The organism is Frigoribacterium endophyticum, from assembly GCF_011759585.1.
GTDB lineage: Bacteria > Actinomycetota > Actinomycetes > Actinomycetales > Microbacteriaceae > Frigoribacterium > Frigoribacterium endophyticum.
Window position 1 is genome coordinate 864,506 of sequence record NZ_JAAOYV010000002.1, and the last position, 54,231, is coordinate 918,736.

General features: G+C 71.3%; 67 protein-coding genes (2 of these 67 only partly in view). 4 read left to right on the forward strand and 63 right to left on the reverse strand.

The window, feature by feature from the left end:
- Positions 1-217, forward strand: partial view of a class I SAM-dependent methyltransferase gene (locus FHR77_RS11300; protein WP_167260351.1) — the 3' portion only. Its footprint begins 971 nt before the window's first position; 217 of the gene's 1,188 nt are visible here — the last part of the coding sequence; its start codon lies off the left edge, out of view; its stop codon occupies positions 215-217.
- 96 nt (positions 218-313) lie between these two features.
- On the opposite strand, the gene FHR77_RS11305 is transcribed toward FHR77_RS11300, so the two are convergent.
- The 6 genes from FHR77_RS11305 to FHR77_RS11330 all read right to left on the reverse strand — a co-directional run bounded on the left by FHR77_RS11305 (position 314) and on the right by FHR77_RS11330 (position 5,180).
- Entirely contained in the window at positions 314-1,363 is a 1,050-nt protein-coding gene (locus FHR77_RS11305) for a DUF4190 domain-containing protein (protein ID WP_167260353.1), read from the reverse strand.
- 194 nt (positions 1,364-1,557) lie between these two features.
- Complete coding sequence (locus FHR77_RS11310; RefSeq protein WP_167260355.1) at positions 1,558-1,962, reverse strand: DUF4190 domain-containing protein; 405 nt, start codon at positions 1,960-1,962, stop codon at positions 1,558-1,560.
- A gap of 78 nt (positions 1,963-2,040) precedes the next feature.
- Complete coding sequence (gene tsaD, locus FHR77_RS11315; RefSeq protein ID WP_200932019.1) at positions 2,041-3,078, reverse strand: tRNA (adenosine(37)-N6)-threonylcarbamoyltransferase complex transferase subunit TsaD; 1,038 nt, start codon at positions 3,076-3,078, stop codon at positions 2,041-2,043.
- A 74-nt stretch (positions 3,079-3,152) separates the two neighbouring features.
- Positions 3,153-3,659 (reverse strand): ribosomal protein S18-alanine N-acetyltransferase, encoded by a 507-nt coding sequence (gene rimI, locus FHR77_RS11320; RefSeq protein WP_167260359.1) that lies wholly within the window; start codon positions 3,657-3,659, stop codon positions 3,153-3,155.
- Positions 3,656-4,330, reverse strand: coding sequence for a tRNA (adenosine(37)-N6)-threonylcarbamoyltransferase complex dimerization subunit type 1 TsaB (gene tsaB, locus FHR77_RS11325; RefSeq protein WP_167260361.1), 675 nt, complete (start codon positions 4,328-4,330; stop codon positions 3,656-3,658). The genes rimI and tsaB overlap by 4 nt, the downstream gene beginning before the upstream one ends.
- Positions 4,331-4,436: 106 nt before the next feature.
- The gene (locus tag FHR77_RS11330; RefSeq protein WP_167260364.1) at positions 4,437-5,180 is read right to left on the reverse strand and encodes an SDR family oxidoreductase; all 744 of its coding nucleotides are present in this window, start codon (positions 5,178-5,180) and stop codon (positions 4,437-4,439) included.
- 156 nt (positions 5,181-5,336) lie between these two features.
- Between FHR77_RS11330 and FHR77_RS11335 the strand changes: the two genes are divergently transcribed.
- Positions 5,337-6,185, forward strand: coding sequence for a helix-turn-helix transcriptional regulator (locus FHR77_RS11335; RefSeq protein WP_167260366.1), 849 nt, complete (start codon positions 5,337-5,339; stop codon positions 6,183-6,185).
- Here FHR77_RS11335 and tsaE read toward each other — a convergent pair.
- The 5 genes from tsaE to glmS form a co-directional block, all read right to left on the reverse strand.
- A complete protein-coding gene (tsaE, locus tag FHR77_RS11340; protein ID WP_167261370.1) occupies positions 6,166-6,681 on the reverse strand; it encodes a tRNA (adenosine(37)-N6)-threonylcarbamoyltransferase complex ATPase subunit type 1 TsaE in 516 nt (171 codons plus the stop codon). The genes FHR77_RS11335 and tsaE overlap by 20 nt on opposite strands.
- A gap of 68 nt (positions 6,682-6,749) precedes the next feature.
- Entirely contained in the window at positions 6,750-7,973 is a 1,224-nt protein-coding gene (alr, locus tag FHR77_RS11345; RefSeq protein ID WP_167260368.1) for an alanine racemase, read from the reverse strand.
- Entirely contained in the window at positions 7,970-9,067 is a 1,098-nt protein-coding gene (gene alr / locus FHR77_RS11350) for an alanine racemase (protein WP_056057317.1), read from the reverse strand. Before alr (FHR77_RS11350) ends, alr (FHR77_RS11345) begins: the two co-directional genes overlap by 4 nt.
- Positions 9,064-9,510, reverse strand: a complete 447-nt coding sequence (locus FHR77_RS11355; RefSeq protein ID WP_167260370.1) for a holo-ACP synthase — start codon at positions 9,508-9,510, stop codon at positions 9,064-9,066. Before FHR77_RS11355 ends, alr (FHR77_RS11350) begins: the two co-directional genes overlap by 4 nt.
- A 33-nt stretch (positions 9,511-9,543) precedes the next feature.
- Complete coding sequence (gene glmS / locus FHR77_RS11360; RefSeq protein WP_167260372.1) at positions 9,544-11,403, reverse strand: glutamine--fructose-6-phosphate transaminase (isomerizing); 1,860 nt, start codon at positions 11,401-11,403, stop codon at positions 9,544-9,546.
- A 76-nt stretch (positions 11,404-11,479) separates the two neighbouring features.
- On the opposite strand from glmS, the gene coaA reads away from it, so the two are divergent.
- Positions 11,480-12,478 carry a type I pantothenate kinase gene (coaA, locus tag FHR77_RS11365; RefSeq protein ID WP_167260374.1) on the forward strand — a complete coding sequence of 333 codons (999 nt, stop codon included), beginning with the start codon at positions 11,480-11,482 and terminating at the stop codon, positions 12,476-12,478.
- A gap of 63 nt (positions 12,479-12,541) precedes the next feature.
- Here the strand turns inward: coaA and FHR77_RS11370 are convergent, their stop codons facing one another.
- The 13 genes from FHR77_RS11370 to infA all read right to left on the reverse strand — a co-directional run bounded on the left by FHR77_RS11370 (position 12,542) and on the right by infA (position 23,944).
- Positions 12,542-13,579 carry a YdcF family protein gene (locus FHR77_RS11370; RefSeq protein ID WP_167260376.1) on the reverse strand — a complete coding sequence of 346 codons (1,038 nt, stop codon included), beginning with the start codon at positions 13,577-13,579 and terminating at the stop codon, positions 12,542-12,544.
- Between the two features lie 70 nt (positions 13,580-13,649).
- Entirely contained in the window at positions 13,650-15,011 is a 1,362-nt protein-coding gene (gene glmM / locus FHR77_RS11375; RefSeq protein WP_167260378.1) for a phosphoglucosamine mutase, read from the reverse strand.
- A 28-nt stretch (positions 15,012-15,039) separates the two neighbouring features.
- Positions 15,040-15,525 (reverse strand): 30S ribosomal protein S9, encoded by a 486-nt coding sequence (gene rpsI, locus FHR77_RS11380; protein WP_082514606.1) that lies wholly within the window; start codon positions 15,523-15,525, stop codon positions 15,040-15,042.
- 32 nt (positions 15,526-15,557) lie between these two features.
- Complete coding sequence (gene rplM / locus FHR77_RS11385; protein WP_056057329.1) at positions 15,558-16,004, reverse strand: 50S ribosomal protein L13; 447 nt, start codon at positions 16,002-16,004, stop codon at positions 15,558-15,560.
- A 175-nt stretch (positions 16,005-16,179) separates the two neighbouring features.
- Positions 16,180-16,662, reverse strand: a complete 483-nt coding sequence (locus tag FHR77_RS11390; RefSeq protein WP_167260380.1) for a GNAT family N-acetyltransferase — start codon at positions 16,660-16,662, stop codon at positions 16,180-16,182.
- Complete coding sequence (locus FHR77_RS11395; protein WP_082514607.1) at positions 16,659-17,609, reverse strand: tRNA pseudouridine synthase A; 951 nt, start codon at positions 17,607-17,609, stop codon at positions 16,659-16,661. Before FHR77_RS11395 ends, FHR77_RS11390 begins: the two co-directional genes overlap by 4 nt.
- A 126-nt stretch (positions 17,610-17,735) precedes the next feature.
- Positions 17,736-20,510: an ExeM/NucH family extracellular endonuclease gene (locus tag FHR77_RS11400; protein WP_167260382.1), complete on the reverse strand. Its 2,775-nt coding sequence runs from the start codon at positions 20,508-20,510 to the stop codon at positions 17,736-17,738.
- A 228-nt stretch (positions 20,511-20,738) separates the two neighbouring features.
- Entirely contained in the window at positions 20,739-21,293 is a 555-nt protein-coding gene (rplQ, locus tag FHR77_RS11405) for a 50S ribosomal protein L17 (protein WP_167260384.1), read from the reverse strand.
- Between the two features lie 50 nt (positions 21,294-21,343).
- Entirely contained in the window at positions 21,344-22,336 is a 993-nt protein-coding gene (locus FHR77_RS11410; RefSeq protein ID WP_055799947.1) for a DNA-directed RNA polymerase subunit alpha, read from the reverse strand.
- Between the two features lie 189 nt (positions 22,337-22,525).
- A complete protein-coding gene (gene rpsK / locus FHR77_RS11415) occupies positions 22,526-22,924 on the reverse strand; it encodes a 30S ribosomal protein S11 (RefSeq protein WP_055799944.1) in 399 nt (132 codons plus the stop codon).
- Positions 22,925-22,969: 45 nt separating this feature from the next.
- Positions 22,970-23,344, reverse strand: a complete 375-nt coding sequence (gene rpsM, locus FHR77_RS11420) for a 30S ribosomal protein S13 (protein WP_056057338.1) — start codon at positions 23,342-23,344, stop codon at positions 22,970-22,972.
- A gap of 193 nt (positions 23,345-23,537) precedes the next feature.
- A complete protein-coding gene (gene rpmJ, locus FHR77_RS11425; protein ID WP_043593327.1) occupies positions 23,538-23,654 on the reverse strand; it encodes a 50S ribosomal protein L36 in 117 nt (38 codons plus the stop codon).
- 68 nt (positions 23,655-23,722) lie between these two features.
- A complete protein-coding gene (gene infA / locus FHR77_RS11430; protein ID WP_055965022.1) occupies positions 23,723-23,944 on the reverse strand; it encodes a translation initiation factor IF-1 in 222 nt (73 codons plus the stop codon).
- A gap of 178 nt (positions 23,945-24,122) precedes the next feature.
- Between infA and FHR77_RS11435 the strand changes: the two genes are divergently transcribed.
- Positions 24,123-25,400, forward strand: a complete 1,278-nt coding sequence (locus tag FHR77_RS11435) for an LCP family protein (protein ID WP_167260386.1) — start codon at positions 24,123-24,125, stop codon at positions 25,398-25,400.
- Positions 25,401-25,491: 91 nt separating this feature from the next.
- Here FHR77_RS11435 and map read toward each other — a convergent pair whose 3' ends face one another.
- The 39 genes from map to FHR77_RS11630 form a co-directional block, all read right to left on the reverse strand.
- Complete coding sequence (map, locus tag FHR77_RS11440) at positions 25,492-26,325, reverse strand: type I methionyl aminopeptidase (RefSeq protein WP_082514608.1); 834 nt, start codon at positions 26,323-26,325, stop codon at positions 25,492-25,494.
- Between the two features lie 4 nt (positions 26,326-26,329).
- The gene (locus FHR77_RS11445) at positions 26,330-26,950 is read right to left on the reverse strand and encodes an adenylate kinase (protein WP_167260388.1); all 621 of its coding nucleotides are present in this window, start codon (positions 26,948-26,950) and stop codon (positions 26,330-26,332) included.
- Entirely contained in the window at positions 26,947-28,269 is a 1,323-nt protein-coding gene (gene secY / locus FHR77_RS11450) for a preprotein translocase subunit SecY (RefSeq protein ID WP_056057350.1), read from the reverse strand. Before secY ends, FHR77_RS11445 begins: the two co-directional genes overlap by 4 nt.
- 69 nt (positions 28,270-28,338) lie before the next feature.
- Entirely contained in the window at positions 28,339-28,965 is a 627-nt protein-coding gene (gene rplO, locus FHR77_RS11455) for a 50S ribosomal protein L15 (protein ID WP_167260390.1), read from the reverse strand.
- Positions 28,965-29,147 carry a 50S ribosomal protein L30 gene (rpmD, locus tag FHR77_RS11460; RefSeq protein ID WP_082514610.1) on the reverse strand — a complete coding sequence of 61 codons (183 nt, stop codon included), beginning with the start codon at positions 29,145-29,147 and terminating at the stop codon, positions 28,965-28,967. The genes rplO and rpmD overlap by 1 nt, the downstream gene beginning before the upstream one ends.
- Positions 29,147-29,905 (reverse strand): 30S ribosomal protein S5, encoded by a 759-nt coding sequence (gene rpsE, locus FHR77_RS11465; protein WP_056057353.1) that lies wholly within the window; start codon positions 29,903-29,905, stop codon positions 29,147-29,149. Before rpsE ends, rpmD begins: the two co-directional genes overlap by 1 nt.
- Positions 29,902-30,273, reverse strand: coding sequence for a 50S ribosomal protein L18 (gene rplR, locus FHR77_RS11470; protein WP_056057355.1), 372 nt, complete (start codon positions 30,271-30,273; stop codon positions 29,902-29,904). The genes rpsE and rplR overlap by 4 nt, the downstream gene beginning before the upstream one ends.
- 2 nt (positions 30,274-30,275) lie before the next feature.
- Positions 30,276-30,812, reverse strand: a complete 537-nt coding sequence (gene rplF / locus FHR77_RS11475) for a 50S ribosomal protein L6 (protein WP_167260392.1) — start codon at positions 30,810-30,812, stop codon at positions 30,276-30,278.
- Positions 30,813-30,818: 6 nt separating this feature from the next.
- Positions 30,819-31,217, reverse strand: a complete 399-nt coding sequence (gene rpsH / locus FHR77_RS11480) for a 30S ribosomal protein S8 (protein WP_056057362.1) — start codon at positions 31,215-31,217, stop codon at positions 30,819-30,821.
- Positions 31,218-31,358: 141 nt separating this feature from the next.
- Complete coding sequence (gene rplE, locus FHR77_RS11485) at positions 31,359-31,943, reverse strand: 50S ribosomal protein L5 (RefSeq protein WP_167260394.1); 585 nt, start codon at positions 31,941-31,943, stop codon at positions 31,359-31,361.
- A complete protein-coding gene (rplX, locus tag FHR77_RS11490) occupies positions 31,943-32,302 on the reverse strand; it encodes a 50S ribosomal protein L24 (RefSeq protein WP_056057368.1) in 360 nt (119 codons plus the stop codon). The genes rplE and rplX overlap by 1 nt, the downstream gene beginning before the upstream one ends.
- Before the next feature lie 3 nt (positions 32,303-32,305).
- Positions 32,306-32,674, reverse strand: coding sequence for a 50S ribosomal protein L14 (gene rplN, locus FHR77_RS11495; protein ID WP_056057371.1), 369 nt, complete (start codon positions 32,672-32,674; stop codon positions 32,306-32,308).
- 34 nt (positions 32,675-32,708) lie between these two features.
- Positions 32,709-33,005, reverse strand: a complete 297-nt coding sequence (gene rpsQ, locus FHR77_RS11500) for a 30S ribosomal protein S17 (protein ID WP_056057373.1) — start codon at positions 33,003-33,005, stop codon at positions 32,709-32,711.
- Positions 33,005-33,328 (reverse strand): 50S ribosomal protein L29, encoded by a 324-nt coding sequence (rpmC, locus tag FHR77_RS11505; protein ID WP_056057376.1) that lies wholly within the window; start codon positions 33,326-33,328, stop codon positions 33,005-33,007. The genes rpsQ and rpmC overlap by 1 nt, the downstream gene beginning before the upstream one ends.
- Entirely contained in the window at positions 33,328-33,747 is a 420-nt protein-coding gene (rplP, locus tag FHR77_RS11510) for a 50S ribosomal protein L16 (RefSeq protein WP_056057379.1), read from the reverse strand. The genes rpmC and rplP overlap by 1 nt, the downstream gene beginning before the upstream one ends.
- A 2-nt stretch (positions 33,748-33,749) precedes the next feature.
- The gene (gene rpsC / locus FHR77_RS11515) at positions 33,750-34,529 is read right to left on the reverse strand and encodes a 30S ribosomal protein S3 (protein WP_056057382.1); all 780 of its coding nucleotides are present in this window, start codon (positions 34,527-34,529) and stop codon (positions 33,750-33,752) included.
- The gene (gene rplV / locus FHR77_RS11520; protein WP_055799894.1) at positions 34,529-34,921 is read right to left on the reverse strand and encodes a 50S ribosomal protein L22; all 393 of its coding nucleotides are present in this window, start codon (positions 34,919-34,921) and stop codon (positions 34,529-34,531) included. Before rplV ends, rpsC begins: the two co-directional genes overlap by 1 nt.
- Positions 34,922-34,945: 24 nt before the next feature.
- The gene (gene rpsS / locus FHR77_RS11525; protein WP_056057385.1) at positions 34,946-35,227 is read right to left on the reverse strand and encodes a 30S ribosomal protein S19; all 282 of its coding nucleotides are present in this window, start codon (positions 35,225-35,227) and stop codon (positions 34,946-34,948) included.
- A 12-nt stretch (positions 35,228-35,239) separates the two neighbouring features.
- Complete coding sequence (gene rplB / locus FHR77_RS11530; protein ID WP_056057388.1) at positions 35,240-36,079, reverse strand: 50S ribosomal protein L2; 840 nt, start codon at positions 36,077-36,079, stop codon at positions 35,240-35,242.
- Positions 36,080-36,098: 19 nt separating this feature from the next.
- Positions 36,099-36,398, reverse strand: a complete 300-nt coding sequence (rplW, locus tag FHR77_RS11535; protein ID WP_056057391.1) for a 50S ribosomal protein L23 — start codon at positions 36,396-36,398, stop codon at positions 36,099-36,101.
- Positions 36,395-37,060 carry a 50S ribosomal protein L4 gene (gene rplD / locus FHR77_RS11540; RefSeq protein WP_056057395.1) on the reverse strand — a complete coding sequence of 222 codons (666 nt, stop codon included), beginning with the start codon at positions 37,058-37,060 and terminating at the stop codon, positions 36,395-36,397. The genes rplW and rplD overlap by 4 nt, the downstream gene beginning before the upstream one ends.
- A 3-nt stretch (positions 37,061-37,063) precedes the next feature.
- Positions 37,064-37,720: a 50S ribosomal protein L3 gene (rplC, locus tag FHR77_RS11545; RefSeq protein ID WP_056057397.1), complete on the reverse strand. Its 657-nt coding sequence runs from the start codon at positions 37,718-37,720 to the stop codon at positions 37,064-37,066.
- Positions 37,721-37,730: 10 nt separating this feature from the next.
- Positions 37,731-38,039, reverse strand: a complete 309-nt coding sequence (rpsJ, locus tag FHR77_RS11550) for a 30S ribosomal protein S10 (RefSeq protein ID WP_043593369.1) — start codon at positions 38,037-38,039, stop codon at positions 37,731-37,733.
- 477 nt (positions 38,040-38,516) lie between these two features.
- Positions 38,517-39,353: a DarT ssDNA thymidine ADP-ribosyltransferase family protein gene (locus FHR77_RS11555; RefSeq protein ID WP_167260396.1), complete on the reverse strand. Its 837-nt coding sequence runs from the start codon at positions 39,351-39,353 to the stop codon at positions 38,517-38,519.
- 78 nt (positions 39,354-39,431) lie between these two features.
- Entirely contained in the window at positions 39,432-40,406 is a 975-nt protein-coding gene (locus FHR77_RS11560; protein ID WP_167260398.1) for a DNA topoisomerase IB, read from the reverse strand.
- 105 nt (positions 40,407-40,511) lie between these two features.
- Positions 40,512-40,724 (reverse strand): Rv0909 family putative TA system antitoxin, encoded by a 213-nt coding sequence (locus FHR77_RS11565; RefSeq protein WP_056057403.1) that lies wholly within the window; start codon positions 40,722-40,724, stop codon positions 40,512-40,514.
- Positions 40,725-40,864: 140 nt separating this feature from the next.
- Entirely contained in the window at positions 40,865-42,058 is a 1,194-nt protein-coding gene (gene tuf, locus FHR77_RS11570; protein WP_056057406.1) for an elongation factor Tu, read from the reverse strand.
- Positions 42,059-42,184: 126 nt separating this feature from the next.
- Positions 42,185-44,302 carry an elongation factor G gene (gene fusA, locus FHR77_RS11575; RefSeq protein WP_056057409.1) on the reverse strand — a complete coding sequence of 706 codons (2,118 nt, stop codon included), beginning with the start codon at positions 44,300-44,302 and terminating at the stop codon, positions 42,185-42,187.
- Positions 44,303-44,388: 86 nt separating this feature from the next.
- Complete coding sequence (rpsG, locus tag FHR77_RS11580) at positions 44,389-44,859, reverse strand: 30S ribosomal protein S7 (protein ID WP_056057412.1); 471 nt, start codon at positions 44,857-44,859, stop codon at positions 44,389-44,391.
- A complete protein-coding gene (rpsL, locus tag FHR77_RS11585) occupies positions 44,859-45,233 on the reverse strand; it encodes a 30S ribosomal protein S12 (RefSeq protein WP_043593380.1) in 375 nt (124 codons plus the stop codon). Before rpsL ends, rpsG begins: the two co-directional genes overlap by 1 nt.
- Positions 45,234-45,523: 290 nt before the next feature.
- Positions 45,524-46,099, reverse strand: a complete 576-nt coding sequence (locus FHR77_RS11590) for a DUF6121 family protein (RefSeq protein ID WP_167260400.1) — start codon at positions 46,097-46,099, stop codon at positions 45,524-45,526.
- Positions 46,100-46,214: 115 nt separating this feature from the next.
- Positions 46,215-47,582, reverse strand: a complete 1,368-nt coding sequence (locus FHR77_RS11595; protein WP_167259521.1) for an NHL repeat-containing protein — start codon at positions 47,580-47,582, stop codon at positions 46,215-46,217.
- A 424-nt stretch (positions 47,583-48,006) separates the two neighbouring features.
- Positions 48,007-48,783 carry a type II secretion system protein M gene (locus FHR77_RS11600; protein WP_167260402.1) on the reverse strand — a complete coding sequence of 259 codons (777 nt, stop codon included), beginning with the start codon at positions 48,781-48,783 and terminating at the stop codon, positions 48,007-48,009.
- A 1-nt stretch (position 48,784) separates the two neighbouring features.
- Positions 48,785-49,444 (reverse strand): hypothetical protein, encoded by a 660-nt coding sequence (locus FHR77_RS11605; protein ID WP_156370125.1) that lies wholly within the window; start codon positions 49,442-49,444, stop codon positions 48,785-48,787.
- Positions 49,441-50,490 carry a type IV pilus assembly protein PilM gene (gene pilM, locus FHR77_RS11610; protein WP_056057433.1) on the reverse strand — a complete coding sequence of 350 codons (1,050 nt, stop codon included), beginning with the start codon at positions 50,488-50,490 and terminating at the stop codon, positions 49,441-49,443. Before pilM ends, FHR77_RS11605 begins: the two co-directional genes overlap by 4 nt.
- Positions 50,491-50,518: 28 nt before the next feature.
- The gene (locus FHR77_RS11615; protein ID WP_167260404.1) at positions 50,519-51,361 is read right to left on the reverse strand and encodes a prepilin peptidase; all 843 of its coding nucleotides are present in this window, start codon (positions 51,359-51,361) and stop codon (positions 50,519-50,521) included.
- Positions 51,358-53,163: a hypothetical protein gene (locus FHR77_RS11620; protein ID WP_167260406.1), complete on the reverse strand. Its 1,806-nt coding sequence runs from the start codon at positions 53,161-53,163 to the stop codon at positions 51,358-51,360. The genes FHR77_RS11615 and FHR77_RS11620 overlap by 4 nt, the downstream gene beginning before the upstream one ends.
- Complete coding sequence (locus tag FHR77_RS11625) at positions 53,160-53,849, reverse strand: prepilin-type N-terminal cleavage/methylation domain-containing protein (RefSeq protein WP_167260408.1); 690 nt, start codon at positions 53,847-53,849, stop codon at positions 53,160-53,162. Before FHR77_RS11625 ends, FHR77_RS11620 begins: the two co-directional genes overlap by 4 nt.
- Positions 53,846-54,231 carry the 3' portion of a carboxypeptidase-like regulatory domain-containing protein gene (locus FHR77_RS11630; RefSeq protein WP_167260410.1) on the reverse strand. 1,030 nt of this gene lie beyond the right edge of the window, so only the last 386 of its 1,416 coding nucleotides appear in the window; its start codon lies off the right edge, out of view; its stop codon occupies positions 53,846-53,848. The genes FHR77_RS11625 and FHR77_RS11630 overlap by 4 nt, the downstream gene beginning before the upstream one ends.

Genomic DNA, 54,231 nt, shown 5'->3' on the forward strand with positions numbered 1-54,231 from the left:
GTTCCGCGTGGTCGAGGCCCTGCCCCTCGACGAGAAGACCCTCAAGCGCGAGCTGCGCGCCCGGGGCGTCGGCCGCCTCGAGATCAAGAAGCGCGGGGTCGACGTCGACCCCGCCGCCTTCCGCAAGCGCCTCTCGCTGCAGGGCACCGGCTCGGCGACGCTGGTGCTGACGCGCGTCGCCGGGCGGCACACGGCCCTGCTCTGCGAGCGCGTCTGACCCGGCACGACGACGGCCGTCGCACCGGGGTGCGACGGCCGAGGTCGTCAGGAGGCGCGGGCCGGGCGGCGAGCACCGCCGCCGGACCGCCTCGGGTCAGTACCCGTAGTAGTTGCTGTCGGCGACGGTGCTGAAGAACGTCGCCCAGCCGATCCAGACGACGATCGCGAGGGCGATGCCCGCGTAGCCGACGATGAGGCCGGTCAGCCAGAACCCGCGCGAGCGGGGCTCGCGCTTCTGGGCGACGTGGCCGAGCACCACTCCGGCGATCGAGAAGATGATGCCGGCCCCGAAGGTGACGACGAGGATCGTGATGAACGCGCCGAAGATCGAGCCGATCATCGCGAGCAGGCTGAGCACGCTCGACGGCTTGGTGGGCCCGGCCGAGGCGTAGGGCGCGTAGGGCGAGCCGTAGGGCTGCTGCTGCGGGGCGCCGTAGGGCTGGCCGTACTGCTGCGGCTGGCCGTACTGCTGCTGCGGCTGGCCGTACTGCTGGGGCTGGCCGTACTGGCCCGGCTGCGGCTGGCCTTGCTGTCCCGGCCGCTGCGACGGCTGCTGGCCGTACTGGCCCTGCGGCGGCTGCTGCCCGTACTGGCCCTGCTGCGGCTGCTGGCCGTACTGCTGCGAGCCCGGCTGGCCCGGCGCCGCCGGGCCGGTCGGAGCGCCGTAGCCGGGCCGCGGCGGCTGAGGAGCACCGTAGGGCGCCGACGCGGGGGCCCCGTAGGGAGCCGACTGCGGGGCACCCTGCGCGGGGGCCCCGTAGGGAGCCGACTGCGGAGCACCCTGCGACGGCGACCCGTAGGGAGCCGACTGCGGCGCCCCGTACGGCGCCGACTGCGGAGCAGCCTGCGCGGGGGCTCCGTACGGCGCCGACGGCGCGCCCTGCGCCGTGCCCGGCTGCGGCGCCGCGAACGGCGAGCGCTGCGGGGCCGGGGTCTGCCCCGGGGCGACGAACGGGTCGTGGGCGGGGCGCGCGGCGGGCTGCGACGCGGCGCCGGGGAAGGAGGTGGGCGGCAGCGGCGGCGACTGCTGGTCGCCCGCGGGCGCGGGCGGCGGCGTCGGCGCCCGCGCCGGCTCGGACTGCGGCGCGTCAGCGGACTGCGGTGCGCGCCCGGACTGCTCGGGGGTGGTGTCGTCGGTGGCCATCAGGAGCCTTTCGCGTGCGGGCGGCGGAGCATCGGAGGAGTCGCGGTGCGGTGTCGAAGATCAGGTGCGGTGCCGTGCGGTGTCGCCGCGGACCAGGTGGACCGGACGGACGACGGGGCCCACGCCGTCGGCGTGGACCCCGTCATCGTATCGACGCCTCCGATGAGGCAGCCATGAAGCCCGTGGGCGTCGGCTCAGTACGTCGAGTAGTCGAGCTGGCCCGAGCTGGCGAGCGCCCCGAAGAGGACAGCGAAGCCGACGGCCAGCAGGATGCCGCCGATCAGGACGACGTAGCCGAGGATGGTGCCCCAGAGCGCCATGCCGCGCCCCTCCTCGCCCGTCTTCTTGATCTGGCTGAGCGAGATGTGCCCGACGACGATCGCGGCGATGCTCGCGACGCCGGTGAAGAAGCCCGCGATGCCGAGGATGAGGGCGATCAGCGCGAGGCTGTTGCGGGGCGCCGGGCCGTAGCCCGGGCCGCCGGGGGCGCTGTAGCCCTGGCCGACGGGGGCGCCGTAGGCCGGCGGCTGCTGGCCGGAGGGCGTGCCGTGGCTGTCCTTCTGCGGCTGGCCCTGGGGGGCCGGGTACTGGTCGGTCATGTCCCGTGGTCTCCTCGTCGTGCGCCCGGCTCGTGCCGGTGGTCTGGTCCGGACGATGCTACCGGCAGCGGCCCCGGCTCAGACCGCCTGCACCACGGTGACCGGCAGCGTCGAGTCGGCGCCGAAGTCGAGCGGCGAGGGCGCGTGCCCGCGGGCCACCAGCTGGGCGCCCAGGGCGGCGATCATCGCCCCGTTGTCGGTGCAGAGCGAGAGCGGGGGCACGCGCAGCTCGACGCCCGCGGCCGCGCAGCGCTCGGCCGCCAGCGCACGGACCCGGGCGTTGGCGACGACCCCGCCGCCGAGCAGCAGCCGCGGCACGCCCCGGTCGGCGCACGCTGCGAGCGCCTTCGTGAGGAGCACGTCGGCGACGGCCTCGCGGAAGCTCGCGGCCACGTCGGCCACGGGCACCTCGAGCCCCTCGTCGCGACGACGCTCGACCCAGCGGGCGACCGCGGTCTTCAGCCCCGAGAACGAGAAGTCGTAACGGTGACGCACGAGGTCCTTCGGCAGCGTCAGCCCCCGCGGGAACCGGATCGCCGCGGGGTCGCCCCCGGCGGCCACCCGGTCGATCTGCGGCCCGCCGGGGTAGGGCAGGCCGAGCAGGCGGGCGACCTTGTCGAACGCCTCGCCCGCGGCGTCGTCGATGGTCTCGCCGAGCAGCTCGACGTCGTCGACGAGGTCGCGCACGTGCAGCAGCGAGGTGTGGCCGCCCGAGACGAGCAGCGCGATCGTCGGCAGCTCGAGGTCGCTGCCGTCCTCGCGCAGCACGTCGGCGCCGACGTGGCCCACGAGGTGGTTGACGGCGTAGAGCGGCGTGCCGGTGGCGAGCGCGAGGGCCTTCGCCGCGCCGACGCCGACCATGAGGGCCCCGGCGAGCCCGGGGCCGCTCGTGACGGCGATCGCGTCGAGCTGGTCGAGGGTGACGTCGGCCTCGGCGAGCGCGGCGCGCAGAGCCGGCTCCATCGCCTCGAGGTGGGCGCGGGCCGCGACCTCGGGCACGACGCCGCCGTACCGGGCGTGCTCGTCCATCGACGACGAGATGACGTTGGCGAGCAGGGTCGTGCCGCGCACGATGCCCACGCCGGTCTCGTCGCAGCTGGTCTCGATGCCGAGCACGAGCGGCCCGGCGTCCCCGCGCGCGGACGCGGGCGCGGGCCCGCCGGACGGCGCCGGGGAGGCGGTGGTGGCGGTCACGTTGTCGGCTCGCTCTCGGTCGCGGCCGGCCGGGTCTCGGTCGGCGGAACGGTCAGGCGCATCACGACGGCGTCGACGCCGTCGGGCATGTAGTAGCGGGGGCGGACGGCGATGGCCTCGAAGCCGGCGGTCTCGTAGAGGTGCTGCGCTCCCGGGTTGTCGGCCCGCACCTCCAGGAAGACCTCGCGGGCCCCGCGCCGCCGGGCCTCGGCGACGAGCTGGGTCAGCAGGGCGCGCCCCAGGCCGCGGCCGCGCGCGCCGGGGACGACCGCGATGGTCTGCACGTCGGCGTCGGGGGCCCCGGGCAGCGAGAGCAGCCCGGCGTAACCCTCGACGACGGTGTCGTCGGCCTCGGGGGTGGCGACGAGGTAGTAGCCGTCGCGCGACGCGAGCTCGTGCGCCATGCCGCTCCGCGACCACGCGTCGGTGGCGAAGACCGACGTCTCGATCGCCATGACCGCGTCGAGGTCGTCGACGTCGGCCCGGCGCAGCCGCCAGCTCACCGGCCGACCGGCTTCGGCCCCGCCGAGGGCGTCACGTCGGGCTCGCGGAGGTAGAGCGGCTCGGGCGCCGCGAAGGCGCGGCCGTGCTCGAACAGGCGCTCGGCGAGCATGCCGAGGGCCGCCGCCGACACCACGGTCGCGTCGGGGTCGGTGCGGGGCGACCCCGAGGAGGCGCCCGTCGCGTCGTCGAGGCCGGCCGGGCGAACCAGCGCGGGCCCGTCGAGCAGCACGGGCAGGCCGTCGTCGTCGAGCCCGGCCCACGCGCTCCAGGCCACCTCGCGGCGGCGGGCGTCGGTGACGACGACGAGGGGCGCGTCGAGGCGGCCGCCGGCCTCGGCCACGTCGCGCCCGGCCTCCGCCGAGAGCCGTTCGAAGGCGACCGCGTCGTGGCTGCCGACCGCGAGGCAGGGCACCCCGGCGCCGAAGGCGAAGGCCCGCGCGGCGACGATGCCGACCCGCAGCCCGGTGAACGGCCCGGGGCCGACGCCGGCGGCGACCGCGCTGAGGCGCGAGGGCGCGACGCCCGCGACCCGGAGGGCCTCGTCGATCAGGGTGCCGATCACCTCGGCGTGCCGCCGGGTGTCGGCGACCGCGCACTCGGCGAGCACGCCGCCGTCGCGGTCGACCACGGCGACGGCCGAGCCGGCGGAGGTGTCGATGGCCAGAATCACGCACCGATCGTACGCGGTCCCGGGGAGGCGGCCCACGCCTCCCCGGGGCCTCCCTCGTCGACGAGGCGGACCGCTGCCCCGAGGCCCGGGGCGAGCCGGCGCCGCGTCAGTGCGCGCTGAGCACGCGCAGCACGTCCGCGTGCCGGCCCTCCGCCTCGGCGTCGCGGAGGAAGCGGACGCGGTCGACCAGGACCTCCTCGACGTCGGGCTGCTCGGTGAGGATGCGCATCGTCTCGTCGAGGTACTCGTCGAGCGGCATGGCGTTCGGGTCGTCGGACTGGCCCATCAGGGTCGTCTGCACCGCGGGCGGCACGAGCTCGACGACCTGCAGCGGGGTGTCGGCCCACTGCACGCGGAGGCTCTGCGTGAACGAGTGCACGGCCGCCTTCGTCGCCGAGTACGTCGGCGCGGCCGGCAGTGGCACGCTGGCGAGGCCCGACGAGACGGTCACCAGCACGCCGTCGGGCTTCGCGGCCAGGAAGGGCGCGAACGCCGTCGTCGTGCGGATCGTGCCGAGCAGGTTCGTCACCACCGTCGCCTCGGCGGTCTCGAGGTGGGCGGGGTCGCGGAGGTCCTCCGGCAGCATGATGCCGGCCATCGTCACGACGACGTCGAGGGCGGGGTGGTCGCGCGTGACGCTCTCGGCGGCGGCCGCGATCGAGGCGGGGTCGGCGACGTCGACGACGACCGACGACATGCCGGGGTTCGCGGCGACGATCTCGTCGAGCAGGGCGCGGCGGCGACCGCCCACGACGACGGTGTCGCCGCGGGCGTGCAGGCGCTCGGCCAGGCCGCGGCCGATGCCCGAGGTCGCGCCGGTGATCAGGACGGTGTTGCCGGTGGTCTTCACGGTGCCTCCAGGGCGGTGAGGGGGGTTCGGGGGTGACGGGCGCCGTCGGGGCGCCCACGACGACCCTCCTCCGTCGGCGTCGGCGAGGGAAGGGAGCACCGGTCGGAGGAGCGGCGCTCCCTGGCTGGCGGGCGCCGACCACGGCAGGATGGCGGCATGGACCGCCCCGGGCTCGCCGACTTCCTCCGCCACCGCCGTGAGCACCTCCAGCCCGCCGACGTGGGGCTGCCCGCCGGGGCCCGCCGTCGCACCGCGGGCCTGCGCCGTGAGGAGATCGCCGGGCTCGTCGGCATGTCGACCGACTACTGGTCGCGGCTCGAGCAGCAGCGCGGCCCGCAGCCGTCCGACCAGATGCTCGCGGCCATCGCCCGGGGGCTCCGCCTCGGCCTCGACGAGCGCGACCACCTGTACCGCCTCGCCGGCCAGGCCGTGCCCCGCCGGGCCCGCCACACGCCGCACGTCAGCCCGGGGCTGATGCGGGTGCTCGACCGGCTCGACGACTCCCCCGCCCTCGTGATCACCGAGGCCGGCGAGACCCTCGCCCAGAACCGGCTCGCGACCTCGCTCTTCGGCGACCACACGGCCTGGTCGGGCCTCGACCGCAGCGCCGTGCACCGCTGGTTCGCCCGGCCGGAGGCGCGGCGCCCGTACCCGGAGCGCGAGCAGCCCCGGCAGGCCCGCCTCCAGGTCGCGCAGCTGCGGGTCGCGACCGCCTCGGCCGACCCCGACCCCCTGGCGGCGCGCGTCGTCGAGAGCCTGCTCCGGGTCAGCCCGGAGTTCGCGGAGCTCTGGCGCCTGCAGGAGGTCGTCACCCGCTTCGACGACCACAAGACGCTGTGGCACCCGGAGGTCGGCGAGATCGAGGTCGACTGCCAGGCGCTCTTCACCGAGAACCAGGCCCAGGTGCTGCTCGTGCTGACGCCGCGGGCCGGCACGACGGCGGCGGAGTCGCTCCGCCTGCTCGGGGTGCTCGGCGCCCAGGCCCTCAGCTCGTCGGGAGGGTGACCCCGGCCCAGCGCGGGCCGTGCGCGGTGACCGTGACGCGGCGGGGCTCGTCGTGCACGTCGTCGGCGGCGGCCACGTCGGCGGCCATGCCGTCCGCGAGCACCTCGTCGGCGGGCGCGCCCCCGGCGACCGGCACCGCGCCTCCGGCGCCCGTGGGCCGCTCGATCACGACGTCGAGCCACGAGTCGGCGACCCCGTCGAGCAGCCCGGCGCCCCACTCGACGACGACGACCGAGCCCTCGTAGTCGAGGTCGAGGTCGTCGAGCTCGGCCGCGCCGCCGAGGCGGTAGGCGTCGACGTGCACGAGGGGCACTCCCGACTCGCTGGGGTGCGTGCGGGCGAGCACGAACGTGGGGCTGGCGACCTGGCCCCGCACGTGCAGGCCCTCGCCGAGGCCGCGGGTCAGCGTGGTCTTGCCGGCGCCGAGCGGCCCCGTCAGCACCAGCAGGTCGCCCGCCCGCAGCAGGCGGGCCAGGCGACGCCCGAGCGACTCCATGGCGTCGGTGTCGACGACGGGGCCCGCGAAGAGCGCTCGCCCCTCGTCGACCGGGGCCGCGTCGTCGGTCACGCGCGACCGCCCGTGTACACCCGCTCGACCCGGGCGCCGATGCGGCACGAGACCTCCTCGGGCACGCTGCCCGTCAGGTCGGCCCACTCGCCGATGGTCAGCTCGCCGCGGTCGCCGGGGCCGAAGAGCACGACCTCGTCGCCCACCGCCACGTCGTGGTCGCCGACGTCGACGAGGAACTGGTCCATCGCGACCCGGCCGACGATCGGGTGGCGACGACCGGCGATGGTCACCTCGACGCCGTGCTGGGCCCGGCGGCTGACGCCGTCGGCGTAGCCGATCGGCACGAGGGCGAGGGTCGTGTCGCGCGGCGCCCGCCAGGTGTAGTCGTACGAGACGCCCGTGCCGGCGGGCACGCGCTTGACGCGGACGACGCAGGCGCTCACCGTGAGCACCGGGCGGAGGCCGCGGTCGGCGGCCGTCACGCCCTCGGTGACCGGGTTGCCGTAGCCGTTCGAGCCCATGCGCACCATGTCGAAGCGGCGCTCGGGGTGCTCCATGCCCGCCGAGCTCGACGACATGTGGCGCTTCTCGAACGTCGCGCCGAGGGCGGCGGCGTCGTCGAGGGCACGGCGGAAGACGAGGGAGGCGGCGTGGTCGTCGGCCTCGCTGGTCTCCGACACGTGCGAGAAGCAGCCCCGGAGGCGCACGACGCCCTCGTCGCGAAGCTCGACGGCGCGCGTGACGAACTCGGCCCAGTCGGCGGGCAGACAGCCCTCGCGGTGCAGGCCGGTGTCGATGGTGAGGTGCACCAGGGCCTCGTGGCCGGGGCCCGCGGCCCGGGCGGCGGCGGCGAACGCCTCGAGCTGCTCGAGGGTCGAGACGCCGAGGTCGACGCGCAGCCGCACCGCGGCGTCCCAGTCCTCGTCGGGGCCGAGCTGCCACGCGAAGTACGAGGCCTCGTCGCCGACGCCCTCGCGGCGCAGGCGGTACGCCGGCTCGGGCTCGACGGTGCCGAACCAGCGGATCCCCGCGGCGAGCGCCTCGGGCACCAGCACGTCGACGCCGAGCGAGTACGCGTCGGCCTTGACGATCGCGAGCACCTCGACCGGGGCCATGCGCTCGATCAGCGAGGTGAGGTTGGCGCGGTAGGCGGCGAGGTCGATCGTCGCACGGCGCAGGTAGCCGGCCGCGGGGCGCGCCGCGACGGGCGCGGTGCCGGTCTCAGGGGCGGTGCCGGCGACGGGTGCGGTGCCGGTCTCGGGGGCGGTGCCGGTCATGCGTAGCTCCTCGGGAGGCGGGCCGACAGCGACGCGACGACCTCGTAGGTGATGCCGTCGAAGGCCCGGGCCCAGTCCTCCGCGCCCTGGTGCCCGAGGGCGGGGTCGCCGAACAGCACGACCTCGTCGCCCACCTCGACGGGGTCGTCGCCGACGTCGATGACGAGCGCGTTCATGGCGATCCGGCCGCGCACCCGGTACGTGCGTTGCCCGATCGTGACGGAGGCGCGGTCGCTGGCCGCGCGGTCGACGCCGTCGGAGTACCCGACCGGCACGATGGCGATGGTCGTGTCGCGCTCGGGCCGGAAGACGTAGCCGTACGAGACGCCCTCGCCCGCGGGCACCCGCTTGACGGTCGTCACGGGCGCGCGCATCGTCAGCGCCGGGCGCAGCCCGAGGTCGGCCGCGCGACGGTCGGGGAAGGGGCTGAGCCCGTAGGCGGCGAGCCCGAACCGCACCATGTCGACGGGCCCCTGGCCCACGTCGGCGAAGTGCAGGGCCGCGGCCGAGGCGGCGACGTGCCGGAGGCGCGGCTCGAGGCCCAGCCCCCCGAGCGTCTCGATCGCGGAGAGGAAGGCGGCGACCTGCGCGCCGTCCTCCTCCGGGGAGGCGTTCGACAGGTGGGTCATCACGCCCTCGACCGGCAGGCGGTCGGCGAGCGCCGCGGCGCGGGCGAAGAACTCGGGCCACTCCGCGGCCACGGCCCCGTTGCGGCTCAGGCCGGTGTCGACGCACAGGTGCACGGCCCGGACCCCGGCCGCCGCCGCGGCCTCGAGCTGGGCGACGTCGGAGACGGCGGGCGTGACGTCGTGGGCGGCCGCTCGCTCGAAGGTCTCGCCCGGAGCGTGCAGCCAGGCGAGCACCGGGGCGGTGACCCCGGCCTCCCGGAGCTCGACGGCCTCGTCGAGGTCGGCGACGCCGAGCCAGTCGACGCCGGCGTCGACGAAGGCGCGGGCGCACTCCACCGCGCCGTGCCCGTAGGCGTTGGCCTTCACCACGGCCATGACGCGGGCCGGCGCCACCGCGGCCCTCAGGGTCGCGACGTTGTGCCGCAGGGCGGCGGTGTCGATGGTCACCCGGATGTCCTGCGTCACGCGTCGGCTCCTGTCTCGGCGGTCTGGGTCGGGTCGTCGTCGTGCTGCGCGGGCTCGTGCCGCGGGGCACGCTGGTCGGTCTCGGCCACCACGTAGGCCACGGCGACTCCCCCGTCGTGGCTCAGCGAGAGGTGGAGGCGCGTCGCGCCCCGCGACTCCGCCAGCGACCGCGCTCCCCCGGTCAGCCGCAGCGAGGGGGCGCCGCTCGCGTCGGAGACGACCACGATGTCGTGCCACCGCACGCCGGTCGAGCCGCCGAGGGCCTTGATCAGCGCCTCCTTGGCGGCGAACCGGGCCGCGAGCGACCGCACCGGTCGGGGGCTGCCGTCGGCGAGCACCCTCTCGGCGTCGCCGAAGAGCCGGGCGGCGAGCGCGCCGGTGCGCTCCAGTGAACGCTCGAAGCGCTCGAGGTCGACGACGTCGACCCCGATGCCGACGATCACGGGCGGGCGCGGGTGCTCATGCGGCCGGGTGCCCTACTCGACCGTGACCGACTTGGCGAGGTTGCGCGGCTGGTCGACGTCGAGGCCCTTGGCCGCGGCCAGCTCCATGCCGAAGACGTGCAGCGGCACCACCGAGAGCAGGGGCTCGAAGAGCGGGGCCGCGAGAGGGATGTGCAGCACCTCGTCGGCGAAGGGCAGCACCGCGGCGTCGCCCTCCTCCGCGATCGCTATGACGCGGGCGCCGCGCGCGCGGATCTCCTGGATGTTCGAGACGACCTTGGGGTGCAGCGACCGCGGGTCGCGCGGGCTCGGCACGATCACGAAGACGATCTGCCCGGGCTCGATCAGGGCGATCGGACCGTGCTTCAGCTCGCCGGCGGCGAAGCCCTCGGCGTGGATGTAGGCGAGCTCCTTGAGCTTGAGCGCCCCCTCGAGGGCGATCGGGTAGCCCACGTGGCGGCCCAGGAAGAGGACGGAGCGGGTGTCGGCCATCCAGCGCGCGAGGGTCGCGATGCGCTCGGACGACTCGAGCACCTTGCGGATCTTGTCGGGCACGGCCTGGAGGTCGGTGACCTGCTCGGCGATCTGCTCGGCGGTCAGGGTGCCGCGCAGGGTCGCGAGGTGCAGCCCGAGCAGGAACAGCGCGGTGCCCTGCGCGACGAAGGCCTTCGTCGACGCGACGGCGACCTCCGGGCCGGCGTGCGTGTAGATGACGGCGTCGCTCTCGCGGGGGATGGTGGAGCCCTGCGTGTTGCAGATCGACAGCACCTGGGCGCCCTGCTCGCGGGCGTACTTGACGGCCATCAGCGTGTCCATCGTCTCGCCGGACTGGCTGATCGAGACGACGAGGGTCTTCTCGTCGAGCACCGGGTCGCGGTAGCGGAACTCGTGCGCGAGCTCGACCTCGACGGGCACGCGGGCCCACTGCTCGATGGCGTACTTGCCGAGGATCCCCGCGTAGGCGGCCGTGCCGCAGGCGATCACGATCACGCGGTCGACGGTGAGGAGGCGGTCGCGCACGGCGTCGAGGTCGGTGAGGGTGACGGCGCCGTCGTGCACGCGGCCGAGGAGGGTGTTGGCGACGGCCTCGGGCTCTTCGCTGATCTCCTTCGCCATGAAGCTCGACCAGCCGCCCTTCTCGGCGGCCGAGGCGTCCCAGTCGACCTCGAAGGTGCTGGTCTCGACCGGCGCGCCCTCGAAGTCGACGACGTCGACCGAGTCGGGGCGGATCGTCACGATCTGGTCCTGCCCGATCGACATGGCGCGGCGGGTGTGCGCGACGAACGCGGCGACGTCGCTGCCGAGGAAGTTCTCGCCCTCGCCGAGCCCGACGACGAGAGGGCTGTTGCGGCGGGCGCCGACGACGACCCCGGGCTGGTCGGCGTGCACGACGAGCAGCGTGAAGGCGCCGTCGAGCGTGTTGACGACCACGCGGAGGGCCTCGGTCAGGTCGCCGGAGGCGCGGTAGGCGCGGGCGACCAGGTGGGCCGCGACCTCGGAGTCGGTCTCGCTCGAGAACTCGACGCCCTCGGCGAGCAGCTCGGCCTTGAGGTCGGAGAAGTTCTCGATGATGCCGTTGTGGATGAGCGCGAGGCGCCCGCCGTCGGAGAGGTGCGGGTGCGCGTTCGCGTCGGTCGGGCCGCCGTGCGTGGCCCAGCGGGTGTGCCCGATGCCGGTGGCCCCGTCGGTCAGCGGGTCGGCCTCGAGGTCGTCGACCAGCACCTTCAGCTTGCCGGCGCGCTTGCGCGTGCCCAGCTGGCCCGCCGCGTCGACGACGGCCACGCCGGCCGAGTCGTAGCCGCGGTACTCGAGGCGCTTGAGCCCGCCCAGCAGGACCTCGATGCTCTTCTCGCCGACGCCCGAGGCGCCGACGTAACCCACGATTCCACACATGCGACCGATCCTATGCGGTCCCGTCCGCGCCTCCTGTGCGGTCGCCCCGCGCGCCCGACCGGGTAGCCTCGCCGTCATGGCCGAAGCCCCTCCGTCGACGACGACCCCCGCGTCGGGCCAGGCCGCGCACGCCGCGCACGCTCCCCACGCGCCGACGCACGCCACCCCGTTCGTCGAGATCGGGCGCGACGCCTGGGCAGACCTGGCCCCGGCGACGCGTCTCCCGCTCACCGACACCGAGATCGTGCAGCTGCGGGGCCTCGGCGACCGGCTCGACATGCGCGAGGTGCAGGACGTCTACGTGCCGCTCAGCCGCCTCCTCAACCTCTACGCCGCGGGCGCCCGCAACCTGCACCGGGCGACCAGCGACTTCCTCGGCGAGCGCGCCCAGCGCACGCCCTTCGTGATCGGCGTCGCCGGCTCGGTGGCCGTCGGCAAGTCGACCGTCGCCCGCCTGCTGCGCGAGCTGCTCAGCCGCTGGGACGACACCCCGCGCGTCGAGCTCGTCACGACCGACGGGTTCCTCTACCCGAACGCCGAGCTCGAGCGCCGCGGCCTCACCGACCGCAAGGGGTTCCCCGAGTCGTACGACCGCCGGCACCTGCTGCGGTTCGTCTCGCAGGTCAAGAGCGGGGCGGAGGAGGTGCGGGCGCCGTTCTATTCGCACACCAGCTACGACATCATGCCGGGGGCCGAGGTCGTCGTGCGGCGCCCCGACATCCTCATCGTCGAGGGCCTCAACGTGCTGCAGCCGCCGACCCCCGGCCGTCTCGCCCTCAGCGACCTGTTCGACTTCACGATCTACGTCGACGCCCGCACGAGCGACATCGAGTCGTGGTTCGTCGAGAGGTTCCTCGCCCTGCAGAAGGGCGCGTTCACCCAGGAGCGCTCGTTCTTCCACCGCTTCGCCGGCATGGACGAGGCGGAGGCGCGCGCCTTCGCGTCGGGCGTCTGGCGGTCGGTGAACGAGCCGAACCTCGTCGAGAACGTGCTGCCGACGCGGTCGCGGGCGACGTTGGTGCTGCGCAAGGCGGCGGACCACGCGGTGAGCTCGGTGCTGCTCCGCAAGATCTGAGCGGGCCTGCGGTGCGGCCACCGCGACTCCTCGACGGCCGGAGCCCGGGAGGCGCGGGTCGGCTCACACGGGCAGCAGTGACCAGACGGCGGTGAGGCCCACCAGGGCGACCGCCACCGCCACCGCCGCGGCGTTGAGCCGACGGTGCTCGACCATGATCGCGACGTACTCGCGGAGGAACGCGCTCGGCACGTAGTACGCCGCGGTCGGCGAGCCCACCACCTGGGCGTCGCTGCCGATCGAGCGGGCCAGCAGGGCGGCGCGCAGCACGTGGTAGTCGTTGGTCACGACGAGGGTGCTCCCGTCGCGACCGGCGGCGCGCTGCACCTCGCGCGAGAAGAGCAGGTTCTCGCGGGTGCTCGTCGAGGCGGTCTCGGGCCGGACGTCGGCGGGGTCGGCCCCCTGCGCGAGCAGGTACTCGGCCATCGCGTCGCCCTCGGCGCGCGGCTCGTCGGAGCCCTGGCCGCCCGACGGCACGAGCAGCGGCCTCGCGGCCGTGCCGGGCACCGAGCGGTAGACCGAGAGCGTCTTGTCGAGGCGGCTGCGCAGGAGCGGCGGCACCTCGCCGCGGATCAGGCCGGAGCCGAGCACGACGACCGTGGCGGGCGTCAGCGTGTGGCGGTAGCGGCTGTACACCAGCGAGTAGAGCCCGAACGCGGCGAACGTCGCGGCCGCGTACCCCGCGACGAAGACGAGGAGGACGCCCAGGGCGACGAGCACGACCCCGACCGGACCCGGCAGCTCCGCGACGTCGGGCCCGAAGACCAGCGCGGCCGCCGCGACCGGCACGAGCAGGATGGCGACGCCCGCCAGCAGCGAGAGCAGGTTGCCGAGGCTGCGCCCCTCGGAGCGCAGCATGGTGACGCCGTTGCCCAGCAGGAAGAGCGCGAGCACCACGACGAGCAGGCCGGCGCCCACGACGCCGAGCAGGACGGCGCTCTGCTGCGCGGGCCCGGTCGCGGCGACCTCGAGCACGCCGGCCACGAGGAGGCAGCCGAGGGCCGCGACGAGGAAGACGCCGTTGCGCAGACGCCGCGCGTCGCGGCGGCGGCTGACGACGTAGAGCACCGCGAAGACGACGGCGGGCAGCAGGAGGAGCATGTGCCCATGGTGCCCGACGCGGGCACGACGGCGGGGACGCCGGGCCTGCGGGAGGCGCGGGTCGGGCCCGCTAGAGCGCCAGTCGCTCGCGGACGACGTCGGCGAGCTCGTGCGCGACGCGGTCGGCGGTCGCCTGGTCGGCGGCCTCCACCATGACCCGCACGACGGGCTCGGTGCCCGACGGGCGGAGCAGCACGCGGCCGGTGTCGCCGAGTTCGGCCTCGAGGGCCGCCACGGCGTCGGCGACGCCCTGGTCGCCGTCGAGGCGCTCGCGGTCGACGCCGCCGACGTTGACGAGGATCTGCGGGAAGACCGTCATCACGCGGGCCAGCTCGGCCAGGCTCTTGCCGGTCTCGGCCATGCGCGCGACGAGCGACAGCCCGGTGAGGATGCCGTCGCCGGTGGTCGCGTGGTCGCTGAAGACGATGTGGCCTGACTGCTCGCCGCCGAGCGTGTAGCCGCCGGCGCTCATGTCCTCGAGCACGTAGCGGTCGCCGACGCGGGTCTGGCGCACGGCGATGCCGTGCTGCTCCATGGCGCGGATGAGGCCGAGGTTGCTCATCACCGTCGCGACGAGGGTGTCATGGGCGAGGCGACCGTGCTCTTTGTGGGCCACGGCGATGATCGCCATGATCTGGTCGCCGTCGACGACCGCGCCGGTCGCGTCGACCGCGAGGCAGCGGTCGGCGTCGCCGTCGTGCGCGATGCCGACGTCGGCGCCGTGCTCGAGCACGGCGCGGGCGAGGTTGTCGAGGTGGGTCGAGCCGACGCCGTCGTTGATGTTGACGCCGTCGGGGTCGGCCCCGATCAGGGTGACCTTCGCGCCCGCGTCGGTGAAGACCTCGGGCGAGACGGCGGAGGCGGCGCCGTGGGCACAGTCGAGCACGACGTGCAGGCCGTCGAGGCGGTGGGGCAGGGCCCCGAGGAGGTGCAGGACGTAGCGGTCCTCGGCGTCGGCGAACCGGCGGATGCGGCCGACGTCGCCCCCGACGGGCATCAGCTGCGGCTCGGCCATGGCGGCCTCGATGCGGTCCTCGACCTCGTCGGGCAGCTTCGTGCCGCCGAACGCGAAGAACTTGATGCCGTTGTCGGGCGCCGGGTTGTGCGAGGCGCTGATCATCACGCCGAAGTCGGCGCCGATGTCGTCGACGAGGAACGCCGCCGCGGGGGTCGGGATGACCCCGGCGTCGAGCACGTCGACGCCGGAGCTGGCCAGGCCCGCGCACACGGCGGCGGTGAGGAACTCCCCCGAGACACGGGGGTCACGGGCGACCACGGCGACGGGTCGTCGCCCTTCAGCACGACGAGCGTCGGCGTGGTGGCCCTTCGTGAGCACCACCGCGCTCGCCTGGGCGAGGCCCAGGGCGAGCGCGGCGGTCAGCTCACGGTTGGCGAGGCCCCGAACACCGTCGGTACCGAAGAGACGCGACATCGCGAGACCTGCCTGTGGGGGTGTGTGACTAGCGCTTCGAGAACTGCGAGGCCTTGCGGGCCTTCTTGAGACCGGCCTTCTTGCGCTCGATGACGCGGGCGTCACGGGTGAGGAAGCCGGCCTTCTTGAGCGTGGCGCGGTTGTTCTCGCGGTCGATCTCGTTCAGCGTGCGGGCGATGGCGAGGCGCAGGGCGCCCGCCTGGCCGGAGGGGCCGCCGCCGGTGACCTTGACCGTGACGTCGTAGGCGCCGAGGAGGTCGAGCACCTTGAACGGGTCGTTGATCAGCTGCTGGTGCAGCTTGTTGGGGAAGTACTCCTCGAGGGTGCGGCCGTTGACCACGAACGTGCCGGAGCCGGGGACGAGGCGGGCACGGGCGATGGCCTCCTTGCGACGTCCGACGGCGGAGCCGGAGACGTTGAGGACGGCGCGGGGGGTCGCCGAGGCCTCGGGAGCGGAGCTCTCCGTGGTGAAGCTCTCGGGAGCCTGGTCGATGGAATCTGCGATCTGAGCCACTGTGTGGGGGTCCTTAAGTCTGAAGGCGGACGCTACTGAGCGACCTGGTCGAGGGTGTGAACCGTGGGCTGCTGAGCAGCGTGGGGGTGCTCGGCACCCGCGTACACCTTCAGCTTCTTGATCTGGGCACGGCCCAGCGAGTTCTTCGGCAGCATGCCGCGGATCGCCTTCTCGACGGCGCGCGTGGGGTGCTTCTCCACCATCTCGGAGTACGTGGTGGCCGTGAGGCCGCCCGGGTAGCCGGAGTGGCGGTAGTAGAGCTTCTCGGCCAGCTTGGAGCCGGTCAGGGCCACCTTGTCGGCGTTGATGATGATGACGAAGTCGCCCATGTCCATGTGGGGGGCGAAGGTCGGCTTGTGCTTGCCGCGCAGCAGTGCTGCCGCGTGGCTGGCCAGACGGCCGAGGACGACGTCGTTGGCGTCGATGATCAGCCAGTTCGGCTGGACGTCAGCCGGCTTGGGGGAGAAAGTGCGCGTCACAGTAGTGCTGCTTCCTGGTCGAGGTGAGGTGTTCGTGGATCCCGCTCCGTTGCCGTTGTCGCCGAAGAGACGGCGAGAACGAGTCAGGTGGAGGGCTCAACTTCGGGCGCCGCGCGCAGTTGCGCAGACACCAAGGGTCGACCATACCCGACACGCCCGGGGGCGTCAAACGGCGTCACGCGCCGCCGAGCACCGCCAGGGCCTGGCCGTCGAGCCGGAACGTGGTCCACTCGTCCATCGACGTGGCGCCGAGCGACCGGTAGAAGCCGATCGACGGCTCGTTCCAGTCGAGCACGGCCCACTCGACGCGGGCGAGGCCGCGCGCCGTCGCCTCCTGCGCCAGGCGCGTCAGGAGGGCCCGCCCGTGGCCGGCGCCCCGGTGCTGCGGCGCGACGTACAGGTCTTCCAGGTGGATGCCGTGGACGCCCTCCCAGGTCGAGAACGTCAGGAACCAGATCGCGAGCCCCGCGAGCTCGCCGGGCTCGTCGCCGTCGACGACGAACGCGAAGACGGCGGGGGCGTCGGCGAAGAGCGCCCGGCGGAGGTCGCCCTCGGTGGTCTTCACCGCCTCCGGCTCCTTCTCGTAGACCGCCAGCTCGACGATCAGGCGCAGCATCTCAGGGACGTCGGAGGGGGTCGCGGGGCGGGGAGCGGTCATCCGTCGAGGCTAGCGGCCGACCGCTTGACCTGGGTGAGCACGACCCGGGCCGCCACCTCGTCGTCGGGCGGGTAGCCGACCTCGACCATGGTCAGGCCCGTGGCGGGGACCACACGGAACTCGCCGTTGCGCTCGGCCTCGCGGCGGACCCCGACGGCCCGGTGCTCGGGCATCGACCCCTCGCCGACGGCGACGCACGCGCCGACGAGGTTGCGGACGAGGTTGTGGCAGAAGGCGTCCGCCTGCACGGTGGCGACCAGCACGCCGTCGGCCTCGCGCCTCCACGTGAAGTGCTGCAGCTCGCGGATCGTCGTCGCGTAGTCGCGGTGGCGGCAGTACGCCGCCCAGTCGTGCAGGCCGACCAGGCCCGCGGCCGTGGCGTTCATCAGGTCGAGGTCGAGCAGGTGGTCGTACCAGAGGGTGTGGCGGCGGCGGGAGGGGTCGCGCTCGGCCCCGCGGTCGGCGATGCGGTACTCGTAGCGCCGCCACAGCGCGCCGAAGCGCGCGTGGAACCCGGGAGGCGCCACCCGCGCCCCCGAGACCACGATCTCGTCGGAGGCGCCCGCCAGCCCGTTCAGCCGGCGCGCGAGGACGGTGGGCGCGTCGAGCGGCGAGCGGTCGACCATGCCCCGGTGCGGCCGCTGCAGCTGGGCGACCTGCTCGGCGGTCAGGTCGAGGTGGACGACCTGGCCGCGGGCGTGGACGCCGGCGTCGGTGCGGCCGGCGACGGTCACGGTCGGCACGTGCTCGTGGCGGCCGAAGAGCACGCGGAGCGCGGCCTCGACCTCGCCCTGGACGGTGCGGCGGCCGGGCTGCTCGCTCCAGCCGGAGAAGTCGGTGCCGTCGTAGGCGACGGTGAGGCGCACCCGGGTCATGCCGGGGGCGAGGTCGGGCACCAGGCCGGAGGCGGGGGCCGGGGCCGGGTCGTCGCTCGTCACGTCGACCATCGTACGAGCCGCGCGGGCCCCGGGCCGCCGCCGTCGCCTGCACGGCAGCTCGCCGCACACGACCACGGCGGCGGCCGGGGCACGGTCTCCCGTGCCCCGGCCGCCGCCGTGGTCAGCTGGTGCGGGCTACTCCCCCGCGGCGAGGCGACGACGCTGCACGAGCACCGTGCCACCGGCGGCCATCAGCGCCAGGGCGAGCACCGCCCAGCCGAGGACGCCGTCCGACCCGGTGTAGGCCAGGCCGCCCGGACGCGTCGGGGCGGAGGCGACCGGGGCGCTGCCGGCCGGGGCCGTGCCCGCCCCCGTGCCGGAGCCCGCACCCGTGCCCGGCGTGACCGGCGCGGCCGGGTCGGTGGGCACCGGGGTCGGCGCGACGACGTCGGCGAGCAGGTCGACGCCGACGACGACGGGGTCGTGGTCGCTGGCGCGGAACTGGTCGAGCTGCAGCAGGTCGCGCACGTTGTAGTTGAAGCGGCTGTACTCGAGGCCGACAGACTCACCCGAGTTGATGTTCCAGATGTCGACGCCCGTGACGGCCTCGAGGGCGGCGGGCGAGGCCAGCACGTGGTCGAGCGAGCCGCTCAGGCCGCTGAACACGTAGCTGTACTCCTCGCCGTCCTCGGTCGAGCCGAGGTCGGTGAAGCCGGCGGTGCGCAGCACCTCGATCGGGTCCTCCTGCGAGTAGGCGTTGAAGTCGCCGAGCAGGAACACCTTGTCGGTGCCGACGGCGGCCTCGCGCTCGGCGGCGAAGGCCACGAGGGCGTTCGCCTGGTTCACGCGGGAGGCGTTCGAGCCGCCCTGGCCGTCGCCCAGGTCGGCGTCGGGGCCCGACCCGCTGCCCTTCGACTTGAAGTGGTTCGCGATCGCGAGGACGGTCGAGTCGGCGTCGCCGCCGACGGGGCGGAACGCCTGGGCGAGGGGCTGACGCGCGTTGCTGAACGCCGCAGAGCCCGTGAGGATGCTCGAGTCGCCGACGCTCTCGACCACGCCGGCCTTGTAGATGAACGCGAGGCGGATGACGTCCTCGTTGGCCGGCAGGGCGGTGGGCGACGGGACGAAGTCCCAGACGTCCGACCCGGCGTCTGCGTTGAGGGCGTCGACCAGGGTCGACAGGGCCGAGTCGCGGTCCTTGCCGAAGCGGGCGGAGTTCTCGATCTCCTCGAGCGAGACGACGTCGGCGCCGAGGGCGTTGATCGCCGTGACGATCTTGGCCTGCTGACGCTGCAGGTCGTCCTGGTTCGCCGCGCCGCGGGCATCGCAGCCGCTGTTCACCGTGACGGGCTCGCCGGCACGGTCGCGGTAGTAGGTGCAGCCGGTCAGCGAGTCGCCCGTGGTGGGGAAGTAGTTCAGCACGTTGAAGCTGGCGAGCCTGACGTCGCCGCCGACCTCACGGGGAGCGTCGGTGCGGACGTTCTCGAAGGTGACGGGCAGGTCGGCGTACGCGACGTCGCCCGTGACGCGGCTGGTGGGCTGGTACTTCCACGCCGAGTTGCGGAAGTCGAGGACGACCGGCTCGGTGAAGGCCACCGAGGCGCCCACCGTGACCGGGTTCTCGTTCGACAGGTACGGCACCGGGATCGACTGGTTCGCCGCGGTGAGGAAGTTCGTGGTGGCACCGTCGTCGAGCGTCACGGCCCGAGCGGCGTTGTCGGCGATCGTCGCCGCGTACTTCGCGCTGCCGGGGCGTCCGACCTCGGTCGGCTGGATCAGCGGGGTGCCGCCCGAGGCGAGCTTCACCTCGCCGTACTGGTTCGTCGTGTAGGTGTCGGCGACCGTGAACTCGCCCTGCGGCAGCAGGAGCATGCTCTCGAGCGACTCGCGCTGCGCGTCCGTGGCGGGGAACCCGACCGTGGCCGGCGCCGGGGCGACGACGGTGGAGGCGTCCAGCTGCGTGACCTGGTCGGTGCCGTCGACCGTCAGCTCGGTGAGCCCGAAGAACTCGGTGACCTCGCCCACGAGCTCGACGTAGTCGCCGACCTCCACCGAGGAGGCGGTGGCCGAGGAGTACACGAAGACCGCGTCCGACGAGAGGTGCGTCGAGAGGTCCAGCGCGCCTCCGGTGCCTGGGGTCTGGACGACGTAGCCGTCCAGGCCGCCGGTCGGGTACGTCGCCGTGACGACGCCGCGGGTGGTGACGGTGCGGCCCGCGTAGGGGCTCCTGTCGGTGGCGCCCTGCAGCTGCGCCACGGTGACGTCCGCCTCCGACACCGGCGGGGTCGGCGGCACGGGCGGAGTGGGCGTCGTGCCGGTGCTGGCGGCGTTCTGCGGCGTGATCTGGCCCTGCTGGACGAAGTCGGCCGCGTTGACGTCGGTGTCGGAGAACGCCGTGCGGACGTACGAGGTCGGGACGGGGTTGGCCGAGCCCACCTCCGCCGCCGTCGTCTCGAACGTGTTCGACGTCCCGTAGCCGAGAGCGTCGACGACGCCGGGCGTCGCGGTGGAGATCGACCCCGCCGGGAGGGCCAGGGCGGTCGTCGTGCTCGCCAGCACGAGGGTGCCGCTGGCACCGCCGGGGTTCACGGTCGTGACGACGTCGGGCGTCGGCAGCGGCGCGCCCGTCGTCCCGTTGGACGACATCTGCACGAGCAGGTAGCCGCCGGGCGCGATCGACCCGCTCAGGGCCCCCACGCCGGTGAACGTGCCGCTCGACGTCGCCGAGCGGTACTGGATCGACCAGCCCGCGACGGAGACGGAGGCGGTGGTCGGGTTGTAGAGCTCGACGAACTTGTTCGCGAACGGAGCGTTCGCGCTGCCGCCCTTCAGGTAGGCCTCGTTGATGACGACGCCGGTGCCGCCGGGGGCGGCGGAGGCGGCGACGGGCACGAGCGGAGCGAGGCAGAGGGCGAGGCCGGCCGCGAGGGCGGCGACCGTGACCGGAGTGTGGCGGGAGCGCGGGGACATGTGTTCCTTCAGCTGGCGGGAGGTGACCCACCGACGCTACGGTCCACAGCCTCCTCAAGGGTTTCTGCCATGTGACGCGTAGGTGAACGACACCTGTTCGGGGGACGCGCCGGTCCGCCGAAGGGCCCACACTCTCGCGATCGACGACGAGCGTCGCCCGGGGCCGACGACGGAGGGCCCGTCACCTCGCAGTGACGGGCCCTCCGGGCGGTGCGGTGGAGCTCGCTGCTACTTGTCGTCCGACTTCGCGGCGGCGTCGGCCTCGACCTCGGCGGCGGGGGCCGTCTCGGTCTCGGACTCGACCGGAGCCGACTCCTCGACGGTCTCGGGCTCCTCGACGGGCGCCTCCTCGACGACGGGCTCCTCGACGGGCGCGGCGGCGGCGGCCGTCGTGCTCTTCGACGACTTGACCTTCGGGGTCACGGGCTCGAGGACGAGCTCCATCGACACCATCGACGCGTTGTCGCCCTTGCGGAAGCCGAGCTTCGTGATGCGGGTGTAGCCGCCCTCACGCTGGTCGACCAGGGGAGCGATCTCCGTGAAGAGGATGTGCGCGGCGTCCTTGTTGTTGCGCAGGGTCTGCATGACGCGACGACGCGAGTGCAGGTCTCCGCGCTTGGCGAAGGTCACCAGGCGCTCGGCGACGGGACGGAGGCGCTTGGCCCGCGTCTCGGTCGTCTTGATGCTCTTGTGCTCGAAGAGCGAGGCCGCGAGGTTGGCGAGCATGAGGCGCTCGTGCGCCGGTCCGCCTCCGAGACGGGGACCCTTGGTGGGCTTGGGCATGATTGATGGTTCCTAGCTGTCGAAGATGATCAGGGCGGGAGGGACGAGACCTAGTTGGTCTCTTCCTCGTCGTAGCCGCTGTAGAAGTGGGCTCCGTCGAACCCGGGGACCGTGTCCTTGAGCGAGAGGCCGAGCTCCACGAGCTTGTCCTTCACCTCGTCGACCGACTTCTGACCGAAGTTGCGGATGTTCATGAGCTGCGTCTCCGAGAGGGCGACGAGCTCGGACACCGTGTTGATGCCCTCGCGCTTCAGGCAGTTGTAGCTGCGCACCGAGAGATCGAGGTCCTCGATCGGGGTCTGCAGCTCGCTGGAGAGGACGGCGTCGACCGGCGCGGGGCCGATCTCGATGCCCTCGGCGGCGGTGTTGAGCTCGCGAGCCAGGCCGAACAGCTCGGTCAGCGTGCGACCGGCCGACGCGATGGCGTCGCGGGGCGAGATCGCGGGCTTGGTCTCGACGTCGACCACGAGGCGGTCGAAGTCGGTGCGCTCACCGGCACGAGTGGCCTCGACGCGGTACGTCACCTTGAGCACGGGCGAGTAGATCGAGTCGATCGGGATCTGACCGGCCTCGCTGAACTCGGAGCGGTTCTGCACGGCCGACACGTAGCCGCGGCCACGCTCGATCGTGAGCTCGAGCTCGAACTTCGCCTTGTCGTTGAGCGTCGCGATGACGAGCTCGGGGTTGTGGATCTCCACGCCGGCGGGGGCCGAGATGTCGGCCGCCGTGACCTGACCGGCACCCTGCTTGCGCAGGTACGCCGTGATGGGCTCGTCGTGCTCGCTCGAGACGACGAGCTGCTTGATGTTCAGGATGACCTCGGTGACGTCTTCCTTGACACCGGGGACCGTCGTGAACTCGTGCAGCACCCCGTCGATGCGGATGCTGGTGACAGCGGCTCCGGGGATCGACGAGAGCAGGGTGCGACGCAGCGAGTTGCCGAGGGTGTAGCCGAAGCCGGGCTCGAGGGGCTCGATGACGAACCGCGAGCGGAACTCCGAGATGTTCTCCTCGGTGAGGGTGGGGCGCTGTGCAATGAGCACTGGTGGATTCCTTTCGGCGAAGAGTCCGCTATATGACTCTTGGCGGTACGACAGGTGGCTGGCCCGTCGGGTCTGTTGAGTTGTGGGGGCTCCCGGCGAGGGAGCCGGAGGCGCGGTGAACGCGGGTGAGCCCGCCGCGCCTCCGAGCCCTGCGAGCAGGGCGGGGAGGCGCGACGGGCATCGACTCAGTTAGACGCGACGACGCTTCGGCGGGCGGCAGCCGTTGTGCGCCTGCGGGGTGACGTCGTTGATCGACCCGACCTCCAGGCCAGCGGCCTGGAGCGAGCGGATCGCCGTCTCGCGGCCGGAACCCGGCCCCTTGACGAAGACGTCGACCTTCTTGACGCCGTGCTCCTGCGCCTGGCGGGCGGCCGACTCGGCGGCCAGCTGCGCGGCGAAGGGCGTCGACTTGCGCGAGCCCTTGAAGCCGACGGCTCCCGAGGAGGCCCAGCTCAGCACGGCACCCGAGGGGTCCGTGATCGACACGATCGTGTTGTTGAACGTGCTCTTGATGTGGGCCTGGCCCACGGCGACGTTCTTCTTCTCTTTGCGGCGGGGCTTACGCGCGGCCGACTTCGGTGCTGCCAATTTTTTCTCCTACAACCTAGAGGCGAGTACGGCGGGAGCCGGGGCCTAGCGAGCCTTCTTCTTGCCGGCGACGGTGCGCTTCGGGCCCTTGCGGGTACGAGCGTTCGTCTTGGTGCGCTGGCCGCGCACAGGCAGGCCGCGGCGGTGGCGGATGCCCTCGTAGCTGCCGATCTCGACCTTGCGGCGGATGTCGGCGGCGACCTCGCGACGGAGGTCTCCCTCTACCTTGAAGTTGCCCTCGATGTGGTCGCGGAGAAGGACGAGCTGGTCGTCCGTGAGGTCCTTGACGCGGATGTTGCCGTCGATCTCGGTCTCGGCGAGAGTCTTGAGCGCGCGGGTGCGGCCGACTCCGTAGATGTAGGTCAGTGCGACCTCCACGCGCTTGTCGCGCGGGATGTCAACGCCTGCTAGACGTGCCATGGTGGCTTCTCCTCAGAGAGTGGTGGAGGTCTGTCACAGCGCCGGTGCCCGGGCCTCCGCCCCGGGGTGTCCCCCGCGCCTCCTGCCTGGCTGCTGCCGGCGGTGCGGGTTCTGGTGCTGCTCTGTCTGGTGGTGCTGTGGAGCCCTCGAGGGGCTCCGGCCTCTGTCCGGCCGCGCTGGGCGACCGGTCAGATCAACCCTGGCGCTGCTTGTGGCGCGGGTTGCTCTTGCAGATGACCATGACGTTGCCCTTGCGGCGGATCACCTTGCAGTGCTCGCAGATGGGCTTGACGCTGGGGTTGACCTTCATCGTTGTTTCCTTGATCTCGCTGGCTTCGTGCCCCACGGGTGCGTGGGGCCGTTCCTTTCCAGCACGCCCTACTTGTAGCGGTAGACGATCCGGCCGCGGGTCAGGTCGTAGGGGCTGAGTTCGACGATCACCCGGTCTTCGGGGAGGATGCGGATGTAGTGCTGACGCATCTTGCCGGAGATGTGGGCGAGAACTTTGTGCCCGTTGCTGAGCTCAACGCGGAACATCGCGTTGGGCAGAGCTTCGACCACTGCGCCTTCGATTTCGATGACACCGTCTTTTTTGGCCATAGCCTCACTGTCGCTAAGAATTGGGAGTGTTGGTCGTGCGGGGATGCGGTGCCGCAGGCACAGAAGTGACCTGGGAACACCAAAGATCGATCCTAGGTCCTCCCGCTACACTTCAGCAACCCGCCCGTCGACCCGACACGCCGAGTCGAGGGTGATGACGCCGACCCGTGGAGCCCCGATGCCCGATCAGACCCGACCGCGAGGCCGCCGTGGCCTGGCCCGCCACGGCCGACTCCGACGCCGCGGCCCCGCCGGGGCGCTCGTCACGATCGTCGCGAGCTCCCTCGCCGTGCTGCTCGTCAGCGGCGCCTCCCTCGCCGCCATCGCCGTCCGCGACGTGACCTCCTCGGTGTCGACGGTCTCGCTCGGCAACGAGGCGCAGGTGGAGGACGAGAGCATCGAGGCCATCACCGGCGGCGCCAACATCCTCCTCGTCGGCAGCGACGAGCGTGCCGACCAGTCGTCGGCCACCGCCGACACGTCGATCGAGGGCCAGCGGAACGACGTCACGATCCTGGTGCACCTCTCCCAGGACCACAGCCAGCTGACGGCCGTCAGCATCCCCCGCGACACCATGGTCGACCTCCCGGCCTGCACCGGCGAGGACGGCACCGCCTACCCCGCCGAGACGTACGTGCAGTTCAACACCAGCCTCGAGAACGGCGGCCTGTCGTGCACGGTGGCGACCGTGGAGGCCATGACCGGCCTCACGATCCCCTACGCGGGCAAGATCACCTTCGACGGGGTCATCGAGATGTCCAACGCCCTCGGCGGCGTCGACGTCTGCGTCGCCGAGCCGATCTCCGACCGTGACACCGGGCTCACCCTCGACGCCGGCACGCACAGCCTCCAGGGCGGCCAGGCGCTGCAGTTCCTCCGCACCCGCTACGGGGTCGGCGACGGCAGCGACCTCGCCCGGATCAGCTCGCAGCAGGTCTTCCTCTCCGCGATGATGCGCAAGATCATCTCCGGGGGCACCCTCGGCAACGTCGCGACGCTCTACAAGCTCGCCTCCGCGGCGCTGAGCAACATGCAGCTGTCGTCGACGCTCAGCTCGCCCGACACGCTGGTGAAGCTGGCGCTCGCCCTCAAGGACCTCCAGCCCGCCGACATCGTCTTCGTGCAGTACCCCGTCGTCGACGACCCGCGGAACTCCGCCAAGGTCGTGCCCTCGACCGCCGACGCACAGCTGCTCAACGACGCCCTCGCGGCCGACACGCCGTTCACCCTCGGCGACGCCGCCACGGGCCGTGGCAGCGAGGCGGACCCGGCGGCCCCCGCAGCTCCGGCCCCCGCGCCGGCAGAGACGACCGCGCCCTCGACGGCGACCCCCGGCACGGGCTCGACCGCGGAGGCCACCGCGCCGGCCACGGCTCCGGGAGCACCGGCCGTGCTGCCGTCCACGATCACCGGCCAGTCCGCGGCCGAGGCGACCTGCTCCGTCGGAAACGGCTGAGCCGCGTCGCCGCCGGGCGGTGACGCCCTGCGGTCACGGACACCCGGGGCGGGCCGACGCATGACGTACCGGCCCGGGCGGGAGGCGCGGGTCAGGCGATCGGGACGGGCACGACTCCGAGGGGCGCCAGCTGCGCCGCTCCCCCGTCGTGGGCGGTCAGCACCCAGATGCCGCCCTCGTGCACGGCGACGGAGTGCTCCCAGTGCGCCGCGGAGCTGCCGTCGACGGTGGTGACGGTCCAGTCGTCGTCCTCCGTGACGGTGTCGATCCCGCCGAGGGTGATCATGGGCTCGATGGCCACGACCAGGCCCGGCTTGACCGCGGGCCCGCGGCCCTTGACGCGGTAGTTGAAGACCGGTGGGTCCTCGTGCATGGAGCGGCCGATGCCGTGGCCGACGTAGTCCTCGATGATCCCGAAGCTCCCGCGGGACTCCACGTACTCCTCGACGGCGTCGCCTACCTCGTTGAGGTGACGGGCCGAGGCCAGGGCGGCGATGCCGTGCCAGAGGGCCTGCTCGGTCACGTCGGAGAGCAGCCTCCGCTCGGCGACGAGCTCGGGCCGGCTCGGGTCGTCGAGCACGAAGGAGCGTGCGCTGTCGCCGTTCCAGCCGTCGACCTCCGCCCCGCTGTCGACCGAGACGAGGTCGCCGGGCTCGAGAGCGCGGTTGCCGGGGATGCCGTGCACGACCTCGGCGTTCACGGAGGTGCAGACGGTGTTCCGGTAGCCCGGCACGAGCATGAAGTTGGGCACGCCGCCGCCGTCACGGATGGTGCGCTCGGCGATCGCGTCGAGCTCGCCCGTGGTGATGCCGGGGCGCAGGGCGGCCGCGACCGCGTCGAGCGACCGGGCCGTCAGCACGCCGGGCGCCGCCATGGCGCGCAGTTCGTCCCGGGTCTTGTAGATGCCCGGCTTGCGGAAGGCCACTCGGCTAGGAGGCGGCGGCCGTCGAGCGGAAGCCGCGCTCGGTCAGGGCGGCGTCGATCCGCTCGGCGACCTGCTCGATGCTGCCGAGGCCGTCGACCTCGACGACCAGGCCCCGCGACCGGTAGCTCTCCAGCAGAGGTGCGGTCTCACGCAGGTAGACGTCCTGGCGGTGCCGGATGGCGTCCTCCGTGTCGTCGGAACGGCCCTGGTCGAGGGCGCGCTTGCGCAGCCGCTCGACGATCTCGTCGCGGTCGGCCACCAGCAGGATGACGGCCTCGAGCGCCTGCCCCTTGGCGGAGAGGTAGTCGTCGAGGAAACCGACCTGCTGCAGGGTGCGGGGGTACCCGTCGAGCAGGAACCCCTGCGCCGCGTCGCTCTGGTCGAGCCGGTCGGAGACGAGCTCGTTCGTCAGGCTGTCGGGGACGTAGTCGCCGGCGTCCATGATCGTCTTGACCTTGACGCCCAGCTCGGTCTCGTCACGGACGTTGGCGCGGAAGATGTCGCCCGTCGAGATCGCCGGGACCCCGAGGGTCTCCGCGATCTGCGTCGCCTGCGTGCCCTTGCCGGCGCCGGGAGGGCCGACGATCAGGAGGCGCGGGCTGGGCCCGGTCTCGCTCCCCGTCACTTGAGGAGCCCCTCGTAGTGACGCTGCTGCAGCTGCGAGTCGATCTGCTTGACGGTCTCGAGACCGACGCCGACGATGATCAGGATGCTCGCGCCTCCGAACGGGAAGTTCTGGTTCGCACCGACGGTGGCCAGGGCGATCAGCGGGATGAGCGCGATGATGCCGAGGTAGAGCGAGCCCGGCAGGGTGACGCGCGTGAGGACGTAGTCGAGGTACTCGGCCGTCGGGCGACCGGCACGGATGCCGGGGATGAACCCGCCGTACTTCTTCATGTTGTCGGCGACCTCTTCGGGGTTGAAGGTGATCGCGACGTAGAAGTACGTGAAGCCGACGATGAGGGCGAAGTACAGCGCCATGTACAGCGGGTTGTCGCCGGACGTGAGGTTCGCCTGGACCCACGCCACCCACGCCGGAGGCGCGGTGCCGTCGGAGGGCTGGTTGAACTGAGCCACGAGCGCGGGGAGGTACAGCAGTGACGAGGCGAAGATGACGGGCACGACGCCGGCCATGTTGACCTTGATCGGGATGTACGTGTTGTTGCCGCCGTACGTCCGCCGCCCGACCATCCGCTTGGCGTACTGCACGGGGATCCGCCGCTGGGACTGCTCGACGAACACGACCGCGGCCATGATCACGAGCCCGACGGCGATGACCATGAGGAAGATCTCGAAGCTGCGCGCCTGCGCGATGCTCCAGAGGGCGGTGGGGAAGCGGGCAGCGATCGAGGTGAAGATCAGGAGCGACATGCCGTTGCCGATGCCGCGCTCGGTGATGAGCTCGCCCATCCACATGATCAGGCCGGTGCCGGCGGTCATCGTGATGACCATGAGCATGACGGCGTACCAGGCGTCGTTCGTGATGAGCTGCTGGCACTCGGCGGCGCCGGAGCCGGCGAACAGCGCACCGGAGCGGGCCACGGTGATCAGCGTCGTCGACTGGAGGATGCCCAGCGCGATGGTGAGGTACCGGGTGTACTGCGTCAGCTTCGCCTGGCCCGACTGGCCCTCCTTGTAGAGGGTGTCGAAGTGGGGGATGACGACGCGGAGCAGCTGCACGATGATCGACGACGTGATGTAGGGCATGATGCCCAGCGCGAAGACCGAGAGCTGCAGCAGGGCGCCGCCGCTGAAGAGGTTGACGAGCTCGTAGAGACCCGACGTGCCCTGGTTGCCGGCGAGGCACAGCTGCACGTTCTGGTAGTCCACGAACGGCGAGGGGATGAACGATCCCAGCCGGAAGAGCGCGATGATGCCGAGAGTGAACCCGATCTTTCGGCGAAGGTCGGGCGTGCGCATGATGCGCGCGACAGCTCTGAACATGTGGGGCCTCCCGGCATGAAGGATAGACGACTGAAAGGGGTGGCCCTGTCGGACCACCCCCTCAGGTGATTACTTGGAGACGGTCCCGCCGGCGGCGACGATCTTCTCTTCGGCAGAGCCGGAGACCTTGTCGACCGCCACGGTGAGAGCGACGCTCAGGTCGCCCTGTCCGAGGACCTTGACCTTCTCGTTCTTGCGGACGGCACCCTTGGCGACCAGGTCGCTCACGGTGACCTCGCCGCCCTGCGGGTACAGCTCGCCGAGCTTCTCGAGGTTGACCACCTGGTACTCGACGCGGAACGGGTTCTTGAACCCGCGCAGCTTCGGAGTGCGCATGTGGAGCGGCATCTGACCGCCCTCGAAGCCGACCTTGACCTGGTACCGGGCCTTCTGGCCCTTGGTGCCACGTCCGGCCGTCTTGCCCTTCGAGCCTTCACCGCGACCCACGCGGGTCTTGGCCGTCTTGGCACCGGGAGCCGGACGGAGGTGGTGGACCTTGAGGACCTGCGGGCGGGCGACGTCCGCCGACTGACCGGCCGAGGCCGACTTCGTCGAGGTCGTCGTCGAGGCGGCGGCCGAGGAGGCCGTCGACTTCTTGGTCGTCGCCTTGGGGGCGGCGGCCTTGGTGGTGGTCGCCTTGGCGGCGGCCTTCTTCGGAGCGGCCTTCTCGGCGGCGCCGTTCTTCTCGTCAGCCATTAGTCAATCTCCTCGACCTTCACGAGGTGGGCGACCGTGTTGACGTAGCCGCGGTTCTGCTTGGTGTCCTCGCGCACGACCGACTGGCCGATGCGCTTGAGGCCCAGGCTCCGCAGCGTGTCACGCTGGTTCTGCTTCTCGCTGATTACGGACTTGATCTGGGTCACCTTGAGCTGGGCCATCAGGCACCTGCCTTCTCGGTCGCAGCGGCCTTGGCCGCCTGCTCGGCGCGGGCCATGAAGGCCGGCATCACGGCGTCGATGTCGAGGCCGCGGCGAGCGGCGACGGCGCGGGGCTCCTCGAGCTGCTTGAGGGCCTCGACGGTCGCGTGGACGATGTTGATGGTGTTCGACGAACCGAGCGACTTGCTCAGGACGTCGTGGACACCGGCGCACTCGAGCACGGCGCGGACGGGACCACCGGCGATGACTCCGGTACCGGCCGAGGCCGGACGCAGCATGACGACGCCGGCAGCGGCCTCACCCTGGACGGGGTGCGGGATCGTGTTGCCGATGCGGGGGACGCGGAAGAAGTTCTTCTTCGCCTCCTCGACGCCCTTGCTGATGGCCGTGGGGACCTCGCGGGCCTTTCCGTAGCCGACGCCGACGAGTCCGTTGCCGTCTCCGACCACGACGAGCGCGGTGAAGCTGAAGCGACGACCGCCCTTGACGACCTTCGACACGCGGTTGATCGTGACGACGCGCTCCAGGAACTGGCTCTTGTCGTCACGGTCGCCGCGGCCACGGCCGCCGGCGTTGCGGTCTCCGCGACCCTGGCCGCCACGGCGGTCGGTGCGACCGCCCTCGCGGTTGTTGGACTCCGAGCCGGCAGCCGTCTCGACGGGGCGCTCGACGACGGCCTCGGCCGGAGCCTTGACCGTCTCGGTCGCCGCGACCGCGTCGGTCTCTGCGGGGGGAGTGGTGTTCGTAGCGTCGCTCACAGGTTCAAACCAGCCTCTCGGGCGCCTTCGGCGATGGCCGCGACGCGTCCGGCGTACTTGTTGCCGCCGCGATCGAACACGACGGCCTCGATGCCCGCGGCCTTGGCGCGCTCGGCGACGAGCTCGCCGACCTTGCGGGACTTCGCGGTCTTGTCACCGTCGAAGGTGCGCATGTCGGCCTCGAGGGTCGATGCGCTGGCGACGGTGAAGCCCTTGCTGTCGTCGACGACCTGCACGAACACGTGCCGGGCCGAACGGGTGACGACGAGACGGGGGCGCTCTTCGGTGCCCACGACCTTCTTGCGCAGGCGGGTGTGACGGCGCTTGGTGGCGGCCGACTTGCTCTTTCCTCGTGTACCGAGACCCATGATTACTTACCTGACTTTCCGGCCTTGCGGCGGACGACCTCGCCGGCGTAGCGAACGCCCTTGCCCTTGTAGGGCTCGGGCTTGCGCAGCTTGCGGATGTTGGCAGCGACTTCGCCGACTGCCTGCTTGTCGATGCCGACGACGGTGAGCTTGTTGTTGCCCTCGACCGTGAAGCTGATGCCCGCGGGCGGCTCGACGGTGATCGGGTGCGAGTAGCCGAGAGCGAACTCGACGTTGGAGCCCTTGGCCTGCACGCGGTAACCGGTGCCGACGACCTCGAGGCCCTTGGTGTAGCCCTGGGTCACGCCGATGATCTGGTTGGCGATGAGGGTGCGGGTGAGGCCGTGGAGCGAGCGCGACTCGCGCTCGTCGTCGGGACGCGTCACGACGACGGTGCCCTCCTCGAGCGCAGCTTCGATGGGGCTCTTCACGACGAGCGACAGCTCACCCTTGGGGCCCTTGACGGTGACGGCCTGGCCGTCGATCTTCACGTCGACCCCGGCAGGGATCGAGATGGGGAGTCTTCCGATTCGAGACATGACGAATTACCACACGTAGGCGATGACTTCTCCGCCCACGCCCTTCTTCTCGGCCTCGCGGTCGGTCAGCAGACCGGAGGAAGTCGACAGGATCGCGACGCCGAGGCCGCCGAAGACCTGCGGGATCTCGGTGGACTTCGCGTAGACGCGGAGGCCCGGCTTCGAGACGCGCTTGATGCCCTTGATCGAGCGCTGGCGCTCGGGGCCGTACTTGAGGTCGATCGTGAGGGTCTGGCCGACGCGAGCGTCTTCGACCTTCCACGAGTCGATGAAGCCCTCACGCTGGAGGATCTCCGCGATGTGGGACTTGAGCTTGCTGCTGGGGAGCGACACGGTCTCGTGGAACGCCGAGTTCGCGTTGCGCAGTCTGGTCAGCAGGTCTGCGACCGGATCTGTCATCGTCATGCGGTGTACTTCTTCCTCATCTGGTTTCGCCATCCGGTACACCGGGTGTCGACCTTGATGATCGGGCGGGCGTGGAGCGGTTCTCCACGACCTCAGGGGAACGGTCGGCAACTCCGGTGAGGAGTTGCCGACCGAACGATCTTAGTTGGCCTGGTCGGCCGTGCGGAACGGGAATCCGAGCGCCTTGAGCAGAGCCCGGCCCTCGTCGTCGTTCTTCGCGGTGGTGACGACGGTGATGTCGAAGCCACGGACACGGTCGATGCGGTCCTGGTCGATCTCGTGGAACATGCTCTGCTCGTTGAGACCGAACGTGTAGTTGCCGTTGCCGTCGAACTGACGGTCGCTCAGACCGCGGAAGTCGCGGATGCGGGGCAGCGCGAGCGACAGCAGGCGGTCCAGGAACTCCCAGGCACGGTCGCCGCGCAGCGTGACGTGCGCGCCGATCGGCTGGCCCTCACGCAGCTTGAACTGCGCGATGGACTTGCGGGCCTTGGTGACCTGGGGCTTCTGGCCGGTGATCGCCGTGAGGTCCTTGATGGCCCCGTCGATGATCTTGCTGTCGCGGGCGGCCTCGCCGACACCGGTGTTCACGACGATCTTGACCAGGCCGGGGACCTGGTGGACGTTCGTGAAGCCGAAGTCGCTCTTGAGCTGCGGCAGGATCTCCGCGCGGTACTTCGCCTTGAGGCGCGGCAGGGCCGCGGGCGTGGTGGTGGTGTCAGTCATCAGAGGTTCTCTCCCGACGCCTTGGCGTAACGGACACGGACGGTCTTGGTGACGCCGCCCTTGGTGACCGTCTCTTCACGGAAGCCGACGCGGGTCGGCTTCTTGGTCTTGGGGTCGACGAGGGCGACGTTCGACACGTGGATCGGAGCCTCGAAGGTCTCGATGCCACCGGTCTTGGTGCCGCGCTGCGTCTGGCCGACGCGGACGTGCTTCGTGACGAAGTTCACGCCCTCGACGACCACGCGGTTGCGCTCCACGAGCACCTCGAGGACCTTGCCCTGCTTGCCGCGGTCTCCGCCGCGGGCCTGCGAGGCTCCGCTGATGACCTGCACGAGGTCACCCTTCTTGATGTTTGCCATGACTTAGATAACCTCCGGCGCCAGCGAGATGATCTTCATGAACTTCTTGTCGCGAAGCTCGCGACCGACCGGCCCGAAGATGCGGGTACCACGGGGGTCCCCGTCGGCCTTCAGGATCACTGCGGCGTTCTCGTCGAACTTGATGTAGGAGCCGTCCGGACGACGGACCTCCTTCTTGGTGCGGACGATGACCGCCTTGACGACGTCGCCCTTCTTCACGTTGCCACCGGGGATGGCGTCCTTCACCGTGGCGACGATGACGTCGCCGAGGCCGGCGTAACGACGGCCGGAGCCACCGAGCACGCGGATGGTGAGGATCTCCTTCGCACCGGTGTTGTCGGCGACCTTGAGGCGGGATTCCTGCTGGATCACTTCTGTCTCCTTCTGCTCAAGCAGACCGCGAGGCCTACTTGGCCCTCTCGAGGATCTCGACCAGGCGCCAGCGCTTGGAGGCGCTGAGCGGACGGGTCTCGTTGATCACGACGAGGTCGCCGACGCCGGCCGCGTTGGCCTCGTCGTGGACCTTGACCTTGGAGGTGCGGCGGATGACCTTGCCGTACAGGGGGTGCTTCACGCGGTCCTCGACCTCGACGACGATGGTCTTGTCCATCTTGTCGCTGGTCACGTAGCCGCGACGGGTCTTGCGGTAACCGCGGACCTCGACAGCTGCCGAGTCGACCTCGGTCTTGTTCTCGGTAGCCATTACTTCTCCTCGGCGGTCTCGGCGACGGGCGCCTCGTCGGCGGCGGCAGCCTTCTTGGTCGATTTCTTGGTCGCCTTGGGGGCGGCCTCGACCGGGGCGGGGGTGGCACGGATGCCGAGCTCGCGCTCACGCAGGACCGTGTAGATGCGAGCGATGTCGCGCTTCACGGCACGCAGGCGGCCGTGGCTCTCGAGCTGACCGGTGGCCGACTGGAAGCGCAGGTTGAACAGCTCTTCCTTGGCCTTCTTCAGCTCATCGACGAGACGCTCGTCTTCGAAAGTGTCGAGCTCGACAGGACGGAGCTCCTTGGAACCGATCGCCATTATGCGTCGCCCTCCTCGCGCTTGATGATGCGTGCCTTGAGGGGCAGCTTGTGGATTGCACGAGTGAGCGCCTCCTTGGCGACCTCCTCGCTGACGCCGCTGAGCTCGAAGAGCACGCGACCCGGCTTGACGTTCGCGACCCACCACTCGGGCGAGCCCTTGCCGGAACCCATGCGGGTCTCGGCGGGCTTCTTCGTGAGCGGACGGTCGGGGTAGATGTTGATCCACACCTTGCCGCCACGCTTGATGTGACGCGTCATGGCGATACGAGCGGACTCGATCTGACGGTTGGTCACGTAAGCGGGCGTGAGGGCCTGGATGCCGTACTCACCGAAGCTGACCTTGGTGCCACCAGTGGCCTGGCCGCTACGGCCGGGGTGGTGCTGCTTGCGGTGCTTGACACGACGGGGGATAAGCATGGTTACGCCTCAGCTCCTGTGGTGGCGGGTGCCTTCTGCTCGCGGGGAGCGCGGTCGCCCCCGCCGCGGCGGGCGCCGTCACGGTCGTTGCGGCGCTCGGGGCGAGACGACTTCTGGTTCGCCTGCTCGCGCGCGAGCTCCTTGTTGGTGATGTCGCCCTTGTAGATCCAGACCTTGACACCGATGCGACCGAAAGTGGTCTTGGCCTCGTAGAAGCCGTAGTCGATGTTGGCGCGGAGCGTGTGCAGGGGCACGCGGCCCTCGCGGTAGAACTCCGAGCGGCTCATCTCGGCGCCGCCGAGGCGACCCGACACCTGGATCCGGACGCCCTTGGCGCCGGCGCGCTGGGCACCCTGGAGGCCCTTGCGCATGGCACGACGGAACGCCACGCGAGCAGCGAGCTGCTCGGCGATGCCCTGGGCCACGAGCTGAGCCTCGGCCTCGGGGTTCTTGACCTCGAGGATGTTCAGCTGGATCTGCTTGCCGGTGAGCTTCTCGAGGTCGCCGCGGATGCGCTCGGCCTCGGCGCCACGACGACCGATCACGATGCCCGGACGGGCGGTGTGGATGTCGACGCGGACGCGGTCACGGGTGCGCTCGATCTCGATCTTGGCCACGCCGGCGCGGTCGAGCGAGGTCTTGAGCAGGGTGCGGATCTTGATGTCCTCCGCGACGTAGTCGCTGTAACGCTGACCCGCCTTGGTGCTGTCGGTGAACCACCGCGACACGTGGTCGGTGGTGATGCCCAGACGGAAGCCGTACGGGTTGACCTTCTGGCCCATTACTTGCTCGCCTTCTTCGTAGCGTCTGCTGCCTCGACCTCATCCGGCGTCGCTAGGACGATCGTGATGTGGCTCGTGCGCTTCAGGATCTGGAAGGCACGACCCTGGGCACGCGGCTGGAACCGCTTGAGGGTTGCGCCCTGGTCGACGAATGCACGGCTCACGTAGAGGTCCTGCTCGTCGAGGTAGCTGTTGTCCTTGTCCGCCTTCACACGGGCGTTGGCCATGGCCGACGCGACGAGCTTGTAGACGGGCTCGCTCGCGCCCTGCGGCGCGAACTTCAGGATGGCCAGGGCCTCGAGGGCCTGCTTGCCGCGGATCAGGTTGACGACGCGACGGGCCTTCATGGGGGTGACGCGGATGTGACGCACGCGTGCGATCGACTCCACCATTTCTCTCCTCCTTACGTCGCCGCGTTAGCGGCGACGACCCTTCTTGTCGTCCTTCACGTGACCACGGAAGGTACGGGTGGGCGCGAACTCGCCGAGCTTGTGGCCGATCATGCTCTCGGTCACGAACACGGGGATGTGCTTGCGACCGTCGTGCACCGCGATGGTGTGGCCGAGCATGTTCGGGACGATCATCGACCGGCGGGACCAGGTCTTGATGACGTTCTTGGTGCTGGCCTCGTTCTGCGTGACGACCTTGCGAAGCAGGTGGTCATCGACGAAGGGGCCCTTCTTAAGACTGCGTGGCATCTTCTACAACTCCTACTTACGCTTCTTGCCAGCGTTACGACGGCGGACGATGAGCTTGTCGCTCTCCTTGTTGATGTGGCGGGTGCGGCCCTCTTTCTGGCCCCACGGGCTGACCGGGTGGCGACCACCGGAGGTCTTGCCCTCACCACCACCGTGCGGGTGGTCGACCGGGTTCATGGCGACACCACGCACGGTCGGGCGGACGCCCTTCCAGCGCATGCGGCCGGCCTTGCCCCAGTTGATGTTCGACTGCTCGGCGTTGCCGACCTCGCCGATGGTGGCGCGGCAGCGGGCGTCGACGTTGCGGACCTCGCCCGACGGCAGGCGGAGCTGCGCGTAGGGGCCGTCCTTGGCGACGAGACGCACCGAGGCGCCGGCCGAGCGGGCCATCTTCGCGCCGCCGCCGGGCTTGAGCTCGATGGCGTGGATGACGGTACCGACCGGGATGTTCTTCAGCGGCAGGTTATTGCCGGGCTTGATGTCGGCGCCGGGACCCGACTCGACGATGTCGCCCTGCGACAGCTTGTTCGGAGCGATGATGTACCGCTTCGTGCCGTCGACGAAGTGCAGGAGCGCGATGCGCGCCGTGCGGTTGGGGTCGTACTCGATGTGAGCGACCTTGGCGTTGATGCCGTCCTTGTCGTTACGACGGAAGTCGATCACGCGGTACTGGCGCTTGTGGCCACCACCGATGTGACGCGTCGTGATGCGGCCGGCGTTGTTGCGGCCACCGCTCTTGGACAGGGGACGCAGCAGCGACTTCTCGGGCGTGGAACGCGTGATCTCCGCGAAGTCGGAGACCGACGAACCGCGACGACCAGGAGTCGTGGGCTTGTAGTTACGAATAGCCATTTTGTCTTCCCTCCGAGCCCTAGCCGACAGCCGTGAAGATGTCGATGGTGCCCGACTTGAGCGTCACGATGGCGCGCTTGGTGTCCTTGCGCTTGCCGGTGCCGAAGCGCGTGCGGCGGGTCTTGCCGACACGGTTCAGCGTGTTGATGCTGTCGACCTTGACGTTGAAGATCTTCTCGATGGCGAGCTTGATCTCGGTCTTGTTCGATCGCGGGTCCACCGTGAAGGTGTACTTGCCCTGGTCGATCAGGGAGTAGCTCTTCTCGGAGACGACGGGCGCGATGATGACGTCGCGAGGGTCCTTGCCGTAGCCGCTCATGCGGTGGCCTCCTTCTGGCGCTTCGAGGCGACGAAGCCGTCGAAGGCGCTCTTCGTGAAGACGATGTCGTCGCTGACGAGCACGTCGTAGGCGTTGAGCTGGTCGTACGTGATCACGTGGACCGTGGGCACGTTGCGGACGCTCTTGCGGGTCAGCAGGTCGTCGCGGTCGATGACGACCAGGACGTGCTTGCTCGACGCGATGGTCGAGAGCAGGTCGAGGGCGACCTTGGTGGAGATCGTGTCGGCGACGAAGCTCTCGACGACGTGCACGCGGGCGCCGCGGGCACGGTCGGACAGAGCACCGAGGAGGGCCGCGGCGATCATCTTCTTGGGGGTGCGCTGCGCGTAGTCACGCGGCTGCGGACCGTGGACGACGCCACCGCCGGTCATCTGGGGAGCACGGATCGAGCCCTGACGAGCGCGGCCGGTGCCCTTCTGCTTGAACGGCTTGCGGCCGGCGCCGGAGACCTCGCCGCGACGCTTGGTCTTGTGCGTGCCCTGACGAGCGGCGGCCTGCTGGGCGACGACGACCTGGTGGATGAGCGGGACGTTGGTGACGACGTCGAACAGCTCGGCGGGGAGCTCGACCGTGGTGCCGGTCGAGGCGCCCTTGGCGTCGATGACGTCGACCGTGGTGGCCGATGCGGTAGTGGTGGCCATGAGCTACTTCCCCTTCACGGCGGTGCGGACGAAGACGATGCGGCCACGAGCACCGGGGACGGCGCCCTTGACGAGCAGCAGACCCTTCTCGGCGTCGACGGCGTGCACCGTGAGGTTGAGGATGGTGACGCGCTCTCCACCCATGCGACCGGCCATGCGCATGCCCTTGAAGACACGGCTGGGGGTCGACGAAGCACCGATCGAGCCGGGCTTGCGGTGGTTGCGGTGGGCACCGTGCGAGGCGCTGACGCCCTTGAAGTTGTGACGCTTCATGACACCGGCGAAGCCCTTGCCCTTGGAGGTGCCGACGACGTCGACCTTCTGGCCGGCCTCGAAGGTGTCGACCGTGATCTCCTGGCCGAGCGCGTACTCGGCGGCGTCGGCGGTGCGGACCTCGGTGAGGTGGCGGCGGGGCGTGACGCCGGCGGCGTCGAAGTGGCCCGTGGAGGGCTTGTTCGACTTGCGGGGGTCGATCTGGCCGGCGGCGATCTGGACGGCGCTGTAGCCGTCCTTCTCGAGCGAGCGGATCTGGGTCACGACGTTGGGAGCGATCTCCACGACGGTGACGGGGACGAGCTTGTTGTTCTCGTCCCAGACCTGGGTCATGCCGAGCTTCTTGCCGAGCAGGCCCTTGACGTTCTTGGTGGCGCTGACAGTCATGGTCGCCCCCCTACAGCTTGATCTCGATGTTGACGTCGGCCGGGAGGTCGAGGCGCATGAGCGAGTCGACGGCCTTGGGGGTCGGGTCGACGATGTCGATCAGACGCTTGTGGGTGCGCTTCTCGAAGTGCTCGCGCGAGTCCTTGTACTTGTGGGGCGAACGGATCACGACGACCACGTTCTTCTCCGTCGGCAGCGGCACGGGGCCGACCACGGTGGCGCCCGCGCGGGTGACCGTGTCGACGATCTTGCGCGCGGAGGTGTCGATGACCTCGTGGTCGTACGACTTGAGTCGGATGCGGATCTTCTGTCCCGCCATGTGTGGCTCTCTCTCGTTCGGACGTCGCGCACCTCGGGGGCCGCCTGACGCTGTTTGCTGGGCAAACATCTGGCACGACGTGTCTCTCGCGTACCGCTGTTCTCGTGTGAAGCCATCTCGGACACCAGCGAGCCGTGGCTCGAGCGTGTCGGTGGCACGAGGGTGGCCCGGGGAGGGCAATCTTCGCTGTCACCGCCGCGCAGAGCTGTGCCCGAGGGCCAGCGCGCTGGAGATTCCGTTGTGAGATGTGTCCTGCTACCCGCGGCCCAGGCGACGAACGCCTGTGCACTGCCTGGCAGTGATCCGGGGCTCGGCGCTCGGCCGACCCGGAATGTTGAACTAGACGATTTTGCCACACGCGTGCATTTGCTGCAACCCGGGCGTGTCGCGGATCTGGGCGACCGCGGCGACGGGGCCGTGACGCACGGGAGGCGCGGTGCGAGCAGTCTCGCACCGCGCCTCCTCGGGGGCCGGCCGTCAGGCCGTCGCGACCTCCGCCGGGCGGAACCACGGCGGGTACACGGCCACGCGCGGCGCGTGGTCGGACGAGTCGGCGAAGAGCCGCTTGACGCGGTCGCGCATCTTGTCGTTGGGGACGCCGATGAGCGTCACGGCCTCGAGCGGCACTCCCCCGGGCACCAGCACCTCGGGCTCGAGCAGGTCGGGGTCGGCGAGCGAGAAGCGGCGGACCATCGAGGCCGCGTCGTCGAGGCCCACGGCCTGACGGACGCCCTGGACGGCGGCGTCGCCCTCGGTGACCACGAACCCGTCGTCGAGCGACGAGACCGGCACGACCAGCATGACGAAGTCGGTGGCCTTGGCGGCGCGCGCGGCGTCCGACCACTCGTAGCCGTCGGCTCCCGAGCGCAGGACGTCCCACGCGGAGGCGTGGGGCGACAGCGAGAACGGCACGTGCTCGGCGAGGACGGCACCGGAGGCGCTGGTCACCGAGGCGCGGAGGGCACGGGTCGCCTCCGAGCTCACGTCGAGCTCGGGCTCCGCCGCCGCACCGGGGCGGAGGGCACCGGCCGCGATGATGGAGGGCAGGTTGGTCACGTGGGTCCAGTGGTAGACGCGCTGCTGCGCGAAGACCGGGACGGGGGCCGCGGCCGACTGCGCCGCGACGGCGACGGCCGCGGAGTCGCGGGCCAGCGCGGGGGTGCTGCGCAGCGACTCGGGCTTGCGCGACGCGGCGCGGCGCTTGGTCGTGAGGGTCCGGACCTCACCGTCGGCATCGAGCAGGGGCTCGCGCTTGCGGGGGGCGCAGATGTCGCAGAGCTCCCGCTCGAACCCGTGGATGCACTCGTCAGTCACTGCAGTAGTTCCTCTCGGGCGTCCGACTCGATCGGACGCAACCCTCTACGGTACGTCATGAGCCTGCGTGGCCGCGACTCAGCGATAGAGCAGCGAGCGGACCTCGGACTCCGCGGAGCCCAGGCGACGCGGGTCGATCGTCTCGCCGTGCTCGTACGCGTCGACGAGCCGCGGGTCGACGTACGACTTCCGCGCGATGCTCGGGGTGTTGCCCAGCACGTCGGACGCGTCGCGCATCGCCTGCGCGAGCGCCCGCCGGCGCCGACCCACCGTGGGCTGCGGGCCGCTCTGCGCGAGGCTCACCGCGGCCGCCACCGTGCCGTGCAGGGTGCGGAAGTCCTTGGCGGTGAAGTCGTCGCCGGCCCGCAGCTTCACGTACTCGTTGATCTCCGACGCGTGCAGGGGCCGCCAGGGACTCCCGGCCTCCGGTCGCCAGGCCAGGAGGCGTGAGCGGCCGCCCCGGGTCTTGAGGCTGCGCACGACCGCGGCGAGGTCGGGGTCACGGATCTCGCTGTCCCACTCCTGGCCGCTCTTGCCGGGGAAGGAGAGCGCGACCACGTCGCCGGACACCTTCGCGTGCGAGCAGAGCAGGGTCGAGAGCCCGTGGCTGCCGTGCTCCTCCGCGTAGCGCTCCGATCCGACCCGCAGCGAGCCGGTGTCGAGCATGCGGAACGCCGCCCCGAGGGCGCGGTCGCGGACGGGCTCGTCGAGGCGCAGGTCCATCGTGACGAACCTGCGGGCGGTGGGCAGCGACTCCGCGAGGGAGAGGGCGCGGTCGAACTTGATCCGGTCCTTCTGCTCACGCCAGGTCGGGTGGTAGATGTACTGGCGCCGGCCGGCGGCGTCCTTGCCCGTGGCCTGCACGTGCCCGTTGGGGTACGGCGCGATCCAGACGTCCGTCCACGCGGGCGGGATGCCGAGATGGTCGAGCCGCTCCCGCACGACCGGGTCGGTGATGGTGGACCCGTCGGCGTCGCGGTACGTGAAGCCGGTGCCCGAGCGGTGGCGGGAGATGCCGGGGTGGGCCTGATCGGTGCGTCGGAGGCGCGGCATCGGTCGAGTGAACACCGTCGGGTCGAACGGTGGCCGGGTCGCCGGGGTACAGCGACGGCCCCCGTGCCCTCGAGGGCTCCGGGGGCCGCCGCGGGGGCCGTGCGCCTACTCGTTGCCGATCTTCTTGTCGGCGGCGCTCTTGGCCTGCTGGATCTTGTCGGAGTGCTTGCCCCCGGTGGCCTTGTCGGCAGCGCCGGCGACGGCGTCGAGGATGCGGTCGCTCACGCCCTCCGCCTTCTCGCTCTTGAGGGCGTCCTGCACCTTGCCGTCGTTGAGGAACGACTGTGCCTTGCGGGTGATGTCGTCGAAACCGGCCATGACGTCTCTCCTGTCTGCGCCGGCGCATCCGGCGGCACCCCATGGTGACACGACGGACCCCGGAGACACGAGAGAGGGGGCCGGGCCCTTGCGGGCCCGACCCCCTCTCAGGAGATCAGCAGTGCTGGAGTGACCAGTACTTACTTGGCGATCTTGGTGACGGTGCCGGCACCGACCGTGCGGCCACCCTCGCGGATGGCGAAACGCAGGCCCTCTTCCATGGCGATGGGCTGGATCAGCTGGACGGTGATCTCAGTCGTGTCGCCGGGCATGACCATCTCGGTGCCCTCGGGCAGCGTGATGACACCCGTGACGTCGGTGGTGCGGAAGTAGAACTGCGGGCGGTAGTTCGCGTAGAACGGGTTGTGACGCCCACCCTCGTCCTTGGAGAGGATGTAGACGTTCGCCTCGAACTCGGTGTGGGGCGTGATCGAGCCGGGCTTGACCACGACCTGGCCGCGCTCGACGTCCTCGCGCTTGGTGCCGCGGAGGAGCAGGCCGACGTTCTCACCGGCGCGCGCGTCCTCGAGGGTCTTGCGGAACATCTCGATGGCGGTGACGGTCGTCTTCGACGACTTCTCCTTGATGCCGACGATCTCGACCTCGTCGTTCGGCTTCAGGATGCCGCGCTCGACACGACCGGTGATGACGGTTCCACGACCGGTGATCGTGAAGACGTCCTCGACGGGCATGAGGAAGGGCTGGTCGGTCGCGCGGACCGGCTCGGGCACGTTCTCGTCGACCTGGTCCATCAGGTCGGCGACCGTGGCGGCCCACTTCTCGTCGCCCTCGAGGGCCTTGAGAGCGGAGACCTGGACGACGGGGGCGTTGTCGCCGTCGAAGTCCTGGCTCGAGAGGAGCTCGCGCACCTCGATCTCGACGAGCTCGAGGATCTCCTCGTCGTCGACCATGTCGGACTTGTTCAGCGCCACGACGATGTAGGGAACGCCGACCTGGCGGGCGAGCAGGACGTGCTCACGCGTCTGGGGCATCGGGCCGTCGGTGGCGGCGACCACGAGGATCGCGCCGTCCATCTGAGCCGCACCGGTGATCATGTTCTTGATGTAGTCGGCGTGGCCGGGAGCGTCGACGTGAGCGTAGTGACGCTTCTCCGTCTGGTACTCGACGTGCGAGATGTTGATCGTGATGCCGCGCTGCTTCTCTTCGGGCGCGTTGTCGATCTGGTCGAAGGCCGACGCCTCGTTGAGGGTCGGGTACTTGTCGTGCAGGACCTTGGTGATCGCCGCGGTGAGCGTGGTCTTGCCGTGGTCGACGTGACCGATGGTTCCGATGTTGACGTGCGGCTTGGTCCGCTCGAACTTGGCCTTAGCCACTGTGGGTCCTCCTCAGGACTCGGTTGCAGTGGGGCCGGGGGCCGGGTCGATGACCCGGCCTACCGGACACTGCGGATTGGTGTGTGTACATGTTACGCGGTCGAGGAACGGCCGCGAGATTCGGGACTATTCGCCCTTGTTCTTCTGGATGATCTCCTCGGCCACGGCCGAGGGGACTTCCTGGTACGACTCGAACGTCATCGAGTAGACGGCACGGCCCGAGGTCTTCGACCGCAGGTCTCCGACGTAGCCGAACATCTCCGACAGCGGCACGCTGGCCCGAACGACCTTCACACCACTGGCGTCTTCCATCGACGAGATCTGCCCGCGACGCGAGCTGAGGTCGCCGATGACGTCGCCCATGTACTCCTCGGGCGTACGCACCTCGACCGCCATGAGCGGCTCGAGGAGAACGGGCTGGGCCTTGCGAGCCGCCTCTTTGTAGGCGATCGACCCAGCGATCTTGAAGGCCATCTCGGACGAGTCGACGTCGTGCGCCGCACCGTCGAGGAGCAGGGCCCGGACGCCCACGGTGGGGTAGCCCGCGAGGACTCCGACCTGCATGGCGTCCTGGATGCCCGCGTCGACCGACGGGATGTACTCGCGCGGCACGCGGCCACCCGTGACCTTGTTGACGAACTCGTAGGTCGACTCGGCCGTGACCTCGAAGGGCTCCAGCGCGATCTGGACCTTGGCGAACTGGCCCGAGCCACCCGTCTGCTTCTTGTGGGTGTAGTCGTAGCGCTCGATGCCCTTCTTGAGGGTCTCGCGGTACGCGACCTGGGGCTTGCCGACGTTGGCCTCGACGTTGAACTCGCGCTTCATGCGGTCGACGAGGATGTCGAGGTGGAGCTCGCCCATGCCCTTGATGACCGTCTGGCCCGTCTCGGCGTTGAGCTCGACGCGGAACGTCGGGTCTTCTTCGGCGAGCTTCTGGATGGCCAGCGAGAGCTTCTCCTGGTCGGCCTTCGTCTTCGGCTCGATGGCGACCTCGATGACGGGCTCGGGGAAGGTCATCGACTCGAGGACGACCTGGTCCTGCGGGTCGCACAGGGTGTCGCCGGTGGTCGTGAACTTGAGGCCGATGACCGCGTAGATGTGGCCGGCGGTCACGCTGTCGACCGGGTTCTCCTTGTTGGAGTGCATCTGGAAGATCTTGCCGATGCGCTCCTTCTTGTCCTTCGTGGAGTTGACGACCTGGGCGCCCGACTCGATGGAGCCCGAGTAGACGCGGACGTAGGTGAGGCGACCGAAGAAGGGGTGCACCGCGACCTTGAAGGCGAGGGCCGAGAAGGGCTCCGTCGACTCGGGCTTGCGGATGATGACCTTCTCGGCGTCACGCACGTCGTGGCCCTCCATGGGCGGCACGTCGAGGGGCGAGGGGAGGTAGTCGATGACCGCGTCGAGCATCGGCTGCACGCCGCGGTTCTTGAAGGCCGAGCCACAGAAGATCGGGTAGACCTCGCTGTTGACCGTCAGCTTGCGGACGGCCGCCTTGATCTCGGCGACGGTGAAGTCGGTGTCGCCCTCGAGGTAGCGCTCCATGAGAGCGTCCTCCGCCTCGGCCACGCGCTCGATGAGCTTCTCGCGGTACTCGGCGGCGCGATCGGCCAGGTCGGCCGGGATCTCCTCGATGTCGTACTTGGCACCGAGCTCGACGTCGCCCTTGGCGTCGCCGCGCCACGTGAGCGCACGCATCTCGACGAGGTCGATGACGCCCTCGAACGAGCTCTCGGCACCGATCGGCAGCTGCATCACCAGGGGCTCAGCGCCCAGGCGGTTGACGATGGTGTCGACCGTGAAGTAGAAGTCGGCGCCGAGCTTGTCCATCTTGTTGACGAAGCAGATGCGGGGCACGTCGTACTTGTCGGCCTGACGCCAGACGGTCTCGGACTGGGGCTCGACGCCCTCCTTGCCGTCGAACACGGCGACGGCGCCGTCGAGCACGCGGAGCGAGCGCTCCACCTCGACGGTGAAGTCGACGTGGCCGGGGGTGTCGATGATGTTGATCTGGTTCTTGTTCCAGAAGCACGTCGTGGCCGCCGACGTGATGGTGATGCCGCGCTCCTGCTCCTGCGCCATCCAGTCCATCGTGGCCGCACCGTCGTGGACCTCACCGATCTTGTGGGTGATGCCCGTGTAGTACAGGATGCGCTCGGTGGTCGTCGTCTTGCCAGCATCGATGTGAGCCATGATGCCGATGTTGCGGACCTTGTTCAGGTCGGTGAGCACGTCCTGTGCCACGGGTTCCTCCGAAGGGGTAGGTGGGGAGTTGTGGGAGCCGGGGAGGCGCGGTGCGGGGAGTGCCCGCACCGCACCTCATCGACTGGTTACCAGCGGTAGTGCGCGAAGGCCTTGTTGGCCTCGGCCATCTTGTGCGTGTCCTCGCGACGCTTGACAGCGGCGCCGAGGCCGTTGGAGGCGTCGAGGATCTCGTTCATCAGGCGCTCGGTCATGGTCTTCTCACGACGAGCCTTGGCGTACGAGGTCAGCCAGCGGAGCGCCAGGGTGTTGGCGCGGTGCGGCTTGACCTCGACGGGGACCTGGTAGGTCGAGCCGCCGACGCGGCGCGAACGCACCTCGAGGGTCGGGCGCACGTTGTCGAGCGCCTTCTTCAGCGTGGCGACGGCGTCCTGGTCGTTCTTCGCGGCGACGCCGGCGAGGGCACCGTAGACGATGCGCTCGGCGAGGCCCTTCTTGCCGTCGAGCAGGATCTTGTTGACGAGCTGGCTGACGATCGGAGCCCCGTAGACGGGATCGGCGACGACAGGGCGCTTGGGCGCGGGTCCTTTACGAGGCATTACTTCTTGTCCTTCTTCGCACCGTAGAGGCTACGAGCCTGCTTGCGGTTCTTCACGGCCTGGGTGTCGAGGGCGCCACGAACGATCTTGTAGCGCACGCCGGGGAGGTCCTTCACGCGACCGCCGCGGACGAGCACCATCGAGTGCTCCTGCAGGTTGTGGCCCTCGCCGGGGATGTAGGCGGTGACCTCGGTGCCGTTGGAGAGCTTCACGCGGGCGACCTTGCGGAGCGCGGAGTTCGGCTTCTTGGGGGTGGTGGTGTACACACGGGTGCACACGCCACGCTGCTGGGGGTTGGACCGCAGGGCGGGGGCCTTGGTCTTGACGACCTTCGGCGTACGACCCTTGCGGACCAGCTGCTGGATGGTTGGCACTGGTTCTCCTAAGTTGCGCTCTGCTCGTGCAGGGCTCTGCTCTGTCCGACCGGACGGTCGGCATCCTCGTCGTGCCTCACGCCGGTCGGCACCCGGAGGTGCTCGCCAGCGCTGAGCCCGACCGCGGCGCTGCTCGAGAGAGGAGGCCGCTGGTCGTCGTGGACGGCCTGGAGGCCACCACGAGAGACGGTGCATCCGACCCCCACGACCGGGCGGACCCCGTCGTGGTGCGGATTTTTCGGGCGCGCCGTTGAGCGCACACCCGATAGAGCATAGCTTCCGGTAGGGGCTTAATCAAATGATCGCGGGCTGCCCCGGGAGGGGTCGACCCGGGAGGCGGCCGCGACGCCGAGCACCACGAGCCCGGCCCAGAGGGCGCTGCCGAGCACGAACGGCGAGAGGACGTACCGGCCCGCGAACAGGACGGCCGCGGCGCCGTCGTCGCGCACCAGCGCGTAGCCGACCGAGCCGACGACGACCATGGCCGCCCAGACGAGGAGGGCGGTGACGAGGGCCGGGGGCAGGAGGCGCGGGGCCGGGGTGCGGGGCGCGCCCGCGCCGGGGCCGTCGGCGGGGCCCGTCGGGGCCGGCCTGCCCGGGCCGGGAGCGTCGGCGGGCTGGGCGGGGAAGGTGCCCCGCGACTCCGGCGCCCTGCCCTCGGCACCGTCGGCGACCGCCGCCGAGCGCATCAGCGCCAGGAGGACGACGAGCAGCGCCGCGGCCGCCATGGCGGGGCCGAGCAGGGTGCCGGCGTCGGGCTCGCTGATCACGTCGCGGTCGAGGAGCAGGCTCTCGAAGCCGGCCGTCGCGATGAGGAGCGCGGCGTAGAGCACCGTGCCCATGAGTGCGTACACGGCCCTGGTCATCCCGCGAGCGTACGCCGCGCCTCCGACAGGGCCCGGGGGCGGACGACGGGACCGCCTCGCCGCACCTCCGGGGAGGGCGGCGGGGCGGTCCCGTCGAGCGGAGCGTCGACCCGCGTCAGGCGCGGCGGCGTGCTCGACCGGCGCGGCCGGCGGCCACGGCGGTCAGGGCGAGGCCCAGGCCGACCAGGACGGCGGCGATGCCGAGCGGCGTCGTCGTGTCGGAGCCCGTGAAGGCGAGCTCGCCGTCGGCCGGCTCCGCGGCGGCACGGGTGGCCGTCGGGGTGAGGCGCGTCGGCGCCCCGGCGGCCGGCGTCGTCGCCGCGGGGGCGGCCGCGGCGGGCGTCGACGGGGTGGTCGGCACGGTCGGCGTCACCGCGGCCGGGGTGGTCGGCGTCGTCGGGGTCGTCGGCGTGGTCGGGGTCGTCGGGGTCGTCGGGGTCGTCGGGGTCGTGGGCGTCGTCGGGACGACGGCCGCCGCGGTGATCGCGAGGAACTGCAGGCGGTCGGTGTCGCTGTCGGTCACGACGACGGTGTCGCCGTCGACCGCGACGCCCCACGGGTTCGAGAAGGCGCAGGCGTCGGCCCCGCCGGCCCCCACGGTGGTCCACGTCTCGCCCTCGCGGACGAGGAGGACGTCGCGGGCCTCGTCGGTGACGTAGAGGCGGCCGGCGGCGTCGACGGCGATGCCCGCGGACTCGTCGAGGCGGAAGGGCACGGCGATGGTCGAGACCGTGCCGTCGGCGGCGACCACGCGCACCTCGTCGGCGGGGCGGTCGATGACGTAGACGAGGCCGTCCGCGCCGACGGCGACGCCGATCGTGCCGTCGGTGGTCTGCGGGTCGCTGGCGGGCAGCACGACGGCCCACGTGGTCTCGCCGGGGGCGAGCGCGACGACCTGGTCGGTGTAGCCGGTCGTGGCGTAGACGGTGCCGTCGGCGGCGACCGCGACGCTGGTCACGCGGTCGAAGCCGGCGTAGTCGGGCAGGGCCGTCCAGACCTGGGTGTCGGGCTGGTAGCGCAGCACGCGGTCCGCCTCGGTGTCGGCGACGACCAGGCTGTCGGCGCCGGCGGCGCTGCCGTCGAACGCGAGGCCGAAGGCCTGGCCCACGGGGCCCAGGTCGGCGCCGGGCGCGGGGGCGTCGGTGTAGGTGCCGTCGGCCGCACGCTGGTGCAGCACGCCGGTGGCCGAGTCGAGCACCCAGATGCTGTCGCGGGCCGTGTCGACCGCGACGCCCTTGGGGTAGTCGAGGCCGTCGGCGCGACCGGGGACGTCCTCGGACGTCGTGCACGACAGCGTGGCCGGCGCGGTGGCGGCGAGCGCAGAGGGCGCGGGGAGGAGGACGACGGAGGCGGCGAGCAGGGCCGGGATCGCGACCGCGGCCAGGCGGGTGCGACCGCTGAGGCCGCGCCTCCCGGCGTCGGTCGGGGCGGAGGAGGGCAGGGCGGGGCGCGCGTCAGGGCGCGCCGACGAGGACATCGACATTCGGGTGTGCGACTTTCGTGCGGAGTGGTTCGCGACCGCGGGCGTTCGGGGCGCCCGGGACGTCGAGCTGGGTGGGCTCGGCGTCGTCGTGGTGGGTGGCCACGAGGGGCAGGTCGCGGGCGCGCCCGGTCGGGATGGTCGGGCGGCTCTCCTGGAGACTACGGGCTCGGGCCCGGGAGGGCGATGTGGACGACGGGTGGTTCCCCCCGCCCGGGGGGGCGTGGTGGCCCTCACCCGGGGTACACGGGGACCGTGCGGTCGGGGCGGTGGCGGGGGACACGCGCGCGGTCGTCGTCGCCGTCGTCGCCGATCGGCCCCCGACGACGCCGGGCGCCCCGGACGACGAACGAGTGGTCACGACGTGCTCCTCCGCCGGGGCGGGGAGGGCACGTCGTGACCACTCGAGGGTCGTGCAGGTGGGGGGCTACTCCCCCGCGGCCGTGCTGTCGTCGGCGTCGCCCTCGGCCTGCGCGGTCGGCGTCGTGGTGGCGTCGGTCGGCGTCGAGGCCGCGTCGAGCAGCACGTAGACGTTGCCCGAGACCGTCCAGCTGTCGGGGGCCGCGCCCTCGCTGCCGGCCTCCTCGCTGCCGGAGCTGCCGAAGGTCTCGAGGGCGAACAGCCGGCTGCCGCCCTGGAGGGCCGCGACGAAGTCGAGGGCGTCGGAGTACGAGCCCTCGACCGTGATCGAGACCGGCACGACGGAGAAGTTCGCCGCGGTGATCGCCGGGTCGCTCACGAGGTCGGGCGCCGTGGGGGCGACGGGCTCCGCGGCCGGCGCGGCCGTGGCGGCGTCGGTCGACTCGGCCGTGGCGTCCGTGGAGGCCGCGGCGTCGGCCGGGGCGGCGGCCGCGACCGGGGCGTACGCCTCGGCCTCGGTCGTCGTGATGTCGACCACGGTCGTGCTGGTCTCGTCGGAGAGCCGGCTGACCTCGCTGATGAAGGTCGAGAGCGACGCCGACGACGGGATCGCCGTCTGCAGCGTGCCGAGCTCGGACCGCAGCGCGGGCAGGGCGTCGTTGTCGGCCTGCAGCTGGGCGATCGCCGCCCGGATCTGCTCGTTCTGCGTCGTCACCGTCGTGATCTGCTCGCGCGACGCGGTGGCCGCCGAGAGCTGCGGCTGGACGCCGAGCAGGAAGCCGAGGGCGAGCACCACGACGGCGGTGCCCATCGCGGCGAACATCATGAGTCGGTTGCGGTCCACGTCAGTCGTCCTTCTCGTCGAACCGGCCCGAGAAGGCGTCGGCGGTGATGTGCATGGTGACGGTCGCCTCGTAGACGCCGTCGGAGAAGGCGACCGACCCGGGGGTCGCGTCGGCGAAGCCGGGCAGGGTCGCGAGGCCGTCGAGCCAGACCGGCACGGCGGGCAGGGTGGGGCTCGTCGCGGTGAAGACGACGGTCGCGACGCGCGAGCCCTCGAGCGGGGACGTGCCCTGCGCGTACGACTCGAGCGGCGAGGCCTGGTCGAGCGAGACGCTCGTCACGGTGACGCCGACGGGCAGGGTGCCCTGCACCGAGCGGAGGTAGGTCGCCCAGTCGATGTCGGTGGAGCCTCCGACGGCCTGGCCCGACTCGATCAGGTCGACCTGCGACTGCGTGTCGCGCACCTCGGAGAACTTCGCCTGCTGCGCGAGCAGCGTGCTCGTCTCGCTCTGGACCACGGTGAGGTCGTCGGCCGCGGAGAGCGAGCCGAGGGTCGCGGCTCCCGAGGCGACGACGGTGGCGGCCACGAGCACGACGACGCCGAGCCAGGTGCGGCGCGTGGTCGAGGCGGCGCGACGCTCGGCCCGCACCTCCGGGGGAAGCAGGTCGACGCGGGGGGCGCCTCCCACGGTGATGGCGGCGTCTCTCTTGGACGATCTCATGCGGCGCTCCCGAGGGCGAGGCCCAGGGCCACGGTCAGGTCGGAGGGGCGGGCCCGGAGGGCCGCCTCGTCGACGGTCTTGGCGACGGCGACCGTCGCGAGGGGGTCGCCGAGGGCGACGGGGAGGCGCGTGACCTCCGACAGGGCGTCGGAGAAGCCCGGCATGGCCGAGCCTCCCCCGGCGAGCAGGATGCCCGCGACGGGGTTGGCGGGCCGCGTGTTGACGAAGTACTGGACGGTGTTGCGCAGGCTGCCGAGCAGGTCGTTGGTCGACTCGAAGATGGCCGACGAGGCCGCCTGCTCCTGCGGGGTGGTGACGACGGTCGAGAGTCCGCGGGCGTGCTTGAGCTGCTCGGCCGCGGCCGGGCCCGTCTCGAGCGCGGCGGCCACGGCCTGCGTGATGTCGTCGCCGCCCGAGGGGATGATGCGGACGAACTGCGGCACCCCGTCGGTCACCATGACGACCGAGGTCGTGTTGTGCCCGATCTCGACGACGGCCACCGTGCCGACGACCCGGGGGCGGTTCACGAGGAGGCGCACCGTCGCGAACGGGATGAGGTCGACGCCCAGCGTGGTCAGGCCGGCGAGCTTGCTGGCACGGACGTTGCCGAGCACGGCGTCCTTGACGGCGGCGATCAGCAGCCCGTTGACGACCGGGCCGTTGTCGCCCACTCCCTCGCTGTACGGGTAGAAGTCGAGGAGCGCGTCGGCCACCGGCACCGGCAGCATGTCCTGCACCTGGAAGGGCAGCGCCTCCTTGATCCGCTGCGGCGACATCTTCGCGACGGTGAGGTCGCGGGCCAGCACGCGCTGGTTGCCCATGCCGAGCACGACCCGCTTGCTCTTGAAGCCGCCGGCCGACCAGAGCTGCTTGAGCGACCCGGCGACCGTCTGCGGCTCGAGCACCTCGCCGCGGCTCGCCGCGCCCTCGGGCAGCTCGACCTCGGCGAAGCGGACCACGGTCGGCTTCGCCTTGTCGGCGTCGGCCACCTCGACGGCGCGCACGGTGCGGCTGCCGATGTCGATGCCCACGATGTTCTTGCCCATCAGTGCTGCTCTCTGTCAGGTCGCCTGGTCATGCCAGGCCGAGGAGGGTGAGGTAGCCGGTGGCGACGATGCCGCCGACGAAGACGCCGACCCAGGCGCCCGCGAGCATCCAGGGTCCGAAGGGGATGCCGCCGCTGCGCTGCACCCGGCGGGTGGCCAACAGGACGACCGAGAACAGGCCGCCGAGGAGGAACGCCGCGAACGACCCGACGGCGAGCTCGGCCCAGCCGAGCCAGCCCAGGTAGAGGCCGAGCACGCCGGCGAGCTTGATGTCGCCGAGGGCCATGCCGCCCTTCCAGCCGAGGCCGAGGGCCAGGTAGAAGAGGAACATCGCGGCGAGGCCGACGCCGGCGCGGAGGAGCGCCGCCCAGTCGCCGACCAGCGCGCTCGAGGCGGCGAGGAGGACGCCGCCCACCGCGTAGCTCGGCAGGACGATCGCGTCGGGCAGGCGGTGGTGCTCGACGTCGATGACGGCGAGCGCGACGCTCGCTCCGGCCAGCCAGAGGAAGGCGAGCAGGGCGAGGAGGCGCGACACCAGCGGCAGGACCTCCGTCGGCACGTCGGTGAGCGGCCAGAGCCGCGCCGCGACGACGAGGAAGAAGACGCCCGTGGCGAGCTCGACGATCGGGTAGCGGGCCGAGATCGCCGCCGAGCAGTCGCGGCAGCGCCCGCGGAGGGCGAGCCAGCTGACCACGGGCACGTTGTCACGACGACGGATCGGCGAGCTGCACGACGGGCAGGCGCTGGCCGGGCGTGCGATCGAGACGCCGGCCGGCACGCGGTGCACGACGACGTTGAGGAACGAGCCGATGAGGAGGCCGAGGCCGCCGGCGACGAACAGGGCGACGAGCCAGGGGGCGGCGGCGGTCACGAGGCGGCTCCCGTCGACCGGTAGGCGGGCAGGACCTCGGTCTGCGTGGTGATGCCGTACGACGTGGTCACCGGGCTGAGGAACTTCGGCGGCGCGAGGTAGCGCAGGCGGGTGTCGTACGCGTAGGCCTTGATGTAGCCGTTCGAGCCGTTGCGCACGACGCCACGGAAGGCCTGGGCGATCGAGCCCTTCACCGTGAGCGTGCCCCGGTCGCCGCCCCGCCCGTAGTTCTGCACGAGGAAGGAGTGGTTGACCGAGATGATCGCCGCGTCGATCTCGCGATCCGAGTCGCCGAGCAGCGAGGCGCCGGTGGCGGCCGACACGGGGTTCCAGACCCACGCGACGCCGTCGGACGCGAGGCCGAGGACGTTCGTGCTGGCGTTCGTCTGCGAGTACACGACGTCGCCCGTGACGTAGAGGTAGTTCTGGGCCGCCACCGTGAGCTGGCCCTGGAAGGTGCCCTTGACGAAGACGTCACCACTACGGGCTCCGTAGGCGCAGGTGCCGGTGCCGGTGCCGCCGGTGGTCGAGGAGGTCGGGACGGACTCGCCTGCCCGGGGGTAGCCGACGTGGTTGTTGCCGCACGACGTCTCGGTGAGGTCGCCGACCGACGCGGCGGCGTTGACGTTCTGCTTCCCCGCGCCGGCGCCGGCGACGAGGACGGGGATGTTCTGCACGTAGACGATGTTGTTCGCGGGCACGGGGATCGTCGCGCCCTTGGCGGAGCCGAGCTGGCCGTCGGCCGTGCCGGGCAGCCCGCAGTCGGCGTCGGTCGTTCCCTCGGTCGCAGCGGCGTTCGAGATGCGGGTCTTCTTCGTGTACGGGGACTTCACCGTCATCTTGCCGTCGGCGGTGAAGACGATGTCGGTCGGCCCCGTGTACAGGCAGCCGGGGCGCGCGACCTCACCGGGGATGTCGGTGCGCATCTCGCGGATCTTGTCGCCCAGGGTGTCGGGCATCAGGACGCTCGCCACCTGGTCGGGCCCCGCACCGGGGGCGCGCTCCTTGAGGAACCGCTGGCCCGAGCACGCGTAGCCGTTCGAGTCGACCTGGGCGTACGAGCGGCCCGTCGTCGGGCTCGCCGTCGTGACGCCCTGCTCGAAGGTGGCCGAGCAGACGCGCATCGTGTCGTTCGAGTGCGCGGGGCCGGCGATGACGTCGCCGCCGCTGAATGCGATCTCGCCGCAGGCGTCGCCCTGGGTGCGGCCCTCCCACGCGTGACGCTTGCAGTCGGCGCTCGTCTTGCCCGTGAGCGTCGGGTCCTGCGACTCGATGTCGGTGAAGTAGAGGTAGTCGATGAAGCCCTTCTGACGGAGCTCCGCGATCACCGACCGGGTCTCGCTGCCGACCTTCCCGGTCGCTCGCACGCGGAGCGCGCCCGCCGAGGCGAACTTCGAGTTGTCGACCTCGTAGCGGAACGACGCCCGGCCCTCGCTGAAGGGCACCGTGGCCCAGGTGCCTGCGGCCCCCGTGCCGAAAGCGGGGTTGACCTGCGAACCGGTCGGCAGGCTCACGGGGCTCGCGGTCAGCTTGCTGAAGGGCGCGGCCGGGTTCCCGAACTGCTGGTAGCTGTTGTCGTTCGCGAGGCGCGCCTGGTACTCCTCCACGCCCGCGTAGGCGGCGGAGAGGGCGGCGTTCCAGTCCTGGTCGCGGTCGGCCTTCTTCAGGCCGCTGGTCGCGACCGTCAAGGCGGTGGCCGCCATGATGATGAGCACCATGCCGAAGATCAGGGTGATGGCCATGGCCATCCCGCGGTCGTCGCGGAGACGGTCGAGGCGGAGCGCGCGGCGGAGTCGGATCACGAGACGGCCCCCCCGAGGAGGTTCGAGAGCGAGACGCTGTTCTGGAGGGTGACCGTCTGGGCGGTCTTGGCGCCGGCCCGGTCGACGGACAGGCTGATGCGCACCGAGGCGATCGTCGACATCTGGGTCGAGGTGAGGGCGCCGGAGGCGTCGGGCAGCAGCTGCTTGCCACTGAAGTCGACGTAGCTGAAGAGCGGCGTGCCCGAGACCGCGGTCGTCAGCACGGAGCCCCCGACGACGCGCGTCGTCGCGGCCCTCGTGAACTCCCACGAGTCGGACCCGCTGGCGGTGCCGACGACGGTCGTCTCGACGAGGCTGCGGTCGGGGCGGACGGTGAACGACACCTTCCGAGGGACGGTGCTGACGGAGTCCGCGGTGTTGACCGCCGAGGTCAGGGTCAGGGCCTCGGTCGAGGCCACGCTGAAGGACGGCGCCTCGGTGCCGCCGGGGGCGGGGATCGTGCGGGCGGCACGGATCGTGCGGGTGAGGTCGGCGAGGCCGGTCGACGCGACACGGGTGTTGAGGTCGATCGAGCGGGCCTGGCTCGTGGCCTTGGCGAGCGAGACGAAGGTGGTCGACACCACGGTGATGACGATGCCGAAGACCATCATCGCGACGAGCAGCTCCGCCAGGCTCACGCCCGCGTCGTCGCGACGTCGGGCCAGGAGCGTGCGCAGAGCGCTCACGAGGCGGGCCTCGGGTCGAGGCTCACGACGTTCGACGACGTGCCGGAACCGCCGAGGATCGCGCCGAGCAGGGAGCCGATCAGGCCGCTCAGCGTGACGCCGCGGAGGGTCGAGGTGCTGCCGCCGGACGAGATGGCCCAGGTGCCGTAGGGGAGGGCGAGGGTGACCTCCCCGGAATTGGTCTTGTTCTTCACCGTGAAGTTGTAGGTCTGGGGCACGGCGCAGCCGGGGTCGCCGTTGAGGGCCGCGGACGACGTCGCCCGGACGACCGTGTCGGTGCCGGCTGCCAGGCGGATGGTCACCACGCCCATGGGCAGCGGGTAGGCGGCCTTCCCGTCGGAGGCGGCCACGAAGGGCTGCACCGGAGCCGTCTTGCCCGCGG

Excerpts from the sequence above, each read along its gene's own strand:
- FHR77_RS11305 (WP_167260353.1), bottom strand. The coding sequence starts at position 1,363 with ATGGCCACCGACGACACCACCCCCGAGCAGTCCGGGCGCGCACCGCAG.
- FHR77_RS11310 (WP_167260355.1), bottom strand. The coding sequence starts at position 1,962 with ATGACCGACCAGTACCCGGCCCCCCAGGGCCAGCCGCAGAAGGACAGC.
- FHR77_RS11335 (WP_167260366.1), top strand. The coding sequence starts at position 5,337 with ATGGACCGCCCCGGGCTCGCCGACTTCCTCCGCCACCGCCGTGAGCAC.
- tsaE (WP_167261370.1), bottom strand. The coding sequence starts at position 6,681 with ATGGAGTCGCTCGGGCGTCGCCTGGCCCGCCTGCTGCGGGCGGGCGAC.
- alr (WP_167260368.1), bottom strand. The coding sequence starts at position 7,973 with ATGACCGGCACCGCCCCCGAGACCGGCACCGCACCCGTCGCCGGCACC.
- glmS (WP_167260372.1), bottom strand. The coding sequence starts at position 11,403 with ATGTGTGGAATCGTGGGTTACGTCGGCGCCTCGGGCGTCGGCGAGAAG.
- coaA (WP_167260374.1), top strand. The coding sequence starts at position 11,480 with ATGGCCGAAGCCCCTCCGTCGACGACGACCCCCGCGTCGGGCCAGGCC.
- FHR77_RS11370 (WP_167260376.1), bottom strand. The coding sequence starts at position 13,579 with ATGCTCCTCCTGCTGCCCGCCGTCGTCTTCGCGGTGCTCTACGTCGTC.
- glmM (WP_167260378.1), bottom strand. The coding sequence starts at position 15,011 with ATGTCGCGTCTCTTCGGTACCGACGGTGTTCGGGGCCTCGCCAACCGT.
- FHR77_RS11390 (WP_167260380.1), bottom strand. The coding sequence starts at position 16,662 with ATGACCGCTCCCCGCCCCGCGACCCCCTCCGACGTCCCTGAGATGCTG.
- FHR77_RS11395 (WP_082514607.1), bottom strand. The coding sequence starts at position 17,609 with ATGGTCGACGTGACGAGCGACGACCCGGCCCCGGCCCCCGCCTCCGGC.
- FHR77_RS11400 (WP_167260382.1), bottom strand. The coding sequence starts at position 20,510 with ATGTCCCCGCGCTCCCGCCACACTCCGGTCACGGTCGCCGCCCTCGCG.
- rplQ (WP_167260384.1), bottom strand. The coding sequence starts at position 21,293 with ATGCCCAAGCCCACCAAGGGTCCCCGTCTCGGAGGCGGACCGGCGCAC.
- rpsM (WP_056057338.1), bottom strand. The coding sequence starts at position 23,344 with ATGGCACGTCTAGCAGGCGTTGACATCCCGCGCGACAAGCGCGTGGAG.
- rpmJ (WP_043593327.1), bottom strand. The coding sequence starts at position 23,654 with ATGAAGGTCAACCCCAGCGTCAAGCCCATCTGCGAGCACTGCAAGGTG.
- infA (WP_055965022.1), bottom strand. The coding sequence starts at position 23,944 with ATGGCCAAAAAAGACGGTGTCATCGAAATCGAAGGCGCAGTGGTCGAA.
- FHR77_RS11435 (WP_167260386.1), top strand. The coding sequence starts at position 24,123 with ATGCCCGATCAGACCCGACCGCGAGGCCGCCGTGGCCTGGCCCGCCAC.
- secY (WP_056057350.1), bottom strand. The coding sequence starts at position 28,269 with ATGTTCAGAGCTGTCGCGCGCATCATGCGCACGCCCGACCTTCGCCGA.
- rplO (WP_167260390.1), bottom strand. The coding sequence starts at position 28,965 with ATGGCTGACGAGAAGAACGGCGCCGCCGAGAAGGCCGCTCCGAAGAAG.
- rpmD (WP_082514610.1), bottom strand. The coding sequence starts at position 29,147 with ATGGCCCAGCTCAAGGTGACCCAGATCAAGTCCGTAATCAGCGAGAAG.
- rplR (WP_056057355.1), bottom strand. The coding sequence starts at position 30,273 with ATGGGTCTCGGTACACGAGGAAAGAGCAAGTCGGCCGCCACCAAGCGC.
- rplF (WP_167260392.1), bottom strand. The coding sequence starts at position 30,812 with ATGTCTCGAATCGGAAGACTCCCCATCTCGATCCCTGCCGGGGTCGAC.
- rpsH (WP_056057362.1), bottom strand. The coding sequence starts at position 31,217 with ATGACGATGACAGATCCGGTCGCAGACCTGCTGACCAGACTGCGCAAC.
- rplE (WP_167260394.1), bottom strand. The coding sequence starts at position 31,943 with ATGACTGACACCACCACCACGCCCGCGGCCCTGCCGCGCCTCAAGGCG.
- rplX (WP_056057368.1), bottom strand. The coding sequence starts at position 32,302 with ATGGCAAACATCAAGAAGGGTGACCTCGTGCAGGTCATCAGCGGAGCC.
- rpsQ (WP_056057373.1), bottom strand. The coding sequence starts at position 33,005 with ATGGCTACCGAGAACAAGACCGAGGTCGACTCGGCAGCTGTCGAGGTC.
- rpmC (WP_056057376.1), bottom strand. The coding sequence starts at position 33,328 with ATGGCGATCGGTTCCAAGGAGCTCCGTCCTGTCGAGCTCGACACTTTC.
- rplP (WP_056057379.1), bottom strand. The coding sequence starts at position 33,747 with ATGCTTATCCCCCGTCGTGTCAAGCACCGCAAGCAGCACCACCCCGGC.
- rpsC (WP_056057382.1), bottom strand. The coding sequence starts at position 34,529 with ATGGGCCAGAAGGTCAACCCGTACGGCTTCCGTCTGGGCATCACCACC.
- rplV (WP_055799894.1), bottom strand. The coding sequence starts at position 34,921 with ATGGTGGAGTCGATCGCACGCGTGCGTCACATCCGCGTCACCCCCATG.
- rpsS (WP_056057385.1), bottom strand. The coding sequence starts at position 35,227 with ATGCCACGCAGTCTTAAGAAGGGCCCCTTCGTCGATGACCACCTGCTT.
- rplB (WP_056057388.1), bottom strand. The coding sequence starts at position 36,079 with ATGGCTATTCGTAACTACAAGCCCACGACTCCTGGTCGTCGCGGTTCG.
- rplW (WP_056057391.1), bottom strand. The coding sequence starts at position 36,398 with ATGAGCGGCTACGGCAAGGACCCTCGCGACGTCATCATCGCGCCCGTC.
- rplD (WP_056057395.1), bottom strand. The coding sequence starts at position 37,060 with ATGGCCACCACTACCGCATCGGCCACCACGGTCGACGTCATCGACGCC.
- rplC (WP_056057397.1), bottom strand. The coding sequence starts at position 37,720 with ATGACTGTCAGCGCCACCAAGAACGTCAAGGGCCTGCTCGGCAAGAAG.
- rpsJ (WP_043593369.1), bottom strand. The coding sequence starts at position 38,039 with ATGGCGGGACAGAAGATCCGCATCCGACTCAAGTCGTACGACCACGAG.
- FHR77_RS11560 (WP_167260398.1), bottom strand. The coding sequence starts at position 40,406 with ATGCCGCGCCTCCGACGCACCGATCAGGCCCACCCCGGCATCTCCCGC.
- FHR77_RS11565 (WP_056057403.1), bottom strand. The coding sequence starts at position 40,724 with ATGGCCGGTTTCGACGACATCACCCGCAAGGCACAGTCGTTCCTCAAC.
- rpsG (WP_056057412.1), bottom strand. The coding sequence starts at position 44,859 with ATGCCTCGTAAAGGACCCGCGCCCAAGCGCCCTGTCGTCGCCGATCCC.
- FHR77_RS11590 (WP_167260400.1), bottom strand. The coding sequence starts at position 46,099 with ATGACCAGGGCCGTGTACGCACTCATGGGCACGGTGCTCTACGCCGCG.
- FHR77_RS11595 (WP_167259521.1), bottom strand. The coding sequence starts at position 47,582 with ATGTCGATGTCCTCGTCGGCGCGCCCTGACGCGCGCCCCGCCCTGCCC.
- FHR77_RS11605 (WP_156370125.1), bottom strand. The coding sequence starts at position 49,444 with ATGAGATCGTCCAAGAGAGACGCCGCCATCACCGTGGGAGGCGCCCCC.
- pilM (WP_056057433.1), bottom strand. The coding sequence starts at position 50,490 with ATGGGCAAGAACATCGTGGGCATCGACATCGGCAGCCGCACCGTGCGC.